The 55379-nt window shown below is 43.0% G+C and carries 53 protein-coding genes; 17 read left to right on the top strand and 36 right to left on the bottom strand.

The features are described from left to right. The first annotated feature begins 244 nt into the window (after window positions 1-244). Window positions 245-2662, top strand: coding sequence for an outer membrane beta-barrel family protein (locus D0T51_RS09410; RefSeq protein ID WP_163728419.1), 2418 nt, complete (start codon window positions 245-247; stop codon window positions 2660-2662). Between the two features lie 44 nt (window positions 2663-2706). On the opposite strand, the gene atpG is transcribed toward D0T51_RS09410, so the two are convergent. From atpG to D0T51_RS09360, 10 genes are all read right to left on the bottom strand, one after another. Beyond that, the gene (atpG, locus tag D0T51_RS09405) at window positions 2707-3579 is read right to left on the bottom strand and encodes an ATP synthase F1 subunit gamma (RefSeq protein ID WP_163728415.1); all 873 of its coding nucleotides are present in this window, start codon (window positions 3577-3579) and stop codon (window positions 2707-2709) included. Between the two features lie 5 nt (window positions 3580-3584). Continuing rightward, the gene (atpA, locus tag D0T51_RS09400; RefSeq protein ID WP_163728413.1) at window positions 3585-5171 is read right to left on the bottom strand and encodes a F0F1 ATP synthase subunit alpha; all 1587 of its coding nucleotides are present in this window, start codon (window positions 5169-5171) and stop codon (window positions 3585-3587) included. Further along, window positions 5168-5713 (bottom strand): F0F1 ATP synthase subunit delta, encoded by a 546-nt coding sequence (locus tag D0T51_RS09395; RefSeq protein ID WP_163728410.1) that lies wholly within the window; start codon window positions 5711-5713, stop codon window positions 5168-5170. The genes atpA and D0T51_RS09395 overlap by 4 nt, the downstream gene beginning before the upstream one ends. A gap of 4 nt (window positions 5714-5717) precedes the next feature. Further along, window positions 5718-6218: a F0F1 ATP synthase subunit B gene (atpF, locus tag D0T51_RS09390; RefSeq protein WP_163728407.1), complete on the bottom strand. Its 501-nt coding sequence runs from the start codon at window positions 6216-6218 to the stop codon at window positions 5718-5720. 12 nt (window positions 6219-6230) lie between these two features. Beyond that, window positions 6231-6479, bottom strand: coding sequence for an ATP synthase F0 subunit C (gene atpE, locus D0T51_RS09385; protein WP_163728404.1), 249 nt, complete (start codon window positions 6477-6479; stop codon window positions 6231-6233). 49 nt (window positions 6480-6528) lie between these two features. Beyond that, a complete protein-coding gene (gene atpB, locus D0T51_RS09380) occupies window positions 6529-7584 on the bottom strand; it encodes a F0F1 ATP synthase subunit A (protein ID WP_163728401.1) in 1056 nt (351 codons plus the stop codon). Continuing rightward, window positions 7568-8002: a hypothetical protein gene (locus D0T51_RS09375; protein WP_163728398.1), complete on the bottom strand. Its 435-nt coding sequence runs from the start codon at window positions 8000-8002 to the stop codon at window positions 7568-7570. Before D0T51_RS09375 ends, atpB begins: the two co-directional genes overlap by 17 nt. A 19-nt stretch (window positions 8003-8021) precedes the next feature. Further along, a complete protein-coding gene (locus tag D0T51_RS09370; RefSeq protein ID WP_163728395.1) occupies window positions 8022-8264 on the bottom strand; it encodes a F0F1 ATP synthase subunit epsilon in 243 nt (80 codons plus the stop codon). Between the two features lie 5 nt (window positions 8265-8269). Then, window positions 8270-9799 (bottom strand): F0F1 ATP synthase subunit beta, encoded by a 1530-nt coding sequence (gene atpD / locus D0T51_RS09365; RefSeq protein ID WP_163728393.1) that lies wholly within the window; start codon window positions 9797-9799, stop codon window positions 8270-8272. Between the two features lie 223 nt (window positions 9800-10022). Beyond that, window positions 10023-10556: a methylated-DNA--[protein]-cysteine S-methyltransferase gene (locus D0T51_RS09360; RefSeq protein WP_163728390.1), complete on the bottom strand. Its 534-nt coding sequence runs from the start codon at window positions 10554-10556 to the stop codon at window positions 10023-10025. A gap of 428 nt (window positions 10557-10984) precedes the next feature. Here D0T51_RS09360 and D0T51_RS09355 point away from each other — a divergent pair, with 428 nt between their 5' ends. Beyond that, a complete protein-coding gene (locus D0T51_RS09355; RefSeq protein ID WP_163728387.1) occupies window positions 10985-11488 on the top strand; it encodes an RNA polymerase sigma factor in 504 nt (167 codons plus the stop codon). A gap of 149 nt (window positions 11489-11637) precedes the next feature. Here D0T51_RS09355 and D0T51_RS09350 read toward each other — a convergent pair whose 3' ends face one another. The 6 genes from D0T51_RS09350 to D0T51_RS09325 form a co-directional block, all read right to left on the bottom strand. After that, window positions 11638-12084, bottom strand: a complete 447-nt coding sequence (locus D0T51_RS09350) for a cold-shock protein (protein WP_163728384.1) — start codon at window positions 12082-12084, stop codon at window positions 11638-11640. A gap of 211 nt (window positions 12085-12295) precedes the next feature. Continuing rightward, entirely contained in the window at window positions 12296-13678 is a 1383-nt protein-coding gene (locus D0T51_RS09345) for an ATP-binding cassette domain-containing protein (protein WP_163728382.1), read from the bottom strand. After that, window positions 13675-14577 (bottom strand): ABC transporter substrate-binding protein, encoded by a 903-nt coding sequence (locus D0T51_RS09340; RefSeq protein WP_239056765.1) that lies wholly within the window; start codon window positions 14575-14577, stop codon window positions 13675-13677. The genes D0T51_RS09345 and D0T51_RS09340 overlap by 4 nt, the downstream gene beginning before the upstream one ends. A gap of 457 nt (window positions 14578-15034) precedes the next feature. Further along, window positions 15035-16108 (bottom strand): endonuclease/exonuclease/phosphatase family protein, encoded by a 1074-nt coding sequence (locus tag D0T51_RS09335; RefSeq protein WP_163728380.1) that lies wholly within the window; start codon window positions 16106-16108, stop codon window positions 15035-15037. Between the two features lie 30 nt (window positions 16109-16138). Further along, the gene (locus D0T51_RS09330) at window positions 16139-17656 is read right to left on the bottom strand and encodes a hypothetical protein (protein WP_163728377.1); all 1518 of its coding nucleotides are present in this window, start codon (window positions 17654-17656) and stop codon (window positions 16139-16141) included. 86 nt (window positions 17657-17742) lie between these two features. Then, a complete protein-coding gene (locus D0T51_RS09325) occupies window positions 17743-19200 on the bottom strand; it encodes an aminoacyl-histidine dipeptidase (protein ID WP_163728374.1) in 1458 nt (485 codons plus the stop codon). Between the two features lie 147 nt (window positions 19201-19347). On the opposite strand from D0T51_RS09325, the gene D0T51_RS09320 reads away from it, so the two are divergent. After that, window positions 19348-19563, top strand: coding sequence for a hypothetical protein (locus tag D0T51_RS09320; RefSeq protein WP_163728371.1), 216 nt, complete (start codon window positions 19348-19350; stop codon window positions 19561-19563). Window positions 19564-19591: 28 nt separating this feature from the next. Beyond that, window positions 19592-20197: an OmpH family outer membrane protein gene (locus D0T51_RS09315; RefSeq protein WP_163728369.1), complete on the top strand. Its 606-nt coding sequence runs from the start codon at window positions 19592-19594 to the stop codon at window positions 20195-20197. A gap of 246 nt (window positions 20198-20443) precedes the next feature. On the opposite strand, the gene D0T51_RS09310 is transcribed toward D0T51_RS09315, so the two are convergent. Next, window positions 20444-21448 carry a class II fructose-bisphosphate aldolase gene (locus D0T51_RS09310; RefSeq protein ID WP_163728367.1) on the bottom strand — a complete coding sequence of 335 codons (1005 nt, stop codon included), beginning with the start codon at window positions 21446-21448 and terminating at the stop codon, window positions 20444-20446. 271 nt (window positions 21449-21719) lie between these two features. Between D0T51_RS09310 and D0T51_RS09305 the strand changes: the two genes are divergently transcribed. From D0T51_RS09305 to D0T51_RS09295, 3 genes are all read left to right on the top strand, one after another. After that, a complete protein-coding gene (locus D0T51_RS09305) occupies window positions 21720-21974 on the top strand; it encodes a type B 50S ribosomal protein L31 (protein WP_163728364.1) in 255 nt (84 codons plus the stop codon). Between the two features lie 297 nt (window positions 21975-22271). Then, a complete protein-coding gene (locus D0T51_RS09300; RefSeq protein WP_163728362.1) occupies window positions 22272-23366 on the top strand; it encodes a phosphotransferase enzyme family protein in 1095 nt (364 codons plus the stop codon). A 108-nt stretch (window positions 23367-23474) separates the two neighbouring features. After that, on the top strand, window positions 23475-24836 hold the full coding sequence (locus D0T51_RS09295; RefSeq protein ID WP_163728360.1) for an NAD(P)/FAD-dependent oxidoreductase: 1362 nt from the start codon (window positions 23475-23477) through the stop codon (window positions 24834-24836). Here the strand turns inward: D0T51_RS09295 and D0T51_RS09290 are convergent. From D0T51_RS09290 to D0T51_RS09280, 3 genes are read right to left on the bottom strand one after another with little or no spacing between them, the layout of a single operon-like run. Further along, window positions 24833-26161: a PAS domain-containing sensor histidine kinase gene (locus tag D0T51_RS09290; RefSeq protein WP_163728358.1), complete on the bottom strand. Its 1329-nt coding sequence runs from the start codon at window positions 26159-26161 to the stop codon at window positions 24833-24835. The two genes, D0T51_RS09295 and D0T51_RS09290, sit on opposite strands and share 4 nt — an antisense overlap. An 11-nt stretch (window positions 26162-26172) precedes the next feature. Further along, window positions 26173-27543 carry a sigma-54 dependent transcriptional regulator gene (locus tag D0T51_RS09285; RefSeq protein WP_163728356.1) on the bottom strand — a complete coding sequence of 457 codons (1371 nt, stop codon included), beginning with the start codon at window positions 27541-27543 and terminating at the stop codon, window positions 26173-26175. Between the two features lie 47 nt (window positions 27544-27590). Continuing rightward, window positions 27591-29024, bottom strand: a complete 1434-nt coding sequence (locus D0T51_RS09280; RefSeq protein WP_373457016.1) for a TolC family protein — start codon at window positions 29022-29024, stop codon at window positions 27591-27593. Between the two features lie 281 nt (window positions 29025-29305). Between D0T51_RS09280 and D0T51_RS09275 the strand changes: the two genes are divergently transcribed. From D0T51_RS09275 to D0T51_RS09265, 3 genes are all read left to right on the top strand, one after another. Next, complete coding sequence (locus D0T51_RS09275) at window positions 29306-29950, top strand: DUF2975 domain-containing protein (protein ID WP_163728351.1); 645 nt, start codon at window positions 29306-29308, stop codon at window positions 29948-29950. 163 nt (window positions 29951-30113) lie between these two features. Further along, window positions 30114-30860, top strand: coding sequence for a CPBP family intramembrane glutamic endopeptidase (locus tag D0T51_RS09270; RefSeq protein ID WP_203583362.1), 747 nt, complete (start codon window positions 30114-30116; stop codon window positions 30858-30860). A 7-nt stretch (window positions 30861-30867) separates the two neighbouring features. Then, window positions 30868-31077, top strand: a complete 210-nt coding sequence (locus tag D0T51_RS09265; protein WP_163728347.1) for a helix-turn-helix transcriptional regulator — start codon at window positions 30868-30870, stop codon at window positions 31075-31077. Between the two features lie 62 nt (window positions 31078-31139). On the opposite strand, the gene D0T51_RS09260 is transcribed toward D0T51_RS09265, so the two are convergent. Beyond that, window positions 31140-32585: a M56 family metallopeptidase gene (locus D0T51_RS09260; RefSeq protein WP_163728345.1), complete on the bottom strand. Its 1446-nt coding sequence runs from the start codon at window positions 32583-32585 to the stop codon at window positions 31140-31142. A gap of 9 nt (window positions 32586-32594) precedes the next feature. After that, window positions 32595-32972, bottom strand: a complete 378-nt coding sequence (locus tag D0T51_RS09255; RefSeq protein WP_239056763.1) for a BlaI/MecI/CopY family transcriptional regulator — start codon at window positions 32970-32972, stop codon at window positions 32595-32597. Between the two features lie 183 nt (window positions 32973-33155). On the opposite strand from D0T51_RS09255, the gene pdxB reads away from it, so the two are divergent. Together pdxB and D0T51_RS09245 are read left to right on the top strand one after the other, a co-directional pair. Continuing rightward, complete coding sequence (gene pdxB / locus D0T51_RS09250; protein WP_163728343.1) at window positions 33156-34265, top strand: 4-phosphoerythronate dehydrogenase PdxB; 1110 nt, start codon at window positions 33156-33158, stop codon at window positions 34263-34265. Window positions 34266-34387: 122 nt separating this feature from the next. Then, window positions 34388-34915, top strand: coding sequence for a copper resistance protein NlpE N-terminal domain-containing protein (locus tag D0T51_RS09245; protein ID WP_163728341.1), 528 nt, complete (start codon window positions 34388-34390; stop codon window positions 34913-34915). A gap of 82 nt (window positions 34916-34997) precedes the next feature. On the opposite strand, the gene D0T51_RS09240 is transcribed toward D0T51_RS09245, so the two are convergent. Next, the gene (locus D0T51_RS09240) at window positions 34998-36185 is read right to left on the bottom strand and encodes an aminopeptidase C (protein ID WP_163728339.1); all 1188 of its coding nucleotides are present in this window, start codon (window positions 36183-36185) and stop codon (window positions 34998-35000) included. Between the two features lie 115 nt (window positions 36186-36300). Here D0T51_RS09240 and proC point away from each other — a divergent pair, with 115 nt between their 5' ends. Next, window positions 36301-37104 (top strand): pyrroline-5-carboxylate reductase, encoded by an 804-nt coding sequence (proC, locus tag D0T51_RS09235; protein WP_163728337.1) that lies wholly within the window; start codon window positions 36301-36303, stop codon window positions 37102-37104. Window positions 37105-37155: 51 nt separating this feature from the next. Here proC and D0T51_RS09230 read toward each other — a convergent pair whose 3' ends face one another. Both D0T51_RS09230 and pheT read right to left on the bottom strand, forming a co-directional pair. After that, the gene (locus D0T51_RS09230; protein WP_163728335.1) at window positions 37156-37887 is read right to left on the bottom strand and encodes a YebC/PmpR family DNA-binding transcriptional regulator; all 732 of its coding nucleotides are present in this window, start codon (window positions 37885-37887) and stop codon (window positions 37156-37158) included. 30 nt (window positions 37888-37917) lie between these two features. Continuing rightward, the gene (pheT, locus tag D0T51_RS09225; RefSeq protein WP_163728333.1) at window positions 37918-40380 is read right to left on the bottom strand and encodes a phenylalanine--tRNA ligase subunit beta; all 2463 of its coding nucleotides are present in this window, start codon (window positions 40378-40380) and stop codon (window positions 37918-37920) included. Between the two features lie 144 nt (window positions 40381-40524). On the opposite strand from pheT, the gene trmD reads away from it, so the two are divergent. Continuing rightward, window positions 40525-41199 carry a tRNA (guanosine(37)-N1)-methyltransferase TrmD gene (gene trmD / locus D0T51_RS09220; RefSeq protein ID WP_163728331.1) on the top strand — a complete coding sequence of 225 codons (675 nt, stop codon included), beginning with the start codon at window positions 40525-40527 and terminating at the stop codon, window positions 41197-41199. A gap of 830 nt (window positions 41200-42029) precedes the next feature. Here the strand turns inward: trmD and D0T51_RS09215 are convergent. Beyond that, window positions 42030-42554 carry a TlpA disulfide reductase family protein gene (locus D0T51_RS09215; RefSeq protein ID WP_163728328.1) on the bottom strand — a complete coding sequence of 175 codons (525 nt, stop codon included), beginning with the start codon at window positions 42552-42554 and terminating at the stop codon, window positions 42030-42032. Window positions 42555-42715: 161 nt separating this feature from the next. On the opposite strand from D0T51_RS09215, the gene rplS reads away from it, so the two are divergent. Further along, on the top strand, window positions 42716-43063 hold the full coding sequence (rplS, locus tag D0T51_RS09210; protein ID WP_163728325.1) for a 50S ribosomal protein L19: 348 nt from the start codon (window positions 42716-42718) through the stop codon (window positions 43061-43063). Window positions 43064-43210: 147 nt separating this feature from the next. After that, window positions 43211-44506, top strand: a complete 1296-nt coding sequence (locus D0T51_RS09205) for a DEAD/DEAH box helicase (RefSeq protein WP_163728322.1) — start codon at window positions 43211-43213, stop codon at window positions 44504-44506. A gap of 105 nt (window positions 44507-44611) precedes the next feature. On the opposite strand, the gene rny is transcribed toward D0T51_RS09205, so the two are convergent. From rny to hpt, 9 genes are all read right to left on the bottom strand, one after another. Further along, a complete protein-coding gene (rny, locus tag D0T51_RS09200; protein WP_373457015.1) occupies window positions 44612-46144 on the bottom strand; it encodes a ribonuclease Y in 1533 nt (510 codons plus the stop codon). Between the two features lie 113 nt (window positions 46145-46257). Then, window positions 46258-46554, bottom strand: coding sequence for a cell division protein ZapA (locus D0T51_RS09195; RefSeq protein WP_163728317.1), 297 nt, complete (start codon window positions 46552-46554; stop codon window positions 46258-46260). Between the two features lie 5 nt (window positions 46555-46559). Then, window positions 46560-46853, bottom strand: a complete 294-nt coding sequence (locus D0T51_RS09190) for a hypothetical protein (protein ID WP_163728315.1) — start codon at window positions 46851-46853, stop codon at window positions 46560-46562. Window positions 46854-47000: 147 nt separating this feature from the next. After that, the gene (locus tag D0T51_RS09185) at window positions 47001-47201 is read right to left on the bottom strand and encodes a winged helix-turn-helix domain-containing protein (protein ID WP_163728312.1); all 201 of its coding nucleotides are present in this window, start codon (window positions 47199-47201) and stop codon (window positions 47001-47003) included. A gap of 76 nt (window positions 47202-47277) precedes the next feature. Further along, window positions 47278-47973: a B3/4 domain-containing protein gene (locus tag D0T51_RS09180; RefSeq protein WP_163728309.1), complete on the bottom strand. Its 696-nt coding sequence runs from the start codon at window positions 47971-47973 to the stop codon at window positions 47278-47280. Between the two features lie 7 nt (window positions 47974-47980). Then, window positions 47981-48823 carry a peptidoglycan editing factor PgeF gene (gene pgeF / locus D0T51_RS09175; RefSeq protein ID WP_203583361.1) on the bottom strand — a complete coding sequence of 281 codons (843 nt, stop codon included), beginning with the start codon at window positions 48821-48823 and terminating at the stop codon, window positions 47981-47983. Continuing rightward, window positions 48777-49934, bottom strand: a complete 1158-nt coding sequence (gene obgE, locus D0T51_RS09170) for a GTPase ObgE (RefSeq protein WP_163728306.1) — start codon at window positions 49932-49934, stop codon at window positions 48777-48779. The genes pgeF and obgE overlap by 47 nt, the downstream gene beginning before the upstream one ends. A 15-nt stretch (window positions 49935-49949) precedes the next feature. After that, window positions 49950-50531 carry an adenylate kinase gene (locus D0T51_RS09165; protein ID WP_163728302.1) on the bottom strand — a complete coding sequence of 194 codons (582 nt, stop codon included), beginning with the start codon at window positions 50529-50531 and terminating at the stop codon, window positions 49950-49952. 53 nt (window positions 50532-50584) lie between these two features. Continuing rightward, complete coding sequence (hpt, locus tag D0T51_RS09160; protein WP_163728299.1) at window positions 50585-51121, bottom strand: hypoxanthine phosphoribosyltransferase; 537 nt, start codon at window positions 51119-51121, stop codon at window positions 50585-50587. Window positions 51122-51216: 95 nt separating this feature from the next. Between hpt and D0T51_RS09155 the strand changes: the two genes are divergently transcribed. After that, window positions 51217-52728: an NAD(P)H-hydrate dehydratase gene (locus D0T51_RS09155; RefSeq protein WP_163728296.1), complete on the top strand. Its 1512-nt coding sequence runs from the start codon at window positions 51217-51219 to the stop codon at window positions 52726-52728. Window positions 52729-52804: 76 nt separating this feature from the next. Here D0T51_RS09155 and D0T51_RS09150 read toward each other — a convergent pair whose 3' ends face one another. Next, on the bottom strand, window positions 52805-55156 hold the full coding sequence (locus D0T51_RS09150) for a CotH kinase family protein (RefSeq protein WP_163728294.1): 2352 nt from the start codon (window positions 55154-55156) through the stop codon (window positions 52805-52807). Between the last annotated feature and the right edge of the window lie 223 nt (window positions 55157-55379).

The following is a 55379-nucleotide window of genomic DNA, read 5'->3' as shown; positions in this document are numbered from 1 at the left end:
ATTTATAAAGAATTCAAACTGCTCCACCACTGCAAGCAGTGGTCCCCCTCTTCTTATCCAAGAAGAGGAGCCAGGATAGTATCAGTCACTACCTTATTCTCCATTTTGCTTTACGCTTTGCGAAACGATTTTTGCTTCCATTTTCAGTTTTAAAAAATAGGATTCCTTAACAGTGTAATATGCTATCCGCTTTCAAGGAAACACTATCTTCGCGTCATTGTTAACAAATGACTTTTGTGGGGTAATGAAGAAGTGTTTTTATTTCATCTGTGTGTTTTTGTGTATGAGTGTTTCTTTATTAGCAATGGATCATCCTGGGATCAAAGGAAAAGTGATTGATGCTAATAATAATCAACCGATAGATTTTGCGGATGTTCTCCTTTTCATTCAAGGAAAGGAGCAACCGATTATGCATATACTGCCTGATACGGACGGGGTCTTTCGTTTTTCGAATATGAAAGAGGGAGCCTATTCTTTATTGATTCGCCTGGTAGGGTATGATGTGTATACGCGGCAGGATATTGTTTTGTCTCCTGCCTCTCCTTGTTTGGATTTGGGGATCGTTGCGATGCAACCTCTGGAAATCGGCCTGGCGGAAGTAGAGGTGGTAGCACAGAAGAAACAGATCATCTATAAACTGGATAAACGGGTGATAGAAGCATCCTCCAATATGTTGGCCAGTGGTGGTTCGGCTGTTGATATATTGGAAAATACACCTTCCATTCGGGTAGATGCAGAAGGCGAAGTCAGCTTCCGGGGAAGCAGTGGTTTTGCGGTTTACGTGGATGGCAAACCCAGTGTCTTTTCGGGTACTCAGGCTTTGGAACAAATACCGGCCGGACATATTGAAAATATAGAAATCATTACCACTCCCTCTGCCCGTCATGATACGGGAGGGGATGTCGGGATTATAAATATCATCACCAAAAAGCATTCCCAACGAGGCCTGAGCGGAATGGTGAATCTAACAGGCAGTACACTTCTTTCGCGGGGGGCTGATTTTCTGATAACTCAACAAAACGATGCTTCCCGGTGGTATGTCGGAGGGGTGTGGACGGACCGGCTTTTAAAGAGTGATTTTAATCAACAAAAAACAACTCTTTTGGGTGATACCACAACGATGTCCCATTCGGATGGACCGAGGAAGAGTAATAATTTCAATTATGCTCTCAAAGCCGGAGCGATGTATTCTTTGCCTAAAACGACATTGAACCTGGATCTTGAAGGCGGATATGGAGGAAGGGAACGAGAAGGCGACCTGGATTATCGGGAGGAGCGTTCGGCCGATAAAGGGATGTTTGAAGCCGGAGATTATTTGAGTCGTGACTATTACGACCTGCATGAAACTTATTTTCAGGGAAGTATCGGAGCCGATCATAAATTGAATGATAAAGGGCATCAGTTGACTGCCTCTTTCTATTTGAAATATGGAGGAGATGCCTTGGAGTATTTCCAAAGTGACCTGTTCGATAAAAACAATGAACGCCAACAGGGACACCGTGCCTATGAAGACGAACATCGTTGGACGGTACGTGGGAATGTGGACTATATCTTTCCGTACCGGGAAACGGGACGTCTGGAGTCTGGTTATCAATATTTCTCTTATCTGGAGGATGGGGATTACAGTATGGAATTCTGGAATCCGGAGAAGAAAGAATTTTACTGGCGGGATGATATCTATAATACCTTTTATTTTCAGCATGGCATAAACTCGGTCTATGCCCTTGTGTCGGATAGTTATAAATCGTTTCAGTATCAGGTAGGACTCCGGGGGGAGCATACACACCGGGTTTTACGCAGTTCCATAAAAGGAAAAAACCGGACATTTAATCATTTTGATCTTTTCCCATCTTTGCATCTGGGGTATAACTTCCCGAAGGAGCATCAACTGATGGCTTCTTATTCCCGGCGTATAACCCGGCCGCAGTTGTTTTATATGGAGCCTTATATTACCTATCGTGATTATTATTCTGCCGAGATCGGGAATCCCGATATACGTTCCGAGTATATAGATTCGTATGAGCTTAATTATAAGAAGAATATCCATGAACATACTTTGTCGGCTTCTGTTTTTCATCGGAGCCGTAAGGATAAGATCGAACGGTTGCGTGTCCCGTATGAAGCCGGAGTGACATTGGACTCTATGGCCAATGTAGGGAACGACTATTCGACCGGACTGGAGGTAAGTGCACAAATACAAGCCATGCGTCGGTGGCATGTGAATCTGAATGCCAGTCTGTATCATTATAAGGTGGTAAATAAACTCTCACGAAGTGATAAAAAGGAGACGAGTACGAATTACGAAGTGGCTTTAAACAATACGTTTGAAGCGGCGAAATATACCCGTATCCAATTCGATGGCAACTTTGTAGGGCCTTCAGTAACCACACAAGGGAAGACGGATGCTTTCTGGTATGTCAACCTGGCGGTTCGTCAGCAAATGCTCAACCGGAAATTATCCGCTACACTTTCTTTCCGGGATGTATTTAACTCTGCCCGTTATGTGAGTAACATAACGACTTCGGATTTACAATCGATTACCCGTATTCGACCGAAATATCCATCTATCACCTTGACACTGAGTTATACCTTTAATAATTATAAAATAAAAGGCAGTCAATCCAAGGTACAACATGATTTGTTTGAAGGAACGAATCATTAGAGGCAGATTCGGACAGGTCCATATGCGATTGAGAAATAAAGCTTTTAAGCAAATGAGCTGCCGATGATATCTAATAACTCCGAGGTGATATTTTGTTGCCTTAGTTTATTGTATGTCAGTTGTAGTCCGCCTAAAATCTCATCCGCATTTTCTGTTGCCAGCTGCATCGCCATGGTGCGTGCCGCGTGTTCGGAGGTCTGACTATCCATGATTGTTGTATACAGATTCGTTTTTAGAAGCATGGGGATCAATGTGTCCAATAAATCTTCTTTCGACGGTTCGAGGATGAAATCATCCTTCTCTTCCGTACTTTTAGCGACAAGGTCCTGGGAGAAAGAGTAGGGGAGCAGGGTGGTCTCTTTTATCTCTTGTATGGCCGTACTTTGGTAGTGATAATAAAGCATCTCTACTCTTTTTACTTTCCGCGAACGATAGAGCTCCATGAATAAGGAGGCTGTCTCTGCAATTTCTTCATACGATGTTCTACCGGCAAGTGCGTCCAGGTTTGTTCCGGGGTCGGTACCTATATTGAGTCCGGCATGTTCTATTGCCTCCCGTATTTTTTTACCAATAGGGAAAAAGATTAATTTGTCGTCCGGGTATAAAGCCGGAAGGCTCTGTAATTCTTTGATCATATTGGCATTAAAAGAACCACACATGCCAGAGTTGGATGCCATAAGAACCATGGCTATCGGGCCGGATGTGTTCTTTGTCGTATACGGTGTTTCGTAATCCATACAAAGACTCAACAGACCGGAAGCCAGCCGGTCTAATGATTCTTTATACATAATTGCATTTTCCAAAACGCTTTGCGCATGATGTAACTGGGCGGAAGAGACCATTTGTCTGGCCTGGGTTATCTTCTGGGTGCCGCCGACAGAGGCAATGCGATTTTTTACTTCTTTTAGTGAAGCCATGATCTTTATCCTTTAAATTCTTTACTCACAGAGGCTGCTACTTCTTTTAAGATCTTTTCTATGTCTTGATTGATGATACCCTTTTCTAAGGGAGTTAATACATCCTCTTTGTATTGAAGCCTGAGCTCTTCCAGATACTTTTTCTCGAACTCGCTCACATGCTCCAGTGGTATTCTCCTGAGCAGACCATGGGTGCCGCAGTACAGGATAGCGATTTGCTCCCCGGTGTTTAGCGGCTGGTATTGCGGTTGGATGAGTAATTCCGTATTTTTACGTCCTTTATCGATCACTTGTTCGGTGACCGCATCCATATCTCCCCCGAAGCGCGTGAAAGCTTCTAACTCGCGGTATTGAGCCTGTTCGATTTTCAATGTGCCTGCGACCTTTTTCATCGAAGAAACCTGGGCTTTACCTCCTACGCGGGATACCGATATACCTATATTAATAGCCGGTCTGTTACCTTGATTGAAGAGGTCGGTATCGAGGAATATCTGTCCGTCGGTAATAGAGATCACGTTTGTCGGAATATAAGCAGACACATCCCCCGCTTGTGTTTCAATGATCGGCAAAGCAGTTAATGAGCCACCTCCTTTCACCCGTCCTTTGAGAGTGTCGGGCAGGTCATTCATACGAGCGGCTATCTCATCCTGGTTGATGATTTTTGCCGCCCGCTCCAACAGGCGGGAGTGCAGATAAAAAATATCCCCCGGATAGGCTTCCCGGCCGGAAGGACGACGCAGGATCAGGGATACTTCCCGGTAGGCGACAGCCTGTTTGGATAAATCATCGTATACGATCAGTGCATGCCGGCCTGTGTCACGGAAGTATTCACCGATAGCAGCCCCGGCAAAAGGAGCAAAATACTGCATGGCTGCCGGATCGGAAGAGGTGGAAGTAACCACTATGGTATAATCCATCGCTCCTTTTTCGTGCAATGTGTTTACCAATGCGGCAACAGTAGAAGCCTTTTGTCCGATGGCAACATAGATACAATATACCGGTTTCCCTTCTTCGTAATTCTTGCGTTGGTTGATAATGGCATCAATGGCTATGGATGTTTTTCCTGTCTGGCGGTCTCCGATAATCAATTCGCGTTGACCACGTCCGATGGGTATCATGGCGTCAATCGCTTTAATACCTGTTTGTAAGGGCTCGTTTACCGGTTGGCGGAAGATGACTCCGGGAGCTTTTCTTTCCAAAGGCAGGGAAATGCGTTCCCCTGTGATCGGTTCCAATCCATCGATAGATTCTCCCAATGGATTGATCACCCGGCCTATCATGCCTTCACCTACGTGGATAGAAGCAATCTGCCCGGTACGTTTGACAGTATCCCCTTCATTGACCAATTCCGTAGAGCCTAATAGTACTGCGCCGACATTATCTTCTTCCAGGTTCATCACGATGGCTTTTATACCATTGTCGAACTCCAATAACTCGTTTGCTTCGGCATTTTTTAATCCGTATATACGGGCTACTCCGTCACTTACCTGAATAACTGTGCCCACTTCTTCCAGACTTTTATCCGGATCCATCTGATCCAGCATCTTATAGATAATATCTGAAGTCTCACTCACCTTTATATTCTCTGTCATAGCCTATTCAATTTTAAACCTTGTTTTATTTGTCTCAGCTGGGAGGTTATGCTGGCATCCCAGCGATAGGTGTCCCATCGCATAATATAGCCGCCGATAATTTGGGGATCTACTATATTCATAATGTCTACCGTTTCGGCAGTCAGCTGTTCCAGTCTGCCGACAATCTTTTCTTCCATCTTTTTATCAATCGGTACGGCGGTGGTGATAGCCACATGCAGGAGTTTCTTCTCTTGCCTGTAAATATCCTGATAACTCAAACATATCGTTTGCAGGAAGTCCTCTCGTTTTTGCTGGATGATAAGCCGGATGAAAGTCTGGAACTCTTCACTTATATTTCCTCCGGCGCTCAATACGATAAGTTCTTCTTTTTGCTTTCCAGGAAGGACGGGACTTGCTAACGTACGTTTCATGGCAGGATATTGCACATAACTCTTACTCAAGGCAAGGGTCTCGTCGTAAATACATTTCTCTTTTTGATGCGCTTGTGCATATTTATAAAGAGCGATTGCATATCTTCTGGAAATTGTACCTCTATCCATTTTTCTATGATTTATAGATTATCTCCTCTTGCAGAAGACGATCGATAAGCTCTTTCTGCTTTTTATCTCTTGTCAAATCTTCACTTACCACTTTTCCGGCAATTTTGACCGAGATATCCACTATCTGATCTCTCACTTCTACCAATGCTTTTCGCTTGGATTCTTCAATCTCTGCCATGGCTCTTTCCAGTCGCATACGGGCTTCCGTTTCGGCTGTCTGCAGGGCTTCACTCTCGATCCTTTTTTTGGTTTCTTGGGCTTCGTGCAGGATGGTTTTGCGTTCATCCTGCGCCTTTTCCAGGATCGCTTCAGCCTGCAAATGCAAAGCCGCCAACTTTTCTTCTGCCTCATGAGCCGATTGCAAAGAATCCTTGATGTAGGCATTTCTTTGATCAACAGCCTTTAGGATGACAGGAAAAGCAAACTTCGCCAGGATAAAGAAGACAATACCAAAGGATAAAGTCATCCAGAAAAGAAGCCCGCTGTCCGGAATTAATAACGACATAAAGCTTTTTTTTTAAATGGCAAGGAAACAAACAACAACAGCGAAAAGCGCTACCCCTTCTACCAAGGCGGCGGCGATAATCATATTCATACGGATATTGTTAGATACTTCCGGTTGACGGGCGATAGCTTCCATCGCTGCTGCTCCGATCTTACCAATACCTAAACCGGCACCAATAGCTGCCAGGCCGGCACCAATAGCTGCGCCTAAGGTTCCTAATTGCATTCCGGCTGTTGCCTGTAATAAGATTGCTAATAACATAACTCTAAAAATTTAATGTTTATAACTCTTGTTTAATAATTTCAATGGGTTAATGTGTTTCCTGTTTCACTTTCGATAAACCGATAAATACGGCCGAAAGAAGAGTAAACACATAGGCTTGTATATACGCTACCAATATTTCTACGAAGTTCATAAAGACACTGAACAATACGGCCAATATGGACATTCCCGTGTTTATTGCCGCCCCCATAGAGACGGTAATAAATATCAGGCAGATCAATCCCAGGATGACCGAATGCCCGGCCATGATATTGGCAAATAAACGGATCATCAAAGCAAAAGGTTTGGTAAATACACCGAATATTTCGATCACCGGCATTATCGGTGCAGGCAGTTTAAGCCAGACTGGCACCTCGGGCCAGAAGATCTCTTTCCAGTATTCTTTTGTGCCGGTCAGGTTTACCGCCAGGAACGTACAGAGAGCTAACACCAAAGTGATCGCTATATTACCTGTCACATTGGCTCCTCCGGGAAAGAACGGGATCAATCCCATAATGTTATTGATGAAAATGAAAAAGAATACCGTCAATAAGTAGGGAGTGAAGCGTTTATAATCCTCCCCAATACAGGGTTTAATCACCTCGTCCCGGATATTAATCATTAAGATTTCAACCGCCCCTTTCCAACCGGAGGGAGGGGTATGAGTGGATTTCTTATACCAGTTAACCAAAGGCAGAATGAGGCATAATAAGACAATACAATTGATCCATAGTGCCAGGGCGTTTTTAGTCAGGGATATATCCAGTGAAGGACGTACCTTATCCCCGGCAGGGTTTATCTCAACAACCTTTCCTTTGTATTCTCCTTCAGAGGCGATATGAAAACCTTCATATTCCGCTCCGTGTGCCAATCGGGCAGAAGAGAATATATGCCACCCCTTTTCTTTTCCTTTGACAATCACCGGTAGATGAATGACGAACTCTTTCTCTCCCCACTGGGTCATATGCCATTCGTAGGAATCTCCCAGGTGTTCAAAGACGATTTCTTTGACATCGACCTCCCCGGCAGCCACTCTGCCCGGTATCAAAAGGAAAACAAGAAGGAGTAGGAATAGGTTGTGTTTCAGTTTACTGCTTAGTTGCATCTTTTGTATTATTCCCGTTTTGGGTTATTTTTTTATTATACAAATAGTAAATATACATCTCAATAAGAGAATATATGAAGTAATTACACATCAAGGAGATGGAAAATTGCATTTTGATTTCCGGTTCATGTGTCACATACAAGATCAGGAAGATGATAGTAAAAACAAATTTGATCATTTTTACAGTCATAAAAACATTCATTAGTTTGTCCGGATGGGTTTTGCGATACCGGTCTAAGGTATACGTCAGGATCAGTCCCATTATCAGATAAAAGAATCCGATTGCCGGATATAATCCGAAATATTCTTTGGGAAGCAGAAATCCTAAAATGATTTCGCCCAGTATGCCTACAGCCGTATAGACGGTTACAACCAGAATAAAAAGTTTAATTTTCAATTTAATGTATGCTATTCCCATTTTTTCTTGTATTAGGAAATTATTGTTCCGTAAAAATCCAAATTTTGTTTTGTTTTATTTCTACAATACCTTCTTTCACCTCGATTTCCTGTTCAACAGCTTCCCCTTTCGCATTGTATCTGACAACCCCTTTTTTGATTGTAGAGACAATGGGTGCATGATTGGGAAAGACCGTAAAGACTCCTAAGCTTCCGGGAAAAGACGCTTTGTCCACTTGTCTATTACACACAATCCCCATAGGGGTTATAATGATTAACTCCATTTCTTTTATTGTTTGGCTTCCGCCTGTATTTGTTCTCCTTTACGAATCGCATCTTCTATGGTGCCGACATTGAGGAAAGCTTGCTCAGGCAAATAATCCACTTCTCCGTCAAGGATCATTTTGAACCCCCGGATAGTATCTTCAATATCGACAGCGACCCCTTCAACACCGGAAAATTGTTCGGCTACCTTGAAAGGCTGGGACAGGAATCGTTGTACACGCCGGGCTCGGTTTACCACCATTTTGTCTTCATCCGAAAGTTCTTCCATGCCCAGGATAGAAATGATGTCCTGTAACTCTTTATTGCGTTGCAGTATTTGTTTTACGCGTTGGGCTGTCTGGTAATGATCTTCCCCGACAATCAGCGGGTCAAGAATGCGGGAGGTCGATTCCAAAGGATCGACGGCCGGATAAATACCCAGTTCGGTGATCTTACGGCTGAGCACAGTGGTTGCATCCAGGTGGGTAAATGTAGTGGCAGGAGCAGGGTCTGTCAAGTCATCGGCCGGTACGTATACGGCCTGCACAGAGGTGATAGAACCGTATTTGGTGGAGGTGATACGTTCCTGCATGGCTCCCATTTCCGAAGCCAGTGTCGGTTGGTAACCCACAGCCGAAGGCATACGTCCCAATAAGGCGGAGACCTCTGAGCCTGCTTGGGTAAAACGGAAGATATTATCAATGAAGAAAAGAATATCTTTCGGTCCACCAGTCTCATCATTATCCCGGAATGATTCAGCAATGGTCAGACCGGATAAGGCAACGGAGGAACGGGCTCCCGGCGGTTCGTTCATTTGACCGAAAACCAGGGTGGCCTGAGATTTACTTACTTCTTCGTAATCGATCTTTGTCAGGTCCCAATTTCCTTCTTCCATGCTTTTTTTGAATGCATCACCGTAGCGGATCACCCCACTCTCGATCATCTCACGCAATAAATCATTGCCTTCCCGGGTACGTTCGCCTACACCGGCAAAAACCGAAAAACCGTTATTCTTTTTCGCGATATTGTTTATCAACTCCATGATGAGTACGGTCTTGCCCACACCGGCACCTCCAAACAAACCGATCTTTCCTCCTTTGCAATAAGGTTCCAATAAATCGATCACTTTGATACCTGTGAATAAGACCTCCTGAGTGGTGTTTAGGTCTTCAAATTTGGGCGGTTCCCGGTGAATCGGTGCCCCTTTTTCTTTATTCAACGGGCGCATACCATCAATGGGTGCCCCTACTACATTCATCAAACGTCCTTTGACCTGTTCGCCGAAAGGAACGGTGATGGGGGAGTGGGTAGGGAAAGCTTCCATTCCCCGTCTCAACCCGTCCGTCGTATCCATCGCGATGGTACGTACCGTATTTTCTCCGATATGCTGTTGCACTTCCAGGACCAGCACGTTTCCATCCGGCCCATAGATTTCTATGGCATCATGAATATGGGGAAGTTTAATTCTGTTTTCTTCATCCGCTTCAAACCGGACGTCAACAACAGGACCGATAACCTGTGTGACAAAGCCTTTTTTGCCAGTTTTCTTATCCATACCTATTTTACTACCTATTAAAGTTATGAGGCAAAGGTGAGCATAAAAAAGATCAAAAAATGGTCTGTTTAGGGTTTAAGATGTTCTAAATTCTATACTCAATCTATCCTCACCCGTTTGCCAGTATTCAAATTCTACCTATTTAATATAAGAACGACTTGTTTTTGGATATATTATTTTTTTCTTTCACATTATTATTACAACATGCGATTGGAGGAGTTGTTCAAAATATTCTTAATTGTCCGTCTAGAAATGTCCCCTCCAACTGAAGTAATTTGGTTTTGGCCTGAATGCCTCCGGCGTAACCGACTAATTGTTTGTTGCTCCCGATCACTCGGTGGCAAGGCACAATAAGGGAGATGCTGTTTGCCCCGTTGGCGGCAGCCACAGCGCGTACGGCCTTTGGATTATATAGGCGGTTGGACAATCCCTTATACGTCTCCAGTTTGCCATAGGGGATCTGAAGTAAGGTCTCCCATACCTTTTTCTGGAAATCACTTCCGACAAATAATAACGGAAGATCAAAAGAAGTACGTTTCTTGTCGAAATATTCGTTTAATTGAGAAATGGCTTTATCAGTTACCGGCGATTTTTCTTCTTTGTATTGTGCTTTTAATCCTTTTTGCAGACGGGCGTCTATCGCCAATCGGGCTTTTCTGTACCGCCAATCACAGAGGCACAAATGATGGTCGTAGGAACCAAGTATTAACTCACCGCAAGGGCTATGGTAATACTGTATTTTAATAATCTCTTCCATCTGTTTTTTGTCATATGTCGCAGGCAAAGGTAATAGGATTATAATAAGTTTGTTCAAATCTTTCGTTTTTTTTTCAGATTCATTTGGAAGACTTTTCTGCTTCGTTTCAGGGAGTGAAAAAGAGTTAATTTTTCTCTTCTTTGGGAATTTGTACTTGTTGGGATGCTTTGAAAAACATATTCTTTATTGATTTATCTGAAAAAAGTTGTATTTATTGTTCACTTGGTTGTGAAAAGTGAAATATTCAACTTGAAGAGGTTGTTAAAAGTGTTCATATTCTTGTTTTATTTAATTGTAAATGAAAAATATTGATTTTGTTTTGGAAATGTTTGCCGTCGAATTTATTAATGTGTTTTTTGATTATATATTTGTTTATCATTTAACGGTAACGGTAAAATAAAAAAACTAATAATAAAAATAAAAGAACTATGGAAGTACAAGTGTTTCAAAAGAATTTAATTAACCTGCAGGAAAATATGTTGAATTTTGCTTTGATGTTAACGGCTGATCGGGAAGATGCGCAGGATCTGTTGCAAGAAACAACCCTGAAGGTGTTGGACAATCAGGATAAGTTTGTAGACAATGTGAACTTTAAAGGATGGGTGTTTACTGTAATGCGTAATATTTTTATAAACAACTATCATAAGGTGGTTCGTGTACAGACTGTTGTTGACCGAAATGCCGACTTGTACAACCTGGATGTAATAAATGAATCGGGATTTGATTCTCCGGAAGCATCTTATAATCTCAAAGAGATGAATAATGCGATTGAAAACCTGAGTGATGAATTAAGAATTCCATTTTCTCTGTATCTAAGCGGATATAAATACAATGAGATAGCCGAACGCATGGAAATGCCTTTGGGTACGGTGAAGAGTCGCATCTTCTTTGCCCGTCAGGCGTTACAAAAAAAATTAAAAGAATTTTCTTAGTGGAAGAATAATTGGCAGAGGAAATTCTAGTGTTGATAGCTATCGTCAGTAGTAACGATAGCTATCATCAGTAGTAACGATAGCTGTCAACAGTACTGACGATAGCTATCAACACTAAAATAATCCCGGATTTTTTTATTTTATGTATATTATTTGACCTCCAGCTTTATATGAACGGCATTCATGCCTTTAGGTCCTCTTTCCAATTCAAAAAGAACAATGTCTTCTTCATCTATTTCTTCTTCTGTGCTACTCACATGAAAGAAATATTTTTCATTCGTTCCCAGGTCTTTTATAAAACCATACCCTTTGGAGGAGTTGAAGTGATCAACCTTTCCTCTGTGCACGAGTATTTCTTCGACTTCTTCTTTCTTAGGTGTTGAGATAGATATATCTTCCAGATTTACTTCTTCTTTTTTAGCTTCAGGTGGGGTACTTGTTATCACTCCATTTTCATCCACATACGCAATCATGTCTTCGAACGACTTTCCTTTGTTGTTGTTTTTTCTCTCTTCTTTTTTCTGTTGTTTTTCCAATCGTTTGGAAAGTCTTTTCTTTTCGTTGTCTCGTTTGTTGAATGATCCTGAATTTGCCATATGTGCATTTAATAGATTAATAATTACCGGTGTATAAGGACACCGACGCCAGCTATAGAAATAAAACAAGGAAGTTTAAAAAGTCTGTTTCTACCAAGAGAAAACCTGGGTATCTTGCCTGGAATGTAGCAGAAAAGATAGAGATCAGAATGAACTTGATTGTCTGTGTGTACAAAGATAGTCATTTATTTCCGGTAAATGAAGTCTTTATCTATAAATGACAGGGTGTTTTTAAATAAACGACTTCTTCTGCCAGAAGCATCAGCTCCTCTATCTGATGGGAGGAGAACAGGATGGTTTGTTTTTGGGTGGCCTGTCTTCTTTTTACACATTCGATGATTCGTTTGCCTAAATCACTGTCCAAGCCTTTGAACGGTTCGTCCATAAACAGGAAAGGGGAAGGATAGGCCAAAGCCCGTATCAAGGCTACCCGCTGCTGTTGGCCGTAACTTAACTCATCGGGATAACGTCCGGTCAGTTCCTCTATTTCAACTTCTTTGATCAGGGATTGTATGTATGAGTAGGCTTTTTCCCGGGTAAACAAACGACTGAGCGGAAGCATTATATTTTCTTCAACCGTTAGGTGTGAAAGCAATACAGGCTCTTGAAAGAGAGAAGCAATGCCTTTTCTTCGGTTTATCTTTATTTTCCCTTCTGTGGGGATCAAAGTGCCGTTTATCAGATTTATAAGTGTAGTCTTTCCTGTGCCGGACGGAGCGGAGAGACCATATACCTTTCCGGCTTGAAACGAGTAAGAGAAGTGGGAGACGCCATACCGGTAAGATACATCCGTTAACTGAATAGGCAATCCCAAGTATCCGTTTGGAGGCATTTTTTCTTTGTTTTTCGAGGCATAAGTTATTGGGATTTTCTGAGTCGCGAGTGCATGGATCCCTTTATCTGTCAGATAGCTGATCAGGATAGCTACCGCAGTCCAAGCCAATAATTCCGGGACGGCGATAAATGTTTGTGCCTTTTTCATCTCACTGCCTATACCCCAGGAGCCTTGTGAAAGCACCTCACCCATGATTATGGCACGCCATCCGAAGCCGGCAGCAGAGGCTAATCCGCTGTATAAAAAGGGTTTCAGTTGGGGATAGATGATTTGCGTGATTTTATTTCTTCTACCTAACCGAAACTGCTGGGAGAATATATACAATTCCGGACGCAAGGCACGCACGCCTTTTGTCAGATTTTCTGTCAACAGAGGAAACATGGTAAGAAAACCAATCAAGAGCGGGATGCTTTCCGGATGTAAAAAGAGTACAGCTAATAATATAAAAGAGATGACAGGCACGGAGCGCATAAGGCTCAATAAGGGACGAAAGAGTTCGTGAAGCCATGCGAACCGGGCAAAGAGGACCGCCAGGCAGGTGGCTGTAACCAGGGAGAGGAAGATGCCACAAAGGCCGCGCAAAAGGGTGAAACCTACCGACAGATAGAAGGAAGAGTGGGTGAGGAGTTCGATTAATGTTGTTATCAGTCGCGGCAAGGAAGGCATCCATTCCGGTTGGTTAACCCAGAGGGCTATCATTTGCCAGCCGATCAACAACAGGACTATGGAAGCGATGGTAATGATTCCTTTCTTTTTCATTCCGCGACGCTGTAAAAAGTGTGATCGGGTAATTCTCCCCCTACGGCCTGGGGAGCGTATGTGTAGATTAACTGCAGAAAAGAACGAATCTCTTTCTCTGCTTCATATACGGGCTTGTAGTGAATCTTGCATCGTTCGATCGTAGCCGCACTGAGTATGCCTTGAGGAAACACCTGCCGCGACTGCAAGAGACGAATCACCTCTGTGGGATATTCCTGTGCGTATTGGCAACAGCCTTGAAGTAGGCTGTCTATCTGTTTCCTGGCCGGTTGCAATGCCGGATGGAGTAAGATGGCTGTCTGAGGAAATCCCGGGGAAGAAACGTCCGGATGATTCAGGTCGGCCAGTAACTGTATCGTCTTGTCCCGGTTCAAGACGAGGCTGACAAAAGGTTCGCTTAGTACGGCAGCTTCAACTCTTCCGCTCAATAAACCCTGGGCTACTTCCGAGGCGGTATTTAAGGTATAATTCAATGTGTATTTCTTTTCTTTTGTGTCCAGGTAATACCGCGCCAATATATCCGGAGTGGTTCCGGCTCCGAACAAATGCACCTGTCGGGCATCCGGCTTTCCTACAAGATACAAGGTACCCCATACCGGACATCCGGCCAAGAGGTAGTTCACCCCTTTGGTGTGCAGGTTGGCAGCCGTGATCATAGGTAAAACGGCCATGTCCGTTGTCTCTTTTAGGATCGCTGCTTGCATTTGCAGGGGCGAATCGACTATGTCGAGAACAACCTTTTTCCCGTTTATAACCGGAGGATTCTCCATCCATGAAGCCAATGCAATGGCGGAAGGACCCCGTAAAACGGATACGTATAGACAGCCTTCCTTCTCCTTTTTAGTAGAATGACAGCCGGTCAACAGGCTAACGAATACGAATAACAGTATATACTTCATCTGAAACAATCTTATTGCAAAAGTAATAATATTTATTTCTTGCCTCTGCAACAGGACTCTTGCTATCAACCTGGTCCGGCAAATGTAATGAATTATAATTTATCGAGGATACACCCCCGCTTCATATCTTGCGTCAACAAAGCGTTAAAAAAAGGTACTTATGGAGGGTGTATTCTGTTGCTGATGGGCATCAGCAATATTGCCGATGCGCATCGGCAACATTGTCGAAGGGCTTCAGCAATATTGTCGATGCCCATCAGCAACAATAGAATGCCCTTAAAAAGGGCAAATAGATTCAAATGTCCACTTGGGATTCATCCGTACAAGTAAATCGTTATCACTTCCTGCCGCCGCTTTTCTGCTGGTACGTATACTCTTTGGGGAAGTAGTGTCATTTTTGAGAATGGCTAAGGCTGTTTTAGCTATCAATGAGAAATGCTGAGCTGCATTGTTTTTTTTACGGATAGGTGATATGCAGGTCGATGAGTAGCGGCAAATGGTCGCTGTATCCTTTTTCGTATTGGAAGCCATAAAAACTGCGGTGGGGGCGTAGGCCTCGTCCTGTTTTATCCTGGATAAGGAGAAAGGAGGGGGTGAATAGGCGGACGCTTTCGGGAAGGAGCTGTATGCGTCCGGTTTTGTTAATCAATTGACTACTGACGATTATTTGATCCAGTTGCGCCCATTCTCCCTGGTATTTATGGCTTCCCGGAAAGGGAAATCGTGCCGGGTCGGCAAATAGGTTATACAGGAGAAGGGGCGGAGCGGAAGGAGTACCAGGTAAAGGGGCAGGTGCGTATGGGGCGGGTGCGTCTGTCTGAAAAGGGAGTGCATGCAATATCTCGCGGATGCTTTTGTTTGCCGGTGTATCGTTGAAATCACCCATTAATAAGAGATAGGGGGATTCGCGTTGGCTGTGCACCGAATCGCAGAGGTGGCGCAAGAGGCGGGCCGCTTCGATCCGGTATATTTCTGTTTCTTTTTCTCCCCCGGAGCGGGAAGGAAAATGGCAAAGGAATACGTCGAGAATCTCTTTTTCATTCACCCTTCCCCATACATGCAGGATGTCACGGGTGGGTTTTTCTTGTTTTTGTGTGAAGTGAACAGGATAAGAGGTATGTCCTTGATAGGCAAATTTGTCTCGTTGATAGAGCAGGGCAATCTGAATACCTCGCGGATCGGATCCTTGGGTCATGCAATAGCGATAGTGTTGCTGGCGCAGAGGAGTCTGACGCAGAAGGTGGGTCATGACCGAATCGTTTTCCACTTCGCATAAGCCAACCAATGCCGGCGTATCCCATTCGCCGGCAGCCGTGATCACTTTGGCTATTTGTTGTAATTTGTGACGGTATCGTTTGTAGGTCCAACGGCGGTTGCCGGAGGGTGAAAACTCCTCGTCGTTCGTGGAGGGATTATCTGCCGGATCGAATACGTTCTCTGCATTGTACCACATCACCCGGAAGTTTATCTGGGCGTTTGCCGGGAAGTACCCGCCGCAAAGGAGAAATATAAAAATAAAAAATGATTTCATAGGAAGGTTGGTTGGAGGAGGAAGCGATTTTTATTCCTCCTTTTTTTCTTCAGGGACAAATTCGTAGGCTCCGATTGTTGGGCCATGAGGACTTGTCAGCCTGTTTACTCCATAGCGGTCTACCGGGTATAAAGCGGTAATGGCCGGATCGGCTTTACCTACCCCTGCGGTGGTGTCGTTTGCCAGGTGGAAGTCGTAAGCATATTTATTGTCTTTTCCTCCCAGAAGCCGGTAAGCCAGGTTCTTTTTGGTGAAGATGACTTCGTTGAAGTTCGTATTTCCGTCTTCTTTTACTGTTTTTATGACACAGTGGTTGAAGCGGTAGTCAAAGGTGGTACCTTCTTGTTCGTTTAACAGGATTTCACCTGTCAACGGTTTGATACCGGGGCTGTAATTCCCGTCGATAATGCAATTATCAAAGGTGGCAGTGAGCGGAGCTGTCTCTTTTCTTCCCGGTAAGATGTTGGATAATACCAATGTGTGCGATTTCTTTTGTGTATTTACTTCGTAGGGTATAGAATCTCTTCGGGGAGATAAAGTCATCTGATTGGTCAATGTGGAATGAATAAAACGGTATTCTCCGCCAATAAGTGCGGCTATGGCAACCGTAGCATTGGTCATTTCCGTGTTGATCACTTCGATATTACAATTGATAGCCGCCAATACAGTACCATCCATATTGCTTATCTGTGAGTTTGTTATTTTCAGTTTGGATACGGACGGGTCAGCCGCTTCGCAGGAAATACCTGTTTTCCCATTACGGATAATGACGTGATCCATTGTATTGTCGTAACTCTCCGGATGGAAAATAAATCCATTCCATTGAGCCGGTGAACGGTCGTAAGGCAGGGTCTCTTCCAGGATATAATCCAGGCGGTCACCCCGGAAGAGGATGGGGAATTCCTGACTCCCATGGGCTTGTATGCTGCCATGGACAACGATACTGGCTGTGTCATGCATATAGAATATGGCTCCCTCTTCAATCTCAACCTTGGCTCCTTCAGCAATATACAGACTGTCATAAATCAGATAAGGGCGGTCGGCCTTGAAAATAGAATCTTGGGTAATTAATAAACCGTTTTTATGCAGGTGTACGTCTTGTCCGTAAGCTTCGAGTAATACGCTTTGCCGGATTCCATGGACGGAAAAGAGGATGGAATCCTGTACTATCAGCGGTTGGTTACTGCCGTTGGGATCTACTTTGACTTCCACGAAAACGTACATGCTGTCTTTTCCTTCGATCCGTATATTGTCAAAAGAAGTGCCTTTGCGTCCGTCTACATTGATATAAAAACCGTTGTTGTTTTCTCCCGCCAGGCGAATATTCTCCATATTGAGAGGCTTGCTGTTGGTGTTGTATATCATGAATTGACGGGTAGCCGATCCGATTGTCGTGAAGACCGTATCGAAAGATAAGGTGTCCTTGGAAAAACTTAAGCGATGACCCGGGTTGGTCGAATAGTCATCGTCGAATCCATTGTCACAAGCCGGCAGCAATATGCTAGCCAGGAGGGGAATAAATAGAAATAATATCGTATATCTTTTCATTTCAGACTTTTATTAAATGAATGCCTAAAGCATAAAAAAAGAGGATGTTATGCAACATCCTCTCTTATAACGTTTATCTATTCGTTTTATTTTGCCGGCAGACTCTTTAATATTTCAAGTAAATGTTTCCACCACAAGTCTACGGTGTCGATTTTAATCTTTTCGCTGGGAGAGTGCACCTCGCGTAAGGTTGGGCCGAAAGAGATCATATCCAACTGAGGATATTTCTCAAGGAAAAGACCACATTCCAATCCGGCATGGATGGCCATGATTTTTGCTTTCTTGCCAAAGAGTTTGGAATAAGAGTCTTCAGCAACCTGAAGGATCTTGGAGTTGGGGTTGGGAGACCAGCCCGGATATCCATCTCCATGTGTAACTTTGGCGTTGGCCAGTAAGAAGGTGGAAGCCACTGTGTTGGCAATCGCTATTTTGCTAGACTCGATGGAGCTGCGTTGACTTGTACCTACCAGGATGGTGTTGTTTTCTTTCATCTTCACAGAGGCAAGGTTGGTGGATGTTTCTACCAGGCCTTCGATGTCATGACTCATTGCAATAACACCGTGTGGACAGGCATGAAGGCTGTACAATAGGTTCGTCGCTGTCTGGTTGTCGATACAGAAGGCCGGTTGATCGGTAGACTCCATGATTATCTGTACATTTGGATCGACATGTTTGAGTTCGTTCTCTATATCTGCCGTGAAATGATTCAATAATATACGCGCATTTTCTTTGTCACGGGGCAGGATGCCGATAACCGCATAGGCTTCGCGGGGAATGGCGTTATGCAGGTTGCCTCCATTGATCTCGCACAACAGGAATGGGTAATTTTTTTTCAATAGATAAAGATAACGAACCAATAGTTTGTTGGCATTACCCAGTCCTTTGTGAATTTCACCACCGGAGTGTCCACCGTTCAATCCTTTGATGGTGATACGTAAGTATTGATATTCCTTTGGAGCCTCTTCCGGAGTATAGGTAAACAATGCTTTGGTGTCTTTACCGCCGGCACATCCGATGAATATTTCACCTTCGTCCTCGCTGTCCAGGTTGAGCAGAATATCTCCTGTCATGAAACCTTCTTTTAAGGCCTGAGCCCCTGTCAGACCGGTCTCTTCATCAACCGTGAACAAACATTCAATCGGACCATGTTCGATATCATCGGAAGCCAGTATGGCTAATTCGGCAGCTACCCCGATGCCATTGTCAGCTCCCAGGGTGGTGCCGTTGGCATGTAACCATTCTCCATCGATCACTGTTTCAATAGGATCGGTATCGAAGTTGAATACTTTGTCGCTGTTCTTTTCACAGACCATGTCCATATGCGATTGCAGGATAACCGTTGGCCGGTTTTCCATTCCTGCAGTGGCCGGTTTAGACATAAGGATATTGCCGGCTTCATCCTTTTTAAGGGCTATATTATACTGTTTGGCAAATCCTTCCAGGTATGCAATAATTTGGCCTTCCTTTTTAGAGGGACGGGGCACTTGGGTCACTTCATGGAAGAACTTCCATACGATTTTTGGATTTAAGTCTGTAATCTTCATAATGTTATAATCTATTATAGATGTTATTATACTGTTCTTAATCTTTTTCAGAAAGATCTTGGCTACGAAAAAATATAGAATAAAATACCAAAAAGGTACTTTATAATCACTTAAACTCTTATATTTGCGTCCACAAATATAAAGAAAATGCTTACAACCCTCTTATTTACGGTTATAATTCTTGTTATTTGTGTTGTGTTGCTGGCTATTCAAGTGATTGTGAAAAAGGGAGGGAAATTTCCTAATACACATGTCGGAGGTAACAAAGCACTGCGTGAGAAAGGTATCTATTGCGCAAAGACACAACATCGCGAGGCGATGAAACAAAAAGGTCTCTTTGAGCGAATGAATGAAATAAATTAAAAAAGTATAAAGAACTAATTTACACAGTATGAAGAACATTAATTACGTTATTAATGGCGTATTAGCTGTCGCAATTATTATTTTGTTTGTTATGCAATTTTCAAACAAGAAGGAAACTACAGTAACAAAGGCCTTTGCACAAGGAGATGAAGCAACCGCTATTCTGCCGATTGCCTATGTAAATATAGATTCTCTTCTAATGAATTATAACTATGCAAAGGATTTGTATGAGATACAGATGAAGAGTCAGGAGAATGCTCGTTTGAATCTTTCTCAGAAAATGCGTGACTTGGAAAAGGATGCGGTTGAATTCCAACGTAAAGTTGATAATAATGCTTTCTTGTCAAGAGAAAGAGCTGAACAAGAACGTCAACGTCTGGTGAAGAAAAATGAAGATATTCAGGAATTGGATGCCAAACTGTCTCAGGAGTTGATGACCGAACAACAACAAATGAATGAAGTATTACGTGATACGGTTATCTCTCAATTGAAAGCCTTTAACGTGGACCGTGGTTATCAGATTATCCTGAGCAATACGGGAGGAGATAATGTATTATTGTCAAACGATGCATACAACATCACAGAAGAGTTGTTGGAAGTACTGAATAAGAACTATTCTCCGGCAAATAAATAAGAGCCGTTTATAAAGAAATATAAAAAGTGCCGGGAACCATCGAAATGGTTTCCGGCATTTTTTGTATATGAAAGGAGAGGAGATAAAATTGAAAATTGAAAATGGAGAATGGAGAATCACCTTCGCAGAGGAGGGTTGGAGGAATGATTCATTTGATGAGATAAAAAAAAGAGCTATAATCATTGGATTATAGCTCTTTGTATGTTTAGCGAATACTTGGGAAAGTATTCTTCAGAAGGGCAATATTTATTTACATTCGCCTTTACCGGCAGAACCCAAAACGTTTTCGATTTTGTGTTTGTACAGCTTCTTTGCATTTTCGCGAGCTGGACCTAAATATTTACGTGGGTCGAATTCGCCTGGTTTGGTAGCGAATGTTTCGCGGATAGCGGCTGTCATAGCCAAACGGCTGTCAGAGTCGATGTTGATTTTACAAACGGCTGAAGCAGCTGCTTTACGCAATTGTTCTTCCGGGATACCGATTGCATCTTTCAATGCACCACCGAATTTGTTGATTGTTTCCACTTCTTCCTGAGGAACAGAAGAGGCTCCGTGTAATACGATAGGGAATCCAGGGATTCTTTTTTCGATTTCTTCCAGGATGTCGAAACGCAATGGGGGAGGTACCAAATGACCGTTTGCGTCACGGGTACATTGTTCCGGTGTAAATTTGTTAGCTCCGTGAGATGTACCGATTGAGATAGCCAATGAGTCGCAACCCGTTTTGGTAACGAAGTCGACTACATCGTCCGGTTCGGTATATGTGTGGTGGTCAGAGCTTACTTCGTCTTCTACACCTGCTAATACACCTAATTCACCTTCTACAGTCACATCGTGTGCATGTGCATATTCCACTACTTTTTTGGTCAAAGCTACATTTTCATCATAAGATAAATGCGAACCATCAATCATGACAGAAGAGAAACCTGTATCGATACAGCTTTTGCATAATTCGAAAGAGTCACCATGATCTAAGTGAAGACAAATTTGTGGTTGGGCACAACCCAGTTCTTTGGCATAAGCAACGGCTCCTTCTGCCAGGTAACGAAGTAAAGTCTGGTTGGCATATTTACGTGCACCGCTTGATACTTGAAGGATTACCGGAGAGTTGGTTTCTACTGCAGCCTGAACAATCGCTTGCATTTGCTCCAGATTGTTGAAGTTGAACGCAGGGATTGCATATTTACCTGCCATAGCCTTCTTGAACATTTCTTTCGTGTTTACAAGGCCTAATTCTTTGTAACTTACCATTGTAGTATATGTATTACGTTAATGATTTAAAAACTTGGACAAAGATAATAAGAATCGCCATAAAACATGTCTTATAGCATAAAAAATAACCCTTAAAATACGCCAAAATCAGATATTGAGTAAAAAATAAATCGTTTTTCTTTGTTTGTTCAACACTTATCCATACCTTTGCCACCCAAATTTACCGGTTACCAGACTATTAAAGATACATTGATACTGTCAATGGACCTTTTTAAAGAAGAATAATAAATTAAAAACAGATAATAAAGCAATGAAAAAAGGTGTTCATCCTGAAAATTATCGTCCAGTAGCATTCAAAGATATGTCTAACGAGGACGTTTTCATTACGCGTTCAACGATCAACGCAAAGGAGTCTATCGATATTGACGGAGTAACATATCCGCTGGTAAAGATTGAAATCTCTAATACTTCTCACCCGTTCTATACCGGTAAATCTAAATTGGTGGATACGGCAGGACGTGTTGATAAGTTCATGAACCGCTACGGTAACCGTAACAAGAAATAAACAGGTTAATAACGAACCTGAAAGAGGCCCCGGTATAGAAATACCGGGGCTTTTTTTTGCCTATGAAAACGCCCGAGTGCGGGGAAATAAAAGTGTCGATAGTCGTCGACACTTGTGCTGATAATTGTCGACACTTGTGCTGACATATATCGGCAATTGTGCCGACGATTATCGGCAATTTATTTTTTCACGCATTTTGCCTTCTTTTCTTCTTAAATACTGTAAAAAGCATGATGCGCTCATTTTTTTTATCTAAGTTTGCAGCCAACTTTAGCACGCAAATAAAATAGAAATACCATGACAAAAACAAAAGAGCAATTGATGCACATTCTTGCCCAGTTCCCTCTGGAAGGTAAAGCGGTTTCGGCTGAACCGTTTGGTAACGGACATATCAACGATACATTGAAGGTCGTCACGGATGACGGAGAGACAAAGTATATTTTGCAGCGAATCAACCATCATATTTTCACGAATGTGGATATGTTGCAGAACAATATTCATGTAGTGACCACGCATATCCGCAAGAAACTGGAAGCGAAAGGCGAAAAAGATATCGATCGCAAAGTATTAACCTTTTTACCGACGAACGAAGGGAAACTGTATTATTTCGATGGCGACAGCTATTGGCGTGTTTGCCTCTTGATTTCCCGCAGTAAAAGTTACGAAGAGGTAACCCCCGAAAAATCCTATGAAGCCGGACTTGCTTTCGGTGATTTCCAGTCCATGTTGGCCGATATCCCGGAAGGAACCCTGGGAGAGACGATCCCCGACTTTCATAATATGGAATTCCGTCTGCAGCAATTTCACGAAGCCGTTCAAGCGGACCCTGTCGGACGCCTGGCTGAAGTAAAAGATTTAGTGGACGAGATAGAGAAACGGGCCAAAGCCATGTGTATCCAGGAAGATTTATACCGGGAGGGGAAATTGAAAAAACGCGTGAATCATTGCGATACAAAGGTAAATAATATCCTGTTTGATGAAGAAGGCAAGGTTCTTTGTGTCATCGATCTAGACACTGTAATGCCGGGTTTTGTACTTTCGGATATCGGTGATTTCATCCGTACGGGAGCCAATACAGGAGCGGAAGACGATAAGAACCTGGATAATGTAAATGTGAATCTGCCGATTTTCGAGGCTTATGCCCGGGGATATATGGAAAGAGCCCAATCGTTTCTGACTCCGTTGGAAATATCCATGTTGCCTTATGGTGGCCGTTTATTGACCTATATGCAAACCGTGCGTTTCTTTACGGATTATATCAATGGAGACACCTATTATAAGATTCATTATCCGGAGCATAACCTGGTGCGCACCAAAGCGCAGTTTAAATTATTGCAAAGCCTGGAAGAGAATGCAGAGAAGATGGATGGTTTCATGAAACAATGGTTATGATTTATTTATATAAGTTAAGCAAAGGAGGATGTGGTGAGGCCACATCCTCTTTTTTTTATGTGTACCTTTGTCGTTTACATAGAATACGGAAGAAAATAATTTAATTGAATGAAAACACAATTAGACCAAATGGAAGAAGAGGGATTGAGTAGACGGGACTTTCTGAAATATGCAACAGCACTGGGTCTCTTACCTTTTATAAACTCACAAGAATCAAAAGCCTTCTCAAGCAAGGCAAAAGGAAAGATCGTTATTATCGGAGGGGGAGCTGCAGGTATCAGTATGGCTGCCCGTTTGAAAAGTTGGTTGAAGAATCCACAAATTGTATTAATAGATCCGAGCGACCGCCAATATTATCAACCCGGTTTTACCTTGATAGCCTCCGGTGTTTACAACGCGGATGAGGTATGGAAAAAACAAGAAAACTGTATCCCCCAAGGCATTGTCTGGATGAAAGACACTGTTACGGCTATCGATCCGGTTACGAATGAAATAAGGACCGCTGCCAATGGGAAAGTATCCTATGACTTTTTGGTGTTGACTCCCGGTTTGCAGATTAACTGGAATAAGGTCGAAGGTATCACCTATGACACCCTGGGACAAGGGAATGCCCATTCTATTTACGACTACCGGGGGGCTCAGCAAACCTGGAAGGCCATACAGGAATTTGCAAAGACAGGCGGGAAAGGCATATATACAGACACCTATACCAAGCATAAATGCGGGGGCGCTCCCAAGAAAATATGTTTGTTGACAGAGCATTATACCCGCAAGCAGCAAGCCCGGGAAAAGGTGAACTTTCATTTTTATACCGCCTCCAAAGTATTATATGATGTGCCTTATTTTACCCCTCGCCTGTTGGATATCTATAAAGAGAGAAATATACCTATACAAGTGAATGTACGGGTCAAAGGAGTGGATACGGCCGCCAAACAAGTACATTTTGAAAAAATAGAAACGGTAAATGAAGAGAAGATCTCTACCTTTTTCAAAGAGGATTATGATTTTCTGCATTTCACCCCACCGATGTCCGCTCCGGATTTTATCCGCGACGCCGGCTTGGGATGGACAGAAGGCAAGCTGGCAGCGGACAGCTGGGTGATGGTTGATAATGAAACATTGATTCATAAGACTTATCCTAATATTATTTCCCTGGGTGACTGTGCCGGTATCTCAACAAGTAAAACCTCGGCCGCTATTCGTATGCAAGTGCCGATTGCTGCAAAGAATCTTATTTCTGTGATGGAGGGCAAAGAACCTATGGAAAAATATGATGGGTATGCCGCTTGTCCGATTGTGACGGATTACGGACATGTGTTGATGTGTGAATTTGACTTCGCAAAGCAACGAAAGAGTTCTTTCCCTTTCAGCCTGATGGATGCATCCAAAGAATCCCGTCTGGCCTGGTTGGTGAAGGTGTATGCGCTTAAACCTTTATATTTTTATGGGATGCTGAAAGGATATGCTTAAATGAAGCTTTCCTTTAGAGGCGTTTCGTGAAAAAAGATTTTGAATCGTGTCAATCCGTCCGGATAGGAACGAAGCGAGAAAGTACAATGATGCTTTTGCAGGATTTCCCGGATAAGGATAAGACCTATGCCTTGTCCGTTGGGTTTGGTTGAGAAAAAGGGAGTGAAGAGTTTGGCTTCAGTCTCTTTTTTTATGCCTTTACCCGTATCGGCTATTTCGAGACAAGCCGGGTATTGGGTGGTTCGGATATATATTTCTCCTTTGTTTTCAATCGCTTCGGCTGCGTTTTTAATGATATTAACCAATACTTGTTCGAAAAGGCTATTGTCGATAGATACTACAGGGGAGGTTTCCGACAGCTCCATCAGGATGTGGATATCCCGGTTCCGGCAGATCGTTTCCATAAAACGTTTACAGGAAATAACCACGCTGTTTAGTGCATACTGACGGATCTCCGGTTCGGGTATGCGAACCACATCGGCAAAGTTCGTTATAAAATGACTCATCCGGTAACAACGTTCGATCGAGGCCTGTAATACCTCGCATACATCTTCCATGTTTTCTACTTCCCGGAAGGCATTTTCGAGGGTGTCCAGGGTTGAGGTGATACCGGCTGTCGTATTATTCACCTCATGGGCAATCATTCTTATCACCTTTTCATAGGCTTTCTTTTCTATTTTAAACACTTCTTGCGTCAGCGACTCTATAAGGAAGAAGGAGTGATGAAATCCTTTGTCGACAAAAGAAGAGTGTGTGCATTTGTATATATGGGCATTATTCAACCGGATGGTCGGCGCTTCGTGTAAAGGGATGTGAATTAATTCCGCAGTGAGGGGAGAATCGATTTCTGTAAATTCTTTTCCAACAAACTCTTCCATGCAGTGGATCCCGATCATTTGACTGGCTGCTGCATTGACCGATTGTATCTTTCTCTCCAGGTCGAGTATGATGACTCCCAGGGGGGATGCATTGATTAACAGATCCAGGAAATGGTTTTGTTCCCTCAGGTGCAAACGTTCGTTTTTGAGTTGTTCCATCATCTTATTAAAGACATCAACTACTTTGTCGGCTTCTGTCTGTCCTACCCGTCCCAGCCGGGAGCTGAAGTCTTGTTCGCGCAGGAGTTCCATGCCATTGCCAATGATGTATAAGGGCTTAACGATGCGACGATAAAAAACGATAAGGTAGATTACCGTGAGGAGAACCAATCCTTCAACGATGAAGAATTGATAAATAGAAGAGGCATAAAAAGCCTGATAGGTCAATAGAGCCATTGTGGTTAACAAAAGAACTGTCAGTATCCCAAAAAGTCTTTTCAGTTTCATCCGGCTGTATTTTATTTGTCTGTAGCGATTCCGTATTTTTCCAACCGGCGGTATAGGGCGGCTCTGCTGATACCCAATGTGGATGCTACATGTGATAGATTGCCTTTATGGGTATCCAGGGCTTGTAAAATGGTTCTCTTTTCTATTTCATCCAAAGTCATGCCACCCCATGACACAGCAACAGGGGAGGCCGGATCCGTCGCTGAAAGGTTTTGTTTTTTGAAGTCGCTTGCCTCCAATCGGGCTTTGCCGGAAATGAGTATCGTGCGTTCGACCAGATTTTTTAATTCGCGTATATTGCCGGGGAAAGGCAGACTTTGTAGATAGACAAGTGCTTCGGATGAAAAATCAACCTCCGGTAGATGATTCGTCTCAGACTGTAAACGGGCAAAATAACGGGCCAGTAGAGGGATATCCTCCTTTCTTTCCCGTAGCGAAGGCAGGTGGATGTTTATCAGGTTGATTCTGTAGAACAGATCTTCCCGGAAAGAACGTGCGGCAACCATTTCTTTCAGATCGCAGTTGGTGGCACTTACCACCCGAATATCCACTTTGCGTGCCTGGCTATCTCCCAACACTTCAAAAGTCTGGTCTTGCAATACCCGGAGCAGTTTCACCTGACAGGATAATTCCAGATCACCGATCTCATCCAAAAAGATCGTTCCTTTGTGAGCCATCTCAAAACGTCCGGTCCGGTCGATGTAGGCGTCAGTAAATGCTCCTTTCTTATGGCCGAACATCTCACTCTCAAACAAGCTTTGCGAGAGGCCGCCTAAATTCACTTTGACGAAAGGTTCTTTCTTACGGGGACTATGCATGTGGATGGCTTCGGCGATCAATTCCTTGCCGGTGCCACTTTCTCCGGTGATTAAAACAGAGGCGTTGGTGGGGGAAATGCGGGAGACAGTGCCTAATACATCCAATAGGGCCGGGCTTTGTCCAATGATTTTGTCGAAGTGAAAAGTGTTTTTTGCCTCTTCCCGGTTCAATGGATGTTTTATTTCTTTCTGTTGTTCGCTCAGTGCGAGGGCGGTACGGATGGTGTTTAATAATACCAAATTGTTCCAGGGCTTGGTGATGAAATCGAATGCGCCAGCCTGCATCCCTTGTACAGCCAGAGCAATGGATCCCCAGGCTGTCATGAGAATAACCGGAACTTCGGGTGTAAATATCTTTATCTGTTTCAATAGTTGGATGCCTTCTTCCCCGGATGTTGTCAGGCTGAAGTTCATATCCAATAGGATCAATTGCGGAGCGGTGACGCGTACAATCTCTAAGGCCTCGTGGGGAGAGGAAACAGCCTCACAAATATATCCGGCTCTTTTTAATAAAAAAGAGAGGGAGGAACGGACAACGGCGTCATCATCAACTATTAATATCATAGGTCTCGTTATTGTTTGTAAAGATAGGCAGATTTTTTTGTATACTCTTATTTTCTGATAATCTCTTCAAAGTCTGCATCCAGGGTACGGTTATTCAGGAAGTCATACAAGGTAATACTGCGGATGTTGTAATAATAGTTCCAAAACATATACAATTCCTGTATATGTTTTTGGCGGGCATTGTCTTTGGATGTTTGTGCATCATTCAGATCCAGGATGCTGATCTTTCCGATAAGATAGGTTTCAATCGAGGTCTGGTATCTCTTTTCTGCCAGTTCATCTACTTCGGCGGCTATTTCCAGTTGCATCGCCTGGTTGTTGAAATTCTCTACAAGCAGAAATATGTCCTGATTGAATTTGATCTGTTCCTGGCGGGTGCGTGAAAGCACGACATCCCGGTTCGATTCGGCTACTTTTACTTTCCCTTTCCGTTTGCCCCAATCGATGAGCGGGATAGAAACACCTACTTCCAATACTTGGTTGTCCCGCAATGCCTGGTAAGCATCGGCCATTTTTTTATCTTTGCCGGTATAACCGATAGAAGCAAACAGGTTGATACTTCGTTGATTTCCTTTGGCTGTAGCCACTTCGTAGTCGGCTTCCAATTGGCGGCGTAAAATATTCTGGGCAAAAGAGTTATTCTCCTGTGCCTTCTTTAATACTTCCTGATAATGCATCCGCAGGTTGGGTGCCAACTCCGGCAATATCGGATCAATGATGTCCTGTTCGCTCAGACCTAAAAAGGCACGAAGTTGAAACATATTGGCGTTTACGTTCGCTTGAGCTTCTGTAACTCTCCCTTTGGCCTGGAGGACGGATTGTTTCAGACGCATCCGTTCACTCTCGGAAAGATGTCCGATCTCTTTCTTGGCTACAGCAATTGCGTATATTTTATCTGCATTTTCCAGGTTTTGATTGGCTATGGTCAGATTCTCGCGCGCCAACAAAAGGTTAAAGAAATAGCTGATCGTTTTTAATGTAACATCTTCTACATTTTCGATATAAGCCGCCTGGGCTTCTTTGTATTTTATCGGTTCGATTTTATGTTCCCACTTATGATGATTGGTACCGAAGATGGGTTGTGTCCAGGTAAGCCCGATAGGAACGCTCATATATTCATTGTATATGTTATCGCTCAACTGACGTGTAAAATCCAGGGAAGAGTTCAGGGCTATTTGGCCGCCGGTGAGTGCAATGTTCTGTGTGATTGCTAATTCCCCTTTCAACCCTAAAGAGTGGCTACGGATAAAAGAATAGGAACCATCCTCTTTCAGGTATTTATTGTATCGTTTATAATAATTGGGAAGACTTCCGCTGAAAGTCACCTCCGGTAATTGATCGGCCCGATGTGTACGGTATTCCCAGTAGGCCGTTTTTAACTCATTCAGGGCAACAGCCGCATCAACCGATTGCAATTGTCCCAACTGAATGGCTTCTTTTAAAGTCAGTTTGAGTCGATGAACATGCTCTTGTGGACGCATTTCCTGGATTATTGTTCCTGAGAGAAGAAGAAAAAGGAAGAATCTTTTCATTGTAATGCTTTTTTTCAATGGTTGGCAAAACCTATGCCAAAGACTTATTTGTCTGATTTACTGCGTTGTTGATTGGTTTAAAGTGTTCGGAAACGAACACTGTGTCCGCTTTTAACAGAAAATAATTATCGAAAAACGATAAAAATACTTGCGGAATTCAAAAACTATGTATTTCTTTGCGTATCGAAAAACGATAAATAATATTTGAAAAACAATTAAAAATAGAAGTTATGAAGAAACGTTTTAATTTAATTACACTACTGATTATATGTGCTTTTGGACTTCATCTTACCGCCTTTTTTGTCGAAGAATTCGGTGATTCGAAAGATAGTTTCATGCGAGGTTATAAAGAGGGAGTAACGGGAGTTGTGGATACTGATCTTTATTATCTGACACTTGTTCCGACAGACTATGCGCAGATGACGGATTCGGTGTATAATCAGAAAAGCGAAAGCTGGCTTCCGGCAAGGACTATGGAAACAGTGGTTTTGGCACCAGCAAGCCTTTCCCGTCCGTTAAATATGTTTTGGGTATTCCTTGGTGTATTACTTTTGATAGCGGCCTTTTTCCTTATCGTGGTTTGTTTTATCAAGCTGATTCTGGCAGTGAATAAGTCGATCATTTTTGAATGGGTCAATGTAACCCGGTTACGGGAAATCGGAGGAGGTTTCATCACGCTGTTTATCGTAAATGTCTGTATAGAGTATTTTTATTATCAGCAGGCGATGGAAGCCATTCAAATTCCGGATTATGTAATCAGTAACGGCAGTATTATTAAAGCGAGTACGTTGATCCTGGGCTTGGTATCTTTCCTGGTGGCAGAGATTTTCTCGGTGGGTTTAAAATTGAAAGAGGAACAGGATCTGACAATATAAGTGTGTAGAAACTTTCGAATAAAGAGAGAGGTGTAAAAAATAAAAATTAACAATATAAAAAATAATTATCATGGTAAAAACAACAATAAAACTGTTATTGATCTATTTCGCAATACAGATTTGTGTAATGTTCCCGATTGCAATCTATTCCGTTATAAATAGTATGGCGAAAGGGGGTGAACCCGGGGGGGCTATATCTATGACAGGCATGGCCATAGGTACTCTTCTTTCGGCTATCCTTCTAAGCTTGTATTTGTATAAAAAACACTATTTTAATACGGATAAACAAACCTGGGAGATGGCTTCTCCTGTCAAAATGATTTTGTTATGCCTGGCTTTGGTTCTCTCTTATAACATACTGTATGATGTGTTTGCAACCTATGTGCCGCTTCCGAATCTATTAGAAGATATGTTTATAGATATGAGTGGGAACCTGTTTGGTATATTGGCTGTGGTAATTGTAGGGCCGATTATGGAGGAATTACTTTTCCGTGGGACGTTTATGCGTCTATTCATGCAAAAGCTGTCTCCGGCACAGGCGATTTTTGTATCTGCCCTTATCTTTGGGCTTGTTCATGGCAATCCGGCCCAGGTGGTAAATGCCTTTTTTATCGGACTCCTTTTGGGATGGATTTATTATAAGACCGGAAGTTTATTGCCCGTAATCCTTATACATATACTTAATAACGGAGCCTCCGTATTCCTGATGCGGTATTACCCGGATGCGAAATACCTGGTAGATCTGACCGGACCTACTGCTTATTGGTATTGGATTTCAGGAGCTGCAATTCTCTTTATCCTCTCTCTTGTGGTGATAAAAAAGATGAAAGCAGTGGACTGGCCTGTACCTCAGGTAGCCGAACTAACTCAACCGGAGGCCTCAGAGTCCGTACAGGAAGAAAAATATTAAATAGCATATGGCAATTATTGTGAACTTAGATGTAATGATGGCTAAACGTAAGATCCAGTTGATGGATTTAGCCGAGCGGATTGATATCACGCCTGCCAATTTATCGATACTTAAAACGGGAAAAGCCAAAGCGATTCGTTTCTCAACGCTTGAGGCGATATGCAAAGAACTGAATTGCCAACCCGGGGATATTTTGGAATATAAAGAAGAAGATTGAAAAGGAAACGGAATAAAAGAAGAAAGGGCTGTCCAAAAAGTAAAGTTGGACAGCCCTTTTGTTCATTTGGCTTTTAACTGAATCGTATATTTCTGTTTGTTTTCTTCCACTTTGAAGGGAGACTTTTGGTAACCGATATGGCTTACCTCAATAATTGCATTGGGTTCGACATGCAGTATGAAGTTGCCATCCAGATCGGTAACAGTCCCTCGGGGCGAATCTTTGGTTACTACGTTGGCGCCAATTATTTTCTCTCCCGATTCACTTGTTACTTTACCCTGGATTTTGATTAAGGACTCATCCATTTTCTCCAGAATGGCTGTTAGTTCCTCAGAGGGGGATTGTTCTCCCTTTTTGGTGGTAATTAAGATGACTCCGTTAGCCGCTTTCTCTCCATATAAGTGGGTGGCAAGATGTTCTTTCAGTACGGAAAGGGAGGCGATCTCTTCTGCTTTGATATCTTGGAAGGAATGAGATACTTCTTTTCCATCCACCACAAGCAGAGGTTTGTGTAATTTCATCTTTTTACCTCCAATTACGACACTATTCGTCAGCGTGTCTTTTTCTGGTGTTATCGTTAGAGAGACAGGAGAAGTCTTTTTCTGTAACGAAGTTTCGGCGTGAGTCACGGTATATTCCGGTTCGGCAAAGGCCCAGAAGAAGAGAGCCAGTGCAGGCAGTATCAATAAAGCAAATAATTTCTTTAATGGATGGGAATTATTTTTATTCATCATCTTTATACGTTTTAATTGGTTTGAATAACTGAATGAGTTTACCAGCGGAAAAACAGGGGTTTTTAGCCATAGATTGACCATCACAGACAGGTAATCGGCCCTGTTGTATTTGTTCAGGACGGCATTGTCGGCCAAATATTCATGATTTTCCCGCACAGCTTTTTCATAAAACCATACAAAAGGATTAAACCACCAGACGATCTGCAATATATTGGTCAGTAACAGATCAAACCAATGACATTGTCGGATATGTGCTTCTTCATGTTTGACAATCATCTCTTCTTCATTAGCCTGGATCAAGGTATCCGGAAGGAAGAGGAAACGAAAGAAAGAAAAAGAAGCATCAAATGCCGGTGATTTTACCAAATGATAGTTGTTGAGTTTCTGATAACCATAGGTACGAATAACCGCATACAACCGCGATAAGCCGATGAACCGGTATATCAGTAGAACACTTACTCCCAGGAAATAGATAACCCATAGGAGATCATTGAATAAGAAAGGGTTATCTGTCTTTTCACTCACCGTCTCCGGTACATAAGAAGGAGAGGAGAGGGGAAGGACAGAAGGCACAACAGAAAGAGAAGGAGCCATCTCTTCCACCGGATAATGTACATCTATCAGAGGAAGAAACAGCGCAGCCATAATACCTGTCAACAGGAAGAAGCGATTGAAGCGGTGAAAACTTTCCCGGCGTAAACAGCATTGATAAATACTCCCGAATACGAGAAGTATAAGACCTACTTTCAGACTATATATTCCGAACGTTTCCATACCTCACGATTATTTGGTTTGACTCTCTTTGATTTCCCGTTTAACTTCTTCCAGTAAGGCTTCCATTTCCTGAACACTCAGATTGGATTCCTTGGCGAAAAAAGAAGTCATAGAAGAAAAAGAATTATTAAAATAATCTTTCAACATACCAAAAAGCTGATCTTTGGAATAATCGGCTTTGGCTATGAGAGGGTAATAGGTGAATCCGCGTCCACTGGCCTTGTGGTCGACAAATCCCTTGCTTTCCAAAATACGAATAATCGTAGACACAGTGGTGCGCGAGGGTTTCGGATCCTCAAAACATTCACGTACCTCTTGTACCGGAGCTTCTCCCAGTTTCCATAAATATTGCATGACCTGTTCTTCTGCTTTGGTGAGTTGCATCATTTTATCCTTTCTTATTGTTATGTACCGGTGCAAATATATGACTAAAAAGTTAGTCGGCAAATATTTTATCATTTATTTGACTAAAAAATTAGACAAATAGGCTTTTTGTTCCGGTTTCCTCTCTCTTTTCATGGAATCTCTCTACCTTTACACACGAAAAAACAAGCCGAAGCAAAGACGATTATGATTATTGTGGCAGACAATACCATCCCTTTCTTGAAGGGAGTGATTGAACCTTTAGGTGAGGTTCGCTATATACCTTCCAGTCAGTTTACTGCGGAAGCCGTGCAGAATGCCGATGTGTTGATTGTGCGCAGTATAGATAAATGCACACCTTCTATTCTGGAAGGAAGCCGTGTCAAATTAATCACAACAGCGACCATCGGTTTTGATCATATTGACACCCGCTACTGTGAGGCTGCCGGTATAAGTTGGAAGAATGCTCCGGGATGTAATGCCCGTTCGGTTGGCGAATATGTTTTAGCCTGTCTGGTCACTCTTTCTTTGCGCACAAACGAACCTTTGACAAACAAAACCCTGGGTATTGTCGGACTAGGCCATGTGGGCCGGGAAGTAGAAGCGCTTTGTACGGCTTATGGCATGCGGATATTGTGCAATGATCCTCCGCGTGCGGAAAAAGAGGGCGGAGACGGTTTTGTCTCTCTCGATACGCTGGCGCGGGAAGCCGATATAATCACTTTTCATACCCCATTAAACCGGGAGGGGAAACACCCAACTTATCATTTACTCGATACTCCTTTTGTGCAGCGATTAGAAAAGAAGCCCTGGTTGATCAACAGTTGCCGGGGAGCTGTTCATGACACCTCCGCTCTGCTGTATGGCTTGGAAAAGGGGAAGATAAATCAGTTAATCCTTGATTGTTGGGAAAACGAACCGCATATATCGGCTGAGTTATTGGCGCAAACGGCTATAGCGACCCCTCATATTGCCGGTTTTTCGGCAGATGGAAAGGCGAATGCTACGCGTATCTGCCTGGAAGAGATCAGTCGCTTCTTTCAAATACCCATTGACCGGATAGGGCAGGTGCAGCCGGAAGCTCCCGCCAACCCATTCATTGATCTTTCTGCCTTCCCGACGAACCGGGTGGAACAGGCCATTTTATCCTGTTTCAATCCGTTGCCCGTAGACCTTTCTTTGCGTCAGGAGAAGGAGGACTTCGAATTATTCCGTAAAAACTATAATTATCCCCGTGAGTTTAAGGCATATACTGTCTTGAACGCATTGCCTGAAGAAGCCGTTTTGTTAGGGCGCCTGGGCTTTAATCTAAGATAAAAACGATACACTTTTTTCATACGGCAATTTATGTATTGATTCACAAAGTGATGGTTTTTCAAAACAATTACTAGGTGGTATGTTGTTCTATGTGCAAGGTGAAACCCAAATAGAATAATAAAATGAAAAAGTATGTAATGGGCTTATTAGCCCTTGTTTTGCTGGTTGCTTGTAGTAATAAACAAGCCAAGAAGGAGGTCCCCTCTATGGTAGAAGAAGAAACGATTGTTGTTTCTGAAACACCTGAAAAGGTAGTGAATATGCGTGATTCGTTGCCGATAGAAGAAGGCAAAGGAGCCGTGATAGAGAGAAGGTATAATGGTTTGCTTCCCGGGGCAGACGTGCCGGGTATTGCATATGATTTGACTTTGTACTTCCAACAAGACAGTGAAGACGGTGTTTTTAATCTGAAGATGACTTATCTGGATGCCGAAGACGGGCAGGATAAGCCTTTTTCAACGTATGGAAAACGTAAAATACAAAGAGGCATTCCCGGGGATGAACAGGCAATCGTTTATAAATTATTCCCCAATGATGGAGGAAAAGAAATTGCTTTTCTTCTTTTGGAAGAGGGAGACTTACTATTTTTGAATGAAGAAATGGCGCGAATAGACTCTGACCTTAACTATACGCTGAAACTTGTGAAATGATTTGTTCTTGTATTGAAAACAGAAAAGGCGGGATCTGATGGGATTCCGCCTTTTCTTCTTTTGTATACCCTTTCAGGTTGCTTTATTTGATACCCAATTTATTTTTGATAGCTTTGGGTAAAGCATCTTTGTGTACGATGATATCCATTGTTTTGTATTTGGCAAAAGTTTCGGATACATACCATATACCCTGGTATTTACTGTCTGTGCCCCATGAATTTTTCACCATATAAAATTTCTTTCCGTTTTGGTCTTTGGCAATACCAAAGATCTGCATACCGTGATCGTCCGTTGTCTGGTAGTTATCGAAAGCCTCCTGACGCATTTCTTGTGTAACAGTTACTTCCTGTACACCCGGTTGTTCAACCCGTTTGCGAATCTCTGCATTCTTTTCGGTAGCACTCAGTCCTACCCAATGATCCTGGTCGGAACCAGCTGTTTCAATTGCTTTGATATCGGGAGCAACACCTACACCGTTGCGTGTGAATCCGATTTCACTCACGTCAGAAGCCCAGGCAATGGTATATCCTGTGTGGATGGCATTGTCAAACACTTCCATGAGTTCGTCGATCGGCAAGTTGTACGAACCAGACCAGCGCCAGTTATCCTGTACTTCGATCGGGAAAACCGAATAGAAAGGATGATGGCTGTAAGAAGTCAACGACACATAGTCGTCGGCATTGATTCCTAATTCTTTGGCAAAACTAAGCGGTGTATATTCTTTTCCTTCATAATTGAAAGTCGTAGGCAAAGCACCCAGGTAAGCATCTGCTATACCGGCAAATCCTTTTTTCCAGGAAGTAGATAATTTACTGTTTTTGTTTTTGATGATAGCATCCACGTAACCTCTCATGGCAGCATCCATTTCGCCGTGCACATGAATGTCTTCTCCATACTCCAGGCCGGGCATAACCGATTCGGGAACGATACCGTAATGTTTGATAGCGTAGATAACATCATCAAAGGCTCCTCCTTGTGCAAATTCCATATTGCCGTGTAAACGGACATACTTTTCTGCTTTATCTCTGTAAGTATGGTTTACCACAAACATTTCCGACAGGTTGTGTTCGCCTTTTCCCATGCGGATCAGTTCCGATTCGATAAATCCCAAGGTGGAAAAACACCAACATGTTCCGGAACGATTTTGATTTTGAACGGGAGTGATTTTGAGTTCTTTTACAGGGGTAAATACATACCCGTTATTTTCTTGTGCTCCAACTGTTGTGAGCGAGCAGGCTATCATCGTAGAGATAGCGAGAAACTTCTTCATATACTTGCATTTAAGTGTGACATCTGTGTGCAAATATACAATAACCCTTTCAGACATCCGATTATTTTCTCTACATTTGTCGCTGCAATTGATAAAATATAACAATCTCAAACAAATGAAGATCGCGATAATAGGAGCGGGTAATATCGGAGGAGCCATTGCCTGTGGATTGGCCAAAGGAAGTATTTTTAAGGCTTCAGATATCATATGTACCACACGCTCGGCAGAGTCGCTTGCCAAAATCAAAGCGATGCATCCGGATTTTGTACTCACCCATGACAACCGGGAAGCAGCCCAGGCGGCGGATATCCTTGTCCTTGCAGTGAAACCCTGGCGGGTGGAAGAAATAGTGAATGAGATTAAACCCGTACTTGATTTTGACAAGCAGATGATTGTTTCGGTAGCGGCTGGTGTTACCTTTGATCAATTGAATACTTTCCTGACAAAGGATCTGGAATACGACTGTATGGTTACTCCAACTATTTTCCGTGTCATGCCCAATACAGCAATAGAAGTGATGCATAGCATGACTTTTGTTTCCAGCCGGAATGCTTCGGAGGAGCAGACGAACCTTCTGTTGCAGATTTTTAATGAATTGGGCAATGCGATGTTGATAGAAGAACGGTTGATGGCTGCCGGTACAGCTCTTGCTTCCAGTGGCATTGCTTTTGCGATGCGTTATATCCGTGCAGTGATTGAAGGTGGCGTGGAGTTGGGCTTTTATCCGCGTGAAGCGCAGGAGATTGTTGTCAATACGGTCAAAGGGGCTGTCGAACTTCTTTTGGCCAATCAAACGAATCCGGAAACGGAAATAGATAAGGTCACGACTCCCGGAGGTATTACGATAAAGGGGTTGAATGAAATGGAATTATCCGGATTCACCTCTTCGGTTATCCGCGGCTTGAAGGCCAGTAAGTAATTGAATGAACGATGAACGATTAATGATTAATCGTTCATCGTTAAAAAATGGTTATTCTTCGTCTGAAAGATCTTCTTTCATATTATGGAAGACATTCTGTACGTCTTCGTCTTCATCCAGTTTTTCGAGTAACTTATCGAGTTGTTCGCGTTGTTCGGGACTAACCTCTTTCAAGTCGTTCGGCATACGTACAAACTCAGCGCTGTTTATCTCGAATGCATTTTCTTCCAGGTATTTCTGAATGGCTGCGTTTTGAGAGAATTCTCCGGAGATAATGATTTCATCTTCATCTTCTTCCACCTCTTCTACACCGAAATCAATCAATTCCAGTTCCAGGTCTTCCAATGCAATATCTTCTTTTTTTACCACATGGAAGATGACTTTGTGGTCAAAGATAAATTCCAAACTGCCGCTTGTGCCTAATGAACCCCCGTATTTATTGAAATAACTGCGTACATTGGCCACCGTACGGGTGGTATTGTCTGTGGCTGTTTCAACAAATATAGCAATGCCAAAAGGACCATATCCTTCGTAGTTCATTTCTTTGTAGTCGGTGTAATCTTTAGAAGTAGCCTTCTTGATAGCACGTTCCACATTTTCCTTGGGCATATTTTCCTTTTTCGCCTGTTGCATCAATACACGTAGGCGCGGGTTGGCATCCGGGTCAGGGCCGCCTGATTTTGTGGCTATGGTGATTTCTTTTCCTAACTTAGTAAATACGCGGGCCATATTTCCCCAACGTTTAAATTTTTTTGCTTTGCGGTATTCAAACGCTCTTCCCATGAGATATAATTGTTAATTATTAATTGTTCATTATCTGAGTGATGCTCCCAGTTTCTGTTCCAGGTTTGTCTGGATCTTCTTCATGATGGCATCGATTTGTTTTTCGTTTAATGTCTTGCCTTCATCTTGCAGGAAGAAGCTGACGGCATAAGATTTCTTTCCGGCCGGTAGGTTTTTGCCTTCGTATACGTCGAACAGTTTGACGTCTTTGAGTAGCTTCCGCTCACTTTCGTTGGCGATCTTTTCAATTTCAGTGAAAGCCACCTGTTTGTCTAAAAGCAAAGCCAGGTCACGTTTGACAGCCGGGAATTTCGATATTTCGCTGAATGTCACTTTCTGCTTGCGGATTTCTTTCATTAACAAATCCCAGGAAAGTTCAGCGTAGTATACTTCCGTGTCGATGTCTGCTGCCTGGAGCAGTTTGGGTTGTACAATACCCATTGTGCCTAATTGGCGACCGGCAGGGGTTGTAAGGCTTAATCCGGCGGAATAGATATCGTTTGTAAGATTTCCGAAGATGATTTTTTTCTTGTCGATGCCCAAGCGGGTCAATATGTTTTCAAGATAAGCTTTCAACTCATACACGGAAGATTTCTCGGTGGGATGTGCCCAGTTGTTTTCCACCCGGTTTCCACAAATCCACATGCCCAGGCGATACTCCTCTTTGTATTCAGCCAGGGTTTCGCCTTCTTTTTTGTTATCGGCATTGTAGTCGTAACAATTGCCCAGTTCAAAGAAGCGAAGGTTTCCGTTTTTTCTTTTTATATTGTATTCGATACTTTCCAATCCGCCGAAAAGTAAAGTCTGACGCATTCCGTTCAAATCAGTGCTTAAAGGATTCATCAACATAACCGTATGGTTTGCCGGATAGGTTGTCAGTGTCTCGTAATAAGCTGATTTCGTCAAAGAGTTGTTCAGGATTTCATGGAATCCGTATCCGCAGAGCTGTTCGGAAATCAGATGTTGCAACTCATTGCTACGGTCCGTTGGCGTCTGGTAGCTGAGATTGGATTTTACATTATCGCTGAAATCAATGTTGTTATAACCGTAAATACGTAAGATATCTTCGATGACATCCACATCCCGTTGCACATCGACACGGTATACAGGCACATGAATGGTCAAGCCCTCAGCCGTTTCGGCAATCGTTTGCATTTCGAGGCTTTCGAGGATGCTCTTCACCGTTTCGACAGGAATTTCTTTTCCTATCAATGTATTTATCTTTTTGTAATTCAGTTCAACCGTATAAGGCTCTACCAGGGTAGGATATACATCTTGCAAGGTGCCGCAAAGGGTACCTCCGGCAATCTCTTTTATCAATAAGGCCGCTCTTTGCAGGGCATACATCGTACTGTTTGCATCCAATCCCCGTTCGAAACGGAAAGAGGAATCGGTGTTCAACCCGAACCGGCGTGCCGTTTTCCGAATCCGCGTAGGATTGAAGTTGGCCGATTCAAGGAATACATCCGTTGTTTTTTCTGTTACGCCTGAGTCGATACCGCCAAACACACCGGCGATACACATGGCCTCTTCCGTATTGCATATCATTAAGTCCTGCTCGTTCAAGGTACGTTCCACTTCATCTAAAGTGACAAATTTGGTGCCGGCAGGCATTGTTTTGACAATGACTTTGCCGCCTTTGATCTTATTGTAGTCAAAAGCATGCAGGGGTTGTCCCATTTCGTGTAATACGAAGTTGGTAATATCCACCACATTGTTTATAGGACGAAGTCCGATGAGTTTCAGTCGGTTTTGCAACCATTCCGGACTTTCTTTTACGGTCACTCCTTTGATGCTTACTCCTGAATAGCGGGGGCAAGCTTCTGTATTTTCAACGACGACTTCGATAGCCGGAGAGTTATCTTCGATATGAAAAGCATCTACCGATGGACGTTTCAATTCCGCCGGTTTTCCGTTTTGTTTGAGATAAGCGGCCAGGTCGCGGGCGATACCAAAATGCGAGGTGCCGTCTACGCGGTTAGGGGTAATGTCGACCTCCAGGATATAATCACTTTTGATGTTATAATATTCCTTGGCTGGCGTTCCTACCTTTGCATCAGCAGGTAAAACAATGATACCGTCATGGGCGTTTCCGATGCCAATCTCGTCTTCGGCACAAAGCATACCGTTGGATTCGACACCGCGAATCTTGGATCTTTTAATCGTAAAAGACTCTTCTTCTTTATATAGTTTCGTTCCGTTAACGGCTACGATCACTTTTTGACCGGCTGTTACATTCGGTGCTCCACAAACGATTTGCAAGGCTTCTTCACCTCCTACACTGACAGTGGTGATATGCAGGTGATCGGAATTCGGATGCATTTCACAAGTCAATACTTCACCGATAAATAATCCGTCCAGTCCGCCTTTGATCGTTTGAACTTCTTCCACACCACCCGTTTCCAATCCGATAGAGGTAAGGGCTGCTGCCACTTCTTCCGGTTGCAGGTCGAATGCCAGATACTCTTTCAGCCAGTTATAAGATATATTCATTGTTCTAAAATTTGTTCCTTAATGCTTTTCTCAAATTGACGGGCAAAAATACGAATTAATAATTAAAACGGCTATAAAAATCCCTCTAAAAACAATACCTTTGCGGCCTAAGAAGAGTCACTTAAAGAAATTGTTTGAGACACTATGCGAATAGATATACTTACTGTACTGCCCGAGATGATCGACGGAATGATTAATTGTTCCATTGTTAAAAGAGCACAAGAGAAAGGATTGGCAGAAATACACCTGCATAACCTGCGCGATTATACGACCAATAAATGGCGACGTGTGGATGATTATCCTTTTGGTGGAGAGGCAGGTATGGTGATGCAGATCGAACCGGTGGACAGGGCGATCTCGGCTCTTCGACAAGAACGCAGTTATGATGAGGTGATCTATACGTCTCCGGATGGGGAAACCTTTAATCAACCGATGGCGAACCAAATGTCTTTATTGGATAATCTCATTATCCTTTGCGGACATTATAAAGGGGTAGACTATCGTATCCGCGAACATCTCATTACCAAAGAAATATCTGTTGGCGATTATGTCCTTACCGGTGGCGAATTGGCTGCAGCCATTATAACGGATGCTGTCGTACGACTGATCCCGGGAGCCATTGGGGATGAGCAAAGTGCTCTTTCGGATTCTTTCCAGGATAATTTATTGGCTCCTCCCGTCTATACCCGCCCTGCCGAATATAAGGGCTGGCAGGTGCCGGATGTCTTACTCTCCGGACATGAACGAAAGATCGACGAATGGCGTCTGCAACAGGCACAGGAACGTACCGCCCGCTTGCGTCCCGATTTGTTGAAATGAGCTGAAGAATCTTCTTTATGTATACTTTCTCCCTATTGATTCTTGTTTTTTTCTATTCAAGGATCTCTTTTCCGGTACCCTCCTTCCGGTGAAAAAGTGCATTTTCCTCCGAGAAAATAAATTGCTGACGATCGTCAGCACAATTGCCGATAATTGTCGGCACTTGTGCTGATATATATCGGCACAAGTGTCGACGGCTATCGACATTTTTATTTCTCCTCCCCAAACTGTGTATGACAAGATAAAAGGAGAATATAACCGCACTATCAAACGGCGCCTTTTTGCTGTTGGATCCTGGAAAGCCTGAATATGATCGCCGCCAAGAGGTGTTACATGCTTAGGAAAGAAAGGGTGGAAAAGTTATTAAAAATGAAAAAAAACAATCTCTCATCTATTTAGTTTCGTTTTTCGAATATGGCTAAAGAAAGTGTTACTTCTTTTGATAGACAAGAAAAGAAAATAGGCAATGAATAGCATGGATTAATCATCTGTTACATTTACTTTTGGTAAAGTAAAGAAAGAGATAGGTGTTAGGATTTTCTATATGAGAAGTAGATTCAGCGAAGAAGAAAAGATTGTTCTTTAAGTAGTTGACGATAGGCTTGGAGGGTTCTACTCTTAGATGTCGGTTCAAAGCTAACCAAAACCTTTACCTAAGATTAGAATTATGACTTTGTAGTGAATTGGAACTATGGCGCACATGCACGCACACAACACACTTTGTTTTACTTGTGCTTAGAAGGAGGGGTTCGGGAGGATACCTTCTTCTTTTTTTCTCTGGCTGGTGGTGGGCTTTGCCGGCATTATGCCTTTTGAAGGATCAGGCCTTTTCAGTCATTCTCCATTTTTTCAAACAATTGATCGCTGCTCATATACAGATTTTCAATAACCATCCATTTTACAATCCCCTCTTTGTCTATAAAATAAAACCGCGGAATGGTATTGTTGGCAAAAAGAGTAAATACCTTCCGGTAAGGATCCTGGTATTTAGGCATCGTGAATGCATATTCTGTCCAATAGGAGTCGGTTTTGCTTTTTTCTTCTCCCCGGGCTATCGTGACTAATGTGTAATCGGGATTGTTTTTGAGCTTGGTCTCCCAAAGAGATTGTATGGTCGGTAATTCCCGCTGGCAATCCCGGCATGTAGTGTTGAAAAATACCAACAAAGACTTTTTGCCCACAAACTGGCTCGACGAAAAGTGACCACCTGTTCCATCTTCGACCGTGAAGTCGGGAACTTTGTCACCCACAGTAATATAATTGATCGTTTCTGTTATTTCATCCTCCCGGACGCAGGCCGTGAAAAGAAGAAACAGAGAGAAAAGAAATAGAGAAAGCGTAAAACGATATGTCATAATCCATCTTTTTTGCAAAGATACACAAAAATAGGGGAGTAGTTCTTGGTATTCTCGCAAATGTTTCGTTTCTTTGCATCCGCTTTACGTAATCGCTGTCGGGAAATGTTGCCCGTTATATTGCGTTTCGATCAATATCACAATTAAAAAGCTATAAAACAATGGATTTAATTAAGATTGCAGAAGAGGCGTTTGCTACCAAAAGAGAGCATCCTGCATTCAAAAGTGGAGACACTATTACGATTGCTTACCGTATCAAAGAAGGTAACAAAGAACGTATTCAGCAGTACCGAGGTGTGGTTATCCGCATTTCAGGACATGGTGACAAAAAACGTTTCACTGTTCGTAAGATGTCAGAAAACGTAGGTGTAGAAAGAATTTTCCCTATGGATTCTCCATTTATTGAAAGTATTACCTTGAACAAGGTAGGTAAAGTGCGTCGCGCTAAATTGTATTATTTACGTGCACTGACCGGTAAGAAAGCAAGAATTAAAGAAAAGAGAGTATAAGACTCTGTTCTTTTGCCATAAGAAAGACTGTTCTTTTAGGGGAGCAGTCTTTTTTTATGCCCCCGATAGCAGAGAGAAGTCGGATTATTGATGTACCTTTGCACTTAGTATTTACGTAACGGGCCGTGACGGCTCACCCTATTTTGAATGACATTTGAAGATTTAGAACTTATAGAGCCTATTCGAAAGGCCTTACAGAAAGAAGGTTATTTAACCCCAACCCCTATACAAGCAGAAGCAATACCTATTGTACTTGAAGGTTACGACCTATTGGGTTGTGCCCAAACGGGAACCGGAAAAACGGCTGCTTTTTCTATTCCGATTATTCAACGCCTGTATGAACAGGATGTGTTGGGTAAAAAACGAGGAATAAAAGCGTTGATTTTAACACCGACGCGCGAATTAGCCATACAGATAGATGAAAGTTTTGCGGCCTATGGTCGTTATACGGGCTTGCGGCATACCGTGATTTTCGGTGGCGTGGGACAGAAGCCTCAAACCGATGCCTTGCAAAAAGGGGTAGATGTGTTGGTGGCTACTCCGGGGCGTCTGTTGGATTTGATTGACCAGGGCTTTGTGAAATTGCATACCTTGGACTATTTTGTGTTGGATGAAGCGGACCGTATGTTGGATATGGGGTTCATTCATGACATCAAACGTTTATTGCCTTTGTTGCCCAAAAAACGACAGTCTCTTTTCTTCTCGGCTACCATGCCTCCGGAAATAGAGAAATTGGCCGGAACCATTCTGCATGAACCGGAAAAGGTTGAGGTTACTCCTCCTTCTTCTACGGTGGAGAAGATTGAGCAATCGGTTTATTTTGTGGAAAAGAAAGATAAGATTGATTTATTGAAATCTTTGTTGCAGAATCCTTCCCTGGAGTCGGTATTGGTTTTTACCCGTACCAAACATGGAGCGGATAAGGTGGCTCGTGTGTTGACAAAAGCAAATATCGGGGCCGAAGCAATCCATGGAAATAAAAGCCAGAATGCCCGGCAACGTGCCTTGAGTAATTTTAAAGACCATACCACCCGTGTCTTGATAGCAACGGATATTGCTGCCCGGGGGATTGATGTGGATCATTTGACGCACGTGATAAACTATGAATTACCGAATGTGCCTGAAACCTATGTGCATCGTATCGGACGTACGGGAAGAGCCGGGCGTAGTGGAGTCGCTTTTTCTTTTTGTGATGCGGAAGAGGTGCCGTTGTTGAAGGATATTCATAAACTGATAGGTATACAGATTCCGGTAGCCGGTGGGAATCCCTTTGAGACTTCCCAGGTGAAAGAAGCGATAGCTGTTAAAAAGGAAGCAATCAAACAGGAGTCGAAACGACGCAATATGTTTGGCAGCAAGCGCGATGGAAGCTTTTGGCGCAATAAGAAACGGGCGCAAAACCAGCCGGAGAAAAAAGCAAAAGATCAGGGCCGGAAGTCCTGATGGTGTGCATGTGTTGAATAGAAAAAAAGAATAATCCGCCTGGTGCGGGGAAATAAAAAAAGGAGATTCGTTGGAATCTCCTTTTTTTATTGTTGTTTGTCGATATTACTTCGCATAACTTACCGCCCGTGTTTCACGGATTACGGTGATCTTAACCTGACCCGGATAGGTCATCTCGTCTTGAATCTTTTTAGCGATTTCATTGGACAAGCTTTCGGTGTCTTTGTCGTCTATTTTATCTGCGCCTACGATCACACGAAGTTCACGGCCAGCCTGAATAGCATATGTTTTAACAACACCAGGATATGATAAAGCCAATTGTTCAAGATCGTTCAAGCGTTTGATATAGGCTTCGACAATTTCCCGACGTGCTCCTGGGCGTGCTCCGGAAATAGCGTCGCAGACCTGTACGATAGGAGCCAATAGGGTTTGCATCTCTGTCTCGTCATGGTGAGCTCCCACGGCATTGCAGATATCGGGTTTTTCTTTGTATTTCTCACATAATTTCATACCTAGGATGGCGTGTGGCAATTCTGGTTCGTCATCGGGTACTTTACCGATGTCATGTAACAATCCGGCACGTTTGGCTTTCTTGGGATTTAAACCCAACTCGGATGCCATCACAGCACAAAGGTTGGCTGTTTCACGGGCATGTTGCAATAAGTTTTGTCCGTAAGAAGAGCGGTATTTCATTTTACCGATTAGGCGGATCAGTTCGGGGTGAAGACCGTGTACTCCCAGATCTATTGTTGTGCGCTTGCCGGTTTCGATAATTTCTTCTTCGACCTGCTTGCGTACTTTAGTGACCACCTCTTCGATACGGGCCGGGTGTATACGTCCGTCCTGGACAAGTTGGTGCAGAGCCAAACGGGCAATCTCCCTGCGTACGGGGTCAAAGCCTGAGAGGACGATGGCTTCCGGAGTGTCGTCTACAACGATTTCAATTCCGGTTGCTGCTTCCAATGCACGGATATTACGTCCTTCACGACCGATGATACGTCCTTTGATTTCGTCGGATTCGATATGGAATACGGTGATAGAGTTTTCAATAGCTGTCTCTGTTGCCACTCGCTGGATAGATTGGATGACAATCTTTTTAGCGTCTTTGTTGGCTGTCATTTTGGCCTCTTCTACAATCTCGTTGATGTAAGAAGCAGCGTCTGTTTTGGCTTCGTCTTTTAACGATTCGATCAAACGCTCTTTGGCTTCTTCGGCAGAGAGACCGGAAAGGGCTTCCAGTTGTTCGATTTGGCGCTGGTGCATTTTGTCCATTTCCAGTTTTTTCTTTTCTACCAATTCTATTTGGGTGGAAAGATTTTCTTTGATGGCTTCAATTTCGTTGTTTTTTCGTTGAACGTCTTCTTGGCGTTGGTTGATGGTCAGCTCTTTTTGTTTTAGTTTCGCTTCGGCTGACTGAATTTTGGCATTGCGTTGTGATACTTGTTTTTCCAGATCGGATTTCAGGTGAAGGAATTTTTCTTTTACTTCCAGTAATTTATTCTTTTTGATTACCTCGGCTTCTTTTTCCGCCTCTTTCAATACGTTGGTGTATCTGGACTTCAGAAGAACGCGCATCACCAACCATGCCAGTAATCCTCCGAGAAGGAAGGTTACGATTGAAATTATGATTGTATACATTTCCATTTTTAATAATAATTTAGTTCATATGTTTTATAATAAAAAAGCACTATCTCTCCACGGATTCCCGTGTGAAATAGTGCGGAAAATTTCTATTGAAAACAAAGAGGAAATTACTTTTCTTCCAAGTATATTTCCAGTTCGTTTGTTAGTTGTTGTATCTTATCTGTAAAAGGACTTGTGTCATTCTTATCTTCCCATTGCCTGTTATTTACAGCCAACTCTAAGGCGACCATGGCTAACAAATCTTTTATATCCAGTTCGGACTTTGCATACTTTTGTCGATATTGATAAAGCTTTTTACGAAGTCGTTTTGCGGCTTCACGAATCAATTCTTCTTCTTCCCGATTGATCCAAATACCATAGCTTTTATCGGCTATTTCTACATGTATAAGAAACTTATCGTCCATCGCTTCTATTCATTTAATAGTGCAATGCACTTGTCTACTTCCCGCACTAATTTTGATAACCGCATGCGCGCACTCTTCAATTCTCCTTCATTGGCGGAGACCATATGTGCTGTGAGCATGTTGTCACATTTGGTGTTTAATGTATCAATGATGTCTTTTGCCTGCTGTAATTCTACTTCTTTTTGATTTAATACATCCGTCAGTTCATCGATTTTGCGCTTTTGTTTGTCACATAATGCCATCAAATCGCGAACCCTTACTTCAAATACAGCTAACAATCTTTTATGATCTTCGGTCATTTCACACCAAATTGTATACAAAAGTAGGATTTAGAATTGACTTTAGCAACAATCGTTTGATTTTTTTGGTATTTAAAATGAGACAAAACAAAAGGCCGTCCAAGATTATTGAACAGCCTTCCTTTCTTTTTTTCTTTCGTTCGGCAATTAGATCAATGCCACGAATACATTTCCTTCAACTTCTTCAAAAGACAATTTACCTTCTTTTGATAACCAGCCGAGTGCTGCATACAGGTCTTTGTCTGCTTTGATTTTGGTTGCTTTCTTAACATCCTTAACATTCATTTTGCCACCTTCATTCAACGTATTCCATACAAGGCCGGCATTCGTTCCAATTAATTCAATCATTTTTTGGTTATTAATTATGTTTAACAGCGACAAAATTAGGTATTTATCTATAATTACAAAAGAAAGAACATGTTTTTTAGCATAAAAGTGTAATATTCTTTGTATATTCCGCGGAAATGATCATCCCTTCTATTTTATCGGCTAAAGCATATTCTTTCAGTAAATTGGCTGCATATGCAGCTGTTTCATGTAAACCGTCTTTACCGGAGTATCCATTAATGATTATTAACAACTGGGTGGTCTGTTTGTCGATTTTGGTGCGTTCTTCGTCGCTGGTTGGTGTTCCTATTCCCCCTTTCTTATCTCTGTAAACGGGCAGGCCTTCAATATTTAACTCACCCCGTCCGATACCCTGGTAGGGTTCACCCGCTTTGCCAACTCCTAAAGTGAGGTCTCCTTCTATTTTGTTCGCATCGAATCCTCCAATGGAATAGCCACTTTGAATGGATACCAGGTTGATGATGTCAACAACCGTATCTATTTTGTAAAGAGGCAACCCCCGTAGGATACGCCGGCGCAATGCCTCTGCGGAAGGACGGTAGCGGTTAGGATCCTTCCCGAGACGTTTATATGTTTGCCGGGTAGCTTGGATGGAAGGTAATTTGTTGATATCTTCCATACGAAGAGAAGCGCGTAGTTCTTCTGTTAAAGTCGTGATCTCTTCCCATAATCTTTCATCCGGTTCTGAATTCTTCACCTGGCAGGAGATTGCCAGTATATGTAATTCAGGGCATGCCTCGGTTATTTCTTTGGATAATGAAATTTGTATCATCTTTTTTTTATTCTTTGCATAGTATACCCGATAACATACGTCCGCTTTCTATCCCCAGGCGTCTGGCAGAAAAGAAGTCTTCGGATTGGGTGTAGGTACAAATGCCGGCCACCTCTATGTTTTCGGCAGAGAGTCCGGCTTCTATCAGTTGCAAACGATTGGCTTCCCAAAGGTCGATATGTGATTTACCTGTGTGTCTGTTCCGGTTACTTATCCTGGAGAGGTCTGCGCCGATCATGCGAAAAGCATCTACCACCTCTTCTCCAACTTCAAAACGCTCTTTGCTGATAGAAGGGCCTATGCCGGCGCGCATAAGCGAGGGAGAGCAGGTAAATGTGTTTACCATCTTTTGAATGGTTTTGAGAACGATTTGCAATACGGTGCCTCTCCAACCGGCATGTATGGCTGCAACGATCTTTTTATCCGGTGCATAGAGTAGGATAGGGACACAGTCGGCGGTTGATACGGCAATGCCTGTATGGGGAATGGCTGTGATAAGTGCATCGATGCCTTGTAATGCCGTTCTCTGTTCTTCGGCGGATAGAGATAGAAACTCTGTGTCCAATAGGAGGGATTCGCTTTCGTGTACCTGGTTGGCAACAAAGAGCTGTCGGGTAGGGAGAGAGATACTTTGACAGAGTACTTCTCTGTTGTACGCCACATCTTCGGGAGCATCTCCGCCATACTCACCCAGGTTCATGGAAGCATACAGTCCTTTGCTTCTACCCCCGTGACGGGTGGTTATAAAATGAAAGATGTTGCCATCTTCCCCCAGTCGGGGGAATTGCAACATCTGTATCGGTTTATTGATTTGTATCATCGTCGTCTTCCCAATCCTCGTATTCTTCATACTCTTCGTACAGTTCGTCGTCGTCTTCCATTACTGGAATGACCAAGGATTCGTCGTCGTCAAAGACAAAAGAACTGACATCGATATTTTTATGAACGATGCGTTCCGCTTCATGGAAATTGTCTTTGTTTAATTCTTTCCAGAGTAAATCTTTTAATTCAACCAATCCTTTCTGTGCTACGGAAGAAATGAAAATATACGGAATATCGGGCAAATCTTCAGACAAAGCTTCTTCTAACTCCTCATCCAGCATATCGCTTTTGGTGATAGCCAGCACACGGCGTTTATCCAATAGCTCCGGATTGTATTTAACCAATTCGTTATGAAGAATTTCATATTCTTTTTTTATGTCGTCCGTATCTCCGGGCACCATAAAGAGTAATAAGGAATTTCGTTCGATGTGGCGCAAGAAACGAAGTCCTAATCCTTTCCCTTCGCTTGCCCCTTCGATGATACCGGGAATGTCGGCCATGACAAAAGAGCGGTTATCCCGGTAACTGACAATCCCTAAATTGGGTTCCAGGGTGGTGAAAGGATAATTTCCGATTTTGGGTTTCGCCGCCGATAAAACGGACAAGAGGGTAGATTTACCTGCATTAGGGAAGCCTACCAATCCCACGTCGGCCAAGAGTTTCAACTGCATAATGACGGTTCGCTCTTGTGCCGGTTCACCCGGCTGGGAGTAACGAGGAGCCTGATTGGTGGATGTCTTGAAATGACAGTTGCCTAATCCACCCCGTCCGCCTTGGATAAGTAGGACTTGTTGGCCGTCTTGGGTTACGTCGCAAAGGTATTCTCCCGTTTCTGCATCGTAAACGACGGTTCCGCAAGGGACCTCAATGATGCGGTCCTCTCCATCTTTACCGGAACTGCGTTGGGCGCCACCTCCGCCACCATTGGTGGCCAGGATGTGACGTTCAAATTTCAGGTGAAGAAGCGTCCAGTAGTTGCGGTTACCCCGCAGGTAGATATTGCCTCCTCTCCCTCCATCACCTCCGTCGGGCCCCCCTTTGGGAATGTATTTCTCGCGACGAAAATGAGACGATCCTCTTCCGCCCTTTCCAGAGCGGCAATAGATTTTTACGTAATCGACAAAGTTTGATTCAGCCATATTGTTTTTTACTGATTATGCTTCTTTTTTTAAGTCTTGCAAAGCCTCTTTTATGCGGTTGAATATTTCATCAATGGAACCTACGCCCTGAATGGCAACATGTTTTCCTTCTTTGATGTAATAATCAGCAAGAGGTGCTGTTTGTTTATGGTAAACTTCAAGACGAGACTTGATCGTTTCCAGGTTGTCGTCTGAGCGACCGGATACTTTTCCGCGTTCCAATAAACGACTGATAAGCTCGTCTTCTTCTACATGCAGATTCAGCATGACGGAAACATCCGTACCCCGGTCGTTCAACATTTTCTTCAGAGCGATAGCCTGAGGGATTGTACGTGGAAATCCGTCAAAGATAACTCCTTTGTCGTTTTTCTTCTCGTCTAATACGTTAGCCAACATATCCACAATCAGTTCGTCTGGAACCAATTGTCCTTTTTCGATAAAACCCTGAGCGATTTTGCCCAATTCGGTGTTTTCTTTTATTTCTTTACGCAATACATCTCCGGTAGATATATGATCTAATCCGAATTCATCAATGATCCGTTCGCTTTGTGTTCCTTTTCCTGAACCCGGGGCTCCAAAAATTACAACATTCAACATCGTTCGTGTCTTTTTATTAATATAATATGTTATTTGTTCTCTTGTGTCTGTTTTTATTCAGCAAGCTTGTAAATATCTTTATAAGCTCGTCCCATTTCGTCATAATCTAAACCGTAACCGACAATGAAATCGGGCGGGATCTCTAATCCCACATAATCGGGGGTCAAAGAGCATCGCAGGGATTCCGGTTTGAAGAGCATGGTAGCCAGGCGTACATCCGATGCCCCTTCTTGCTTCAGTCTCTCCTTTACATACTGCATGGTAAGACCTGTGTCGATGATGTCTTCCAGTAAAATCACCATGCGCCCCTTGATGTCTGCATTGACGGGCATAATCTCGTTCACTTTCCCTGTGGTTTCTGTCCCTCTATAAGAAGAATAACGTGCAAAGGTTAATTCGTGAGGGCCATCGAGCTGTCGCATCAGTTCTGCGGTGAACATAAAAGCACCGTTCAGGATACAAACAAATAAAGGGTTGGCATCCTTTGTATCTTCTTTGATACAAGCGGCCATCTTCTCTATCGCCTTTTGAATTTCTTTCTCGGGAATAAATATCTCAAAATCTTTGTCTTTTAGACGAATTCTGTCCATGTTGCCTTCAAATTATGAGCGGACAAAGGTACAATATTTTTCAGTTTTTTTGTACGTTTGTGAGCAAAAACAAATAACGCATAACACAATTCATTATGATAAAGATATTTGCTACGGAGCAAGTGAAGGAACTCGATAAATATACAATTGAACATGAGCCGATTGCATCCATTGATTTAGTAGAGAGGGCTTCTGTTTTGTTTGTGCAGGAGTTTGTCCGTCACTTTTCCCGGCAATCCCGTGTTTTTGTTTTTGCCGGACCGGGAAACAATGGGGCGGATGCCTTGGCGATAGCCCGTCTCCTGGCTGATGAGTCTTATAAGGTAGAGGTTTATTTATTTAACCCTTCTCATCATTTATCCTTGGATTGTGATAAAAACAAAGAACGTCTGCAAAAAGAAGTGTCGGTCGCTTTTACGGAAGTGGCAGGTCCTTTCGAAGCTCCGCAGCTGGGGGAACAGGATATTGTTATAGACGGGCTTTTCGGCTCGGGTTTGAATCGCTCTCTGGAGGGTGGCTTTGCTGCTGTGGTTAATTATATCAATGAGTCTGATGCTACGGTGGTGGCAATTGATATTCCCTCCGGACTCTTTGGCGAAGATAACCGGCAGAATAATCCCGATGCTATCATCCGGGCGGATGTGACGTTGACATTTGCTTTTCCAAAGTTGGCTTTTCTGCTTCCGGAGAATCATGTGTATGTCGGGGAATGGAAGGTATTGGATATCGGCCTTCATCCGACTGCGGTAGAAGAGATGTCGACCCCTTATGTGCAGGTGTCGGAAGAAGATATCGTCTCCTTGTTAAGGCCGCGTGAGCGTTTTGCGCATAAGGGAAATTATGGCCATGCTTTGTTGGTGGCAGGAAGTAAAGGTAAAATGGGGGCCTCCTTATTGGCCGCGCGGGCCTGCTTGCGCAGTGGGGCCGGGCTTTTGACGGCACATATTCCTTTCCGGGGAGAGCAAACCTTCCAAACGGCTTTCCCGGAAGCAATGCTTAGTTTTGATCCGCATAAAGAATATTTTACTACGGTTCCGGAGCTGGCACCTTATACGGCTGTGGCAGTTGGACCGGGTATCGGACAAAGTTTTGAGACGGCCGCCGCTGTTGAGCGGTTGTTGGAGCGTTTTGGGAAACCTTTGGTGATCGATGCGGATGCAATTAATTTGTTGGCTTCCAATCATGATATGTTTAATAAGATACCATCCAATAGTCTGTTGACTCCCCATCCGAAAGAATTCGACCGGATAGCCGGAGAGAGCCATTCGGATTACGAACGTTTACAAAAAGCAAGAATGTTTGCTTCTGAAAAGAATATGTATATTGTCCTGAAAGGGGCCTATACGGCTACTTGTACTCCTGACGGAAGGGTGTTTTTCAATAATAGCGGTAATCCGGGGATGGCTACGGCGGGTAGTGGGGATGTGTTAACCGGTATTTTGCTTGGATTGCTTTCGCAAGGGTATGAACCGGGAGAGGCCGCAGTGTTAGGTGTTTATTTGCATGGGGCTGCCGGAGATCTGGCTGCTGCCTTTCGCTCGGAAGAAAGCCTGATTGCCGGAGATATAACAGAGATGTTGGGAAAGGCTTTCAAGCAATTGATGTAATAAACTTTTTTATAATATAGAAAAAAGGGTATGACCAGTTAGAAGTCATACCCTTTTTGCGTTATTTAGAAATAACTTAATAGGCTATTTTCAATGTCTCATTCCCGATATGTATCAGGTAAGTTCCTCTCGCTGGTAGGGTAAAGCGGGCTGTTTGTGCATTCGCTTTTTGCTGAGCTACCAATTTTCCTTCTATAGTATATACGCTCACGATAGCAGGAGAGGATATATTGTCGATCGTCAGGATATTCTCCAGGAGACTGTAGGTGTATGTCTTGTTTTCAGGAAGGATATGTTCGTTTTCTACCGTGTTCGGAATAACGGTGGCGAATACCCCGGCATCGATCATCTGTCCCCCTTGTGTCCGGGTGCATTTGATGGCAATCGTATTGGTGTTTGCCTTTAACAGGCTTTTTTCTATTTCGAAAGTATGATACCCTTTAACGGCCTCGGTACATTTTTTAGCCAATATGCCGTTTATGTAAACAGAACAATTGTCGTCATAAAATAAATTCAGATACAGTTTCTGGATAACATCCTTTACTGTACTGCTCACGGTGAATGTCTTGCGAAGATAAATCTCTTCGGTATTCCACTGCGTGGAGTATCCGGTTTCTGTGCCAAAAGGTGCTTTCCCTTCCTTCCATTGATTGTCATTGTATGAGGAGGCAAACCAATTGGCATCCGTAGGAGCCGTTGTGGTATATCTCCAATTTACTTTTTCGTTTTCCGGTTTGGAGGTAAGAAGGAATTGTCTTTTGTCGGCAAGCAGTAAGGCGACATGTTCTTTTAACCAGTCGTACCGGGTGTCTACGGCATCTACCAATTGCTCGATATAGTCGGCATAGGTATCGAAAAGTTCGCCGCTATGGGTTAAGACATATTTGTCTAATGAATCCCAGCGTTTGTAATTAAGAGTTTGTGATTCTTCCAAATCGGCGGACGTATCCTCAATATATTTCTTTAATTCGTATCTCAGGTGGTTGTAATCTACGCGTTTCCATTGCGTTTCCAACGCTTCTTTGGCGGCCTTTGTCTGCATAATGATTGGGAACCATTGTTTGAATCCTTGGTTTCTTTCCAAAATCGAACCGGTTGCGTCTACATAGCCGTCATTCAGAAATGCCTGGTCGTAGTTCTCGATCGGGCCGAAGTATAATTTATCATCCCCTCTCTTTTTATAACAATGTAAATCACTATATGCTTTGTGATTGGCTGTCAGTTCGGAAAGCAGATAATAGGCAACGGCATTGTTGATATCTATGTATTTTTCACAAGCAGTTTCCGGGTCTTCGTAAAGAGCGGCTTCTAATTTGTTGATATGACTTTCAATCCAGGCCAGTTGTGTTTTCGTGATTTCACTGTGTTGGGGGGAGAGTACGGCAATATCTACTCCTTTGGGGGTGCTGAAGTGAACAGTGGCATGGTCTGCGTCGGTGTCTATTTTTAAATGATATCCTCCGCTGATCTCCGGTGCGGAATTATCCGAATGGGTCATTTCATCGATGTCGATCCGGTTTTTCCCTACTTCAATCGGGTCGCTGACGAAGAATGTACCATAATAGAATCCATCCAATACGACATCCGCAAATAGGCAGGAGGGAGTAAATTCGAATTTGAAAAAACGACTCATGCGGAAAGCCAGTCCATTGCGAAGCAGGGTCTTGTCGGCATGGGATGCGATCAGGGCCCAGTCTGTCGTGTCGGCGGCAAGCCCCATGAATTGCTGGGCTTTGTCAAACCGGAGGTCAATAGACTTTTTATCTAAATTCCAGTTTAAATCGTCTCTTCCTTTTATGTTTACATCGTTAGTCGTGGTGTCTTTGTCGCTGAGTACGGTGATTTTGGCTTTTTCGTAATGCGACCTGCTGTTGAAGTTGAAGCTGCCACCAGTCTCCAGGTAAATGGTTGGCAGGTTGGTTAACATGGTGTACTCGATGTTTTGTTCATCCGCATGGCAGTAAAACTCCAATTCGGTTATATGACAATATTCATCCTCTTTGGCAATACATCTGACATAACGGTAGGTGTTCGCCGATGAAATATCGTAGATGGTATAATGGTTGACCGAAGGGGCGGTGGTTATGGTGAATAATGTTTCAGGGTTTTTGAATTCAGGATTATTGGCTCCTTGAAAAACGCATCCTACCATTCGTTCCACCCGGTCTCCGTGGGGGTAGATTCTGATCTTTTGAATGGAATACGCATTTTGCAGATCGAGACCAATCCAACCTCCTTCTTTTTCAGATCGGAAAGAAGTCTCTTTGTTCGTGTCGAAGGCATAATGCCCGGTCATGAAAGAGGTATTCTCTGCATTGGACGAAATAATCTGTCCTCTCAATTTTTGATAACCATCCAACTCGGCTGCCTGTAGGAAAAGAGGCGATACGGCAAGAAGAGAGAATGCCAAAAGAATAATTTTTTTCATTTATCGTTTGTTTTTGTGATTTGTCAATCCATAGTATGTCTTACTATATAGTATAAACAGGAGGGCAAACTTACGAAAAAACTAAATAAGGTTGTTCGTTAATACCGAACAATTCGTATGCGTTTTATTTTTATAGATAGAGAGAATCCTTTTTTATAGAGTATATTCTGTTGCCGATGGGCATCGGCAACATTGACGATGCTGTTCAGCAATATTGTCGAAC

Source organism: Parabacteroides sp. 52 (genome assembly GCF_010500925.1).
In the GTDB taxonomy this organism is placed as follows: Bacteria; Bacteroidota; Bacteroidia; order Bacteroidales; family Tannerellaceae; genus QVMG01.
Note: the sequence above shows the minus strand (reverse complement) of the source record. Positions and strands in the feature narration are given on the sequence as shown.

What these genes read in the sequence shown, in the direction of transcription:
- D0T51_RS09410 (WP_163728419.1), top strand. Translation starts at nt 245, where the DNA reads ATGAAGAAGTGTTTTTATTTCATCTGTGTGTTTTTGTGTATGAGTGTT.
- atpG (WP_163728415.1), bottom strand. Translation starts at nt 3,579, where the DNA reads ATGGCTTCACTAAAAGAAGTAAAAAATCGCATTGCCTCTGTCGGCGGC.
- atpA (WP_163728413.1), bottom strand. Translation starts at nt 5,171, where the DNA reads ATGACAGAGAATATAAAGGTGAGTGAGACTTCAGATATTATCTATAAG.
- D0T51_RS09395 (WP_163728410.1), bottom strand. Translation starts at nt 5,713, where the DNA reads ATGGATAGAGGTACAATTTCCAGAAGATATGCAATCGCTCTTTATAAA.
- atpF (WP_163728407.1), bottom strand. Translation starts at nt 6,218, where the DNA reads ATGTCGTTATTAATTCCGGACAGCGGGCTTCTTTTCTGGATGACTTTA.
- atpE (WP_163728404.1), bottom strand. Translation starts at nt 6,479, where the DNA reads ATGTTATTAGCAATCTTATTACAGGCAACAGCCGGAATGCAATTAGGA.
- atpB (WP_163728401.1), bottom strand. Translation starts at nt 7,584, where the DNA reads ATGCAACTAAGCAGTAAACTGAAACACAACCTATTCCTACTCCTTCTT.
- D0T51_RS09375 (WP_163728398.1), bottom strand. Translation starts at nt 8,002, where the DNA reads ATGGGAATAGCATACATTAAATTGAAAATTAAACTTTTTATTCTGGTT.
- D0T51_RS09370 (WP_163728395.1), bottom strand. Translation starts at nt 8,264, where the DNA reads ATGGAGTTAATCATTATAACCCCTATGGGGATTGTGTGTAATAGACAA.
- atpD (WP_163728393.1), bottom strand. Translation starts at nt 9,799, where the DNA reads ATGGATAAGAAAACTGGCAAAAAAGGCTTTGTCACACAGGTTATCGGT.
- D0T51_RS09360 (WP_163728390.1), bottom strand. Translation starts at nt 10,556, where the DNA reads ATGGAAGAGATTATTAAAATACAGTATTACCATAGCCCTTGCGGTGAG.
- D0T51_RS09355 (WP_163728387.1), top strand. Translation starts at nt 10,985, where the DNA reads ATGGAAGTACAAGTGTTTCAAAAGAATTTAATTAACCTGCAGGAAAAT.
- D0T51_RS09350 (WP_163728384.1), bottom strand. Translation starts at nt 12,084, where the DNA reads ATGGCAAATTCAGGATCATTCAACAAACGAGACAACGAAAAGAAAAGA.
- D0T51_RS09345 (WP_163728382.1), bottom strand. Translation starts at nt 13,678, where the DNA reads ATGAAAAAGAAAGGAATCATTACCATCGCTTCCATAGTCCTGTTGTTG.
- D0T51_RS09340 (WP_239056765.1), bottom strand. Translation starts at nt 14,577, where the DNA reads ATGAAGTATATACTGTTATTCGTATTCGTTAGCCTGTTGACCGGCTGT.
- D0T51_RS09335 (WP_163728380.1), bottom strand. Translation starts at nt 16,108, where the DNA reads ATGAAATCATTTTTTATTTTTATATTTCTCCTTTGCGGCGGGTACTTC.
- D0T51_RS09330 (WP_163728377.1), bottom strand. Translation starts at nt 17,656, where the DNA reads ATGAAAAGATATACGATATTATTTCTATTTATTCCCCTCCTGGCTAGC.
- D0T51_RS09325 (WP_163728374.1), bottom strand. Translation starts at nt 19,200, where the DNA reads ATGAAGATTACAGACTTAAATCCAAAAATCGTATGGAAGTTCTTCCAT.
- D0T51_RS09320 (WP_163728371.1), top strand. Translation starts at nt 19,348, where the DNA reads ATGCTTACAACCCTCTTATTTACGGTTATAATTCTTGTTATTTGTGTT.
- D0T51_RS09315 (WP_163728369.1), top strand. Translation starts at nt 19,592, where the DNA reads ATGAAGAACATTAATTACGTTATTAATGGCGTATTAGCTGTCGCAATT.
- D0T51_RS09310 (WP_163728367.1), bottom strand. Translation starts at nt 21,448, where the DNA reads ATGGTAAGTTACAAAGAATTAGGCCTTGTAAACACGAAAGAAATGTTC.
- D0T51_RS09305 (WP_163728364.1), top strand. Translation starts at nt 21,720, where the DNA reads ATGAAAAAAGGTGTTCATCCTGAAAATTATCGTCCAGTAGCATTCAAA.
- D0T51_RS09300 (WP_163728362.1), top strand. Translation starts at nt 22,272, where the DNA reads ATGACAAAAACAAAAGAGCAATTGATGCACATTCTTGCCCAGTTCCCT.
- D0T51_RS09295 (WP_163728360.1), top strand. Translation starts at nt 23,475, where the DNA reads ATGAAAACACAATTAGACCAAATGGAAGAAGAGGGATTGAGTAGACGG.
- D0T51_RS09290 (WP_163728358.1), bottom strand. Translation starts at nt 26,161, where the DNA reads ATGAAACTGAAAAGACTTTTTGGGATACTGACAGTTCTTTTGTTAACC.
- D0T51_RS09285 (WP_163728356.1), bottom strand. Translation starts at nt 27,543, where the DNA reads ATGATATTAATAGTTGATGATGACGCCGTTGTCCGTTCCTCCCTCTCT.
- D0T51_RS09280 (WP_373457016.1), bottom strand. Translation starts at nt 29,024, where the DNA reads ATGCGTCCACAAGAGCATGTTCATCGACTCAAACTGACTTTAAAAGAA.
- D0T51_RS09275 (WP_163728351.1), top strand. Translation starts at nt 29,306, where the DNA reads ATGAAGAAACGTTTTAATTTAATTACACTACTGATTATATGTGCTTTT.
- D0T51_RS09270 (WP_203583362.1), top strand. Translation starts at nt 30,114, where the DNA reads ATGGCGAAAGGGGGTGAACCCGGGGGGGCTATATCTATGACAGGCATG.
- D0T51_RS09265 (WP_163728347.1), top strand. Translation starts at nt 30,868, where the DNA reads ATGGCAATTATTGTGAACTTAGATGTAATGATGGCTAAACGTAAGATC.
- D0T51_RS09260 (WP_163728345.1), bottom strand. Translation starts at nt 32,585, where the DNA reads ATGGAAACGTTCGGAATATATAGTCTGAAAGTAGGTCTTATACTTCTC.
- D0T51_RS09255 (WP_239056763.1), bottom strand. Translation starts at nt 32,972, where the DNA reads ATGATGCAACTCACCAAAGCAGAAGAACAGGTCATGCAATATTTATGG.
- pdxB (WP_163728343.1), top strand. Translation starts at nt 33,156, where the DNA reads ATGATTATTGTGGCAGACAATACCATCCCTTTCTTGAAGGGAGTGATT.
- D0T51_RS09245 (WP_163728341.1), top strand. Translation starts at nt 34,388, where the DNA reads ATGAAAAAGTATGTAATGGGCTTATTAGCCCTTGTTTTGCTGGTTGCT.
- D0T51_RS09240 (WP_163728339.1), bottom strand. Translation starts at nt 36,185, where the DNA reads ATGAAGAAGTTTCTCGCTATCTCTACGATGATAGCCTGCTCGCTCACA.
- proC (WP_163728337.1), top strand. Translation starts at nt 36,301, where the DNA reads ATGAAGATCGCGATAATAGGAGCGGGTAATATCGGAGGAGCCATTGCC.
- D0T51_RS09230 (WP_163728335.1), bottom strand. Translation starts at nt 37,887, where the DNA reads ATGGGAAGAGCGTTTGAATACCGCAAAGCAAAAAAATTTAAACGTTGG.
- pheT (WP_163728333.1), bottom strand. Translation starts at nt 40,380, where the DNA reads ATGAATATATCTTATAACTGGCTGAAAGAGTATCTGGCATTCGACCTG.
- trmD (WP_163728331.1), top strand. Translation starts at nt 40,525, where the DNA reads ATGCGAATAGATATACTTACTGTACTGCCCGAGATGATCGACGGAATG.
- D0T51_RS09215 (WP_163728328.1), bottom strand. Translation starts at nt 42,554, where the DNA reads ATGACATATCGTTTTACGCTTTCTCTATTTCTTTTCTCTCTGTTTCTT.
- rplS (WP_163728325.1), top strand. Translation starts at nt 42,716, where the DNA reads ATGGATTTAATTAAGATTGCAGAAGAGGCGTTTGCTACCAAAAGAGAG.
- D0T51_RS09205 (WP_163728322.1), top strand. Translation starts at nt 43,211, where the DNA reads ATGACATTTGAAGATTTAGAACTTATAGAGCCTATTCGAAAGGCCTTA.
- rny (WP_373457015.1), bottom strand. Translation starts at nt 46,144, where the DNA reads ATGTATACAATCATAATTTCAATCGTAACCTTCCTTCTCGGAGGATTA.
- D0T51_RS09195 (WP_163728317.1), bottom strand. Translation starts at nt 46,554, where the DNA reads ATGGACGATAAGTTTCTTATACATGTAGAAATAGCCGATAAAAGCTAT.
- D0T51_RS09190 (WP_163728315.1), bottom strand. Translation starts at nt 46,853, where the DNA reads ATGACCGAAGATCATAAAAGATTGTTAGCTGTATTTGAAGTAAGGGTT.
- D0T51_RS09185 (WP_163728312.1), bottom strand. Translation starts at nt 47,201, where the DNA reads ATGATTGAATTAATTGGAACGAATGCCGGCCTTGTATGGAATACGTTG.
- D0T51_RS09180 (WP_163728309.1), bottom strand. Translation starts at nt 47,973, where the DNA reads ATGATACAAATTTCATTATCCAAAGAAATAACCGAGGCATGCCCTGAA.
- pgeF (WP_203583361.1), bottom strand. Translation starts at nt 48,823, where the DNA reads ATGAAGAATACGAGGATTGGGAAGACGACGATGATACAAATCAATAAA.
- obgE (WP_163728306.1), bottom strand. Translation starts at nt 49,934, where the DNA reads ATGGCTGAATCAAACTTTGTCGATTACGTAAAAATCTATTGCCGCTCT.
- D0T51_RS09165 (WP_163728302.1), bottom strand. Translation starts at nt 50,531, where the DNA reads ATGTTGAATGTTGTAATTTTTGGAGCCCCGGGTTCAGGAAAAGGAACA.
- hpt (WP_163728299.1), bottom strand. Translation starts at nt 51,121, where the DNA reads ATGGACAGAATTCGTCTAAAAGACAAAGATTTTGAGATATTTATTCCC.
- D0T51_RS09155 (WP_163728296.1), top strand. Translation starts at nt 51,217, where the DNA reads ATGATAAAGATATTTGCTACGGAGCAAGTGAAGGAACTCGATAAATAT.
- D0T51_RS09150 (WP_163728294.1), bottom strand. Translation starts at nt 55,156, where the DNA reads ATGAAAAAAATTATTCTTTTGGCATTCTCTCTTCTTGCCGTATCGCCT.